The 56247-nt window shown below is 69.4% G+C and carries 52 protein-coding genes and 1 tRNA gene (1 of these 53 only partly in view); 18 read left to right on the top strand and 35 right to left on the bottom strand.

The annotated features are described in order from the left end of the window. The 3 genes in view from VGB75_01220 to moaC are tightly spaced (each overlapping or abutting the next) and all read right to left on the bottom strand, a layout consistent with a single transcriptional unit that may run on beyond the window. Positions 1-382: the 5' portion of a molybdenum cofactor biosynthesis protein MoaE gene (locus tag VGB75_01220; protein HEY0165637.1), read on the bottom strand. Its footprint begins 38 nt before the window's first position; only the first 382 of its 420 coding nucleotides appear in the window; it begins with the start codon at positions 380-382; its stop codon lies beyond the left edge, outside the window. After that, positions 379-879 carry a molybdenum cofactor synthesis domain-containing protein gene (locus VGB75_01215; protein HEY0165636.1) on the bottom strand — a complete coding sequence of 167 codons (501 nt, stop codon included), beginning with the start codon at positions 877-879 and terminating at the stop codon, positions 379-381. The genes VGB75_01220 and VGB75_01215 overlap by 4 nt, the downstream gene beginning before the upstream one ends. Continuing rightward, positions 876-1349 (bottom strand): cyclic pyranopterin monophosphate synthase MoaC, encoded by a 474-nt coding sequence (moaC, locus tag VGB75_01210; protein HEY0165635.1) that lies wholly within the window; start codon positions 1347-1349, stop codon positions 876-878. The genes VGB75_01215 and moaC overlap by 4 nt, the downstream gene beginning before the upstream one ends. Positions 1350-1582: 233 nt before the next feature. Between moaC and VGB75_01205 the strand changes: the two genes are divergently transcribed. Next, on the top strand, positions 1583-3064 hold the full coding sequence (locus VGB75_01205; protein HEY0165634.1) for an SDR family NAD(P)-dependent oxidoreductase: 1482 nt from the start codon (positions 1583-1585) through the stop codon (positions 3062-3064). 128 nt (positions 3065-3192) lie between these two features. Here VGB75_01205 and VGB75_01200 read toward each other — a convergent pair whose 3' ends face one another. After that, positions 3193-3768: a DUF1697 domain-containing protein gene (locus VGB75_01200; GenBank protein ID HEY0165633.1), complete on the bottom strand. Its 576-nt coding sequence runs from the start codon at positions 3766-3768 to the stop codon at positions 3193-3195. A gap of 106 nt (positions 3769-3874) precedes the next feature. Here VGB75_01200 and VGB75_01195 point away from each other — a divergent pair, with 106 nt between their 5' ends. From VGB75_01195 to VGB75_01180, 4 genes are all read left to right on the top strand, one after another. Further along, on the top strand, positions 3875-4708 hold the full coding sequence (locus tag VGB75_01195; protein ID HEY0165632.1) for an alpha/beta hydrolase: 834 nt from the start codon (positions 3875-3877) through the stop codon (positions 4706-4708). Positions 4709-4742: 34 nt separating this feature from the next. Beyond that, on the top strand, positions 4743-5468 hold the full coding sequence (locus VGB75_01190; GenBank protein HEY0165631.1) for a hypothetical protein: 726 nt from the start codon (positions 4743-4745) through the stop codon (positions 5466-5468). A 199-nt stretch (positions 5469-5667) separates the two neighbouring features. Beyond that, positions 5668-6540, top strand: a complete 873-nt coding sequence (locus tag VGB75_01185; GenBank protein HEY0165630.1) for a GDSL-type esterase/lipase family protein — start codon at positions 5668-5670, stop codon at positions 6538-6540. 134 nt (positions 6541-6674) lie between these two features. Further along, a tRNA-Arg gene (locus VGB75_01180) sits at positions 6675-6747 on the top strand. A gap of 489 nt (positions 6748-7236) precedes the next feature. Here VGB75_01180 and VGB75_01175 read toward each other — a convergent pair. From VGB75_01175 to VGB75_01125, 11 genes are read right to left on the bottom strand one after another with little or no spacing between them, the layout of a single operon-like run. Beyond that, positions 7237-8112 carry an LLM class flavin-dependent oxidoreductase gene (locus VGB75_01175; GenBank protein HEY0165629.1) on the bottom strand — a complete coding sequence of 292 codons (876 nt, stop codon included), beginning with the start codon at positions 8110-8112 and terminating at the stop codon, positions 7237-7239. Then, positions 8109-9443: an aminotransferase class V-fold PLP-dependent enzyme gene (locus VGB75_01170; GenBank protein HEY0165628.1), complete on the bottom strand. Its 1335-nt coding sequence runs from the start codon at positions 9441-9443 to the stop codon at positions 8109-8111. Before VGB75_01170 ends, VGB75_01175 begins: the two co-directional genes overlap by 4 nt. Continuing rightward, a complete protein-coding gene (locus tag VGB75_01165) occupies positions 9440-9622 on the bottom strand; it encodes an SDR family oxidoreductase (GenBank protein ID HEY0165627.1) in 183 nt (60 codons plus the stop codon). Before VGB75_01165 ends, VGB75_01170 begins: the two co-directional genes overlap by 4 nt. A 25-nt stretch (positions 9623-9647) precedes the next feature. Next, on the bottom strand, positions 9648-10511 hold the full coding sequence (locus tag VGB75_01160; protein ID HEY0165626.1) for a sulfurtransferase: 864 nt from the start codon (positions 10509-10511) through the stop codon (positions 9648-9650). After that, on the bottom strand, positions 10511-11701 hold the full coding sequence (locus VGB75_01155; protein ID HEY0165625.1) for an MFS transporter: 1191 nt from the start codon (positions 11699-11701) through the stop codon (positions 10511-10513). Before VGB75_01155 ends, VGB75_01160 begins: the two co-directional genes overlap by 1 nt. Positions 11702-11718: 17 nt before the next feature. After that, positions 11719-12234 (bottom strand): cupin domain-containing protein, encoded by a 516-nt coding sequence (locus tag VGB75_01150; protein ID HEY0165624.1) that lies wholly within the window; start codon positions 12232-12234, stop codon positions 11719-11721. Beyond that, positions 12231-13451 carry a styrene monooxygenase/indole monooxygenase family protein gene (locus VGB75_01145; GenBank protein ID HEY0165623.1) on the bottom strand — a complete coding sequence of 407 codons (1221 nt, stop codon included), beginning with the start codon at positions 13449-13451 and terminating at the stop codon, positions 12231-12233. The genes VGB75_01150 and VGB75_01145 overlap by 4 nt, the downstream gene beginning before the upstream one ends. After that, positions 13448-14539: an LLM class flavin-dependent oxidoreductase gene (locus tag VGB75_01140; protein ID HEY0165622.1), complete on the bottom strand. Its 1092-nt coding sequence runs from the start codon at positions 14537-14539 to the stop codon at positions 13448-13450. The genes VGB75_01145 and VGB75_01140 overlap by 4 nt, the downstream gene beginning before the upstream one ends. Before the next feature lie 38 nt (positions 14540-14577). After that, positions 14578-15813 (bottom strand): styrene monooxygenase/indole monooxygenase family protein, encoded by a 1236-nt coding sequence (locus tag VGB75_01135; protein HEY0165621.1) that lies wholly within the window; start codon positions 15811-15813, stop codon positions 14578-14580. After that, positions 15813-16616, bottom strand: a complete 804-nt coding sequence (locus tag VGB75_01130) for a TauD/TfdA family dioxygenase (protein ID HEY0165620.1) — start codon at positions 16614-16616, stop codon at positions 15813-15815. The genes VGB75_01135 and VGB75_01130 overlap by 1 nt, the downstream gene beginning before the upstream one ends. A gap of 15 nt (positions 16617-16631) precedes the next feature. Beyond that, entirely contained in the window at positions 16632-17585 is a 954-nt protein-coding gene (locus tag VGB75_01125) for an isocyanide synthase family protein (GenBank protein ID HEY0165619.1), read from the bottom strand. A gap of 211 nt (positions 17586-17796) precedes the next feature. Here VGB75_01125 and VGB75_01120 point away from each other — a divergent pair, with 211 nt between their 5' ends. After that, positions 17797-18705, top strand: coding sequence for a LysR family transcriptional regulator (locus VGB75_01120; protein HEY0165618.1), 909 nt, complete (start codon positions 17797-17799; stop codon positions 18703-18705). Between the two features lie 17 nt (positions 18706-18722). Then, positions 18723-19355 carry a DsbA family oxidoreductase gene (locus VGB75_01115; GenBank protein HEY0165617.1) on the top strand — a complete coding sequence of 211 codons (633 nt, stop codon included), beginning with the start codon at positions 18723-18725 and terminating at the stop codon, positions 19353-19355. Between the two features lie 32 nt (positions 19356-19387). On the opposite strand, the gene VGB75_01110 is transcribed toward VGB75_01115, so the two are convergent. From VGB75_01110 to VGB75_01070, 9 genes are all read right to left on the bottom strand, one after another. Beyond that, the gene (locus tag VGB75_01110; GenBank protein HEY0165616.1) at positions 19388-21043 is read right to left on the bottom strand and encodes an ABC transporter substrate-binding protein; all 1656 of its coding nucleotides are present in this window, start codon (positions 21041-21043) and stop codon (positions 19388-19390) included. Between the two features lie 49 nt (positions 21044-21092). Next, on the bottom strand, positions 21093-22079 hold the full coding sequence (locus VGB75_01105; protein ID HEY0165615.1) for an ABC transporter permease: 987 nt from the start codon (positions 22077-22079) through the stop codon (positions 21093-21095). Further along, complete coding sequence (locus VGB75_01100; protein ID HEY0165614.1) at positions 22076-23074, bottom strand: ABC transporter permease; 999 nt, start codon at positions 23072-23074, stop codon at positions 22076-22078. Before VGB75_01100 ends, VGB75_01105 begins: the two co-directional genes overlap by 4 nt. 293 nt (positions 23075-23367) lie before the next feature. Then, entirely contained in the window at positions 23368-25272 is a 1905-nt protein-coding gene (gene cysN, locus VGB75_01095) for a sulfate adenylyltransferase subunit CysN (protein ID HEY0165613.1), read from the bottom strand. Further along, complete coding sequence (gene cysD, locus VGB75_01090; protein ID HEY0165612.1) at positions 25272-26168, bottom strand: sulfate adenylyltransferase subunit CysD; 897 nt, start codon at positions 26166-26168, stop codon at positions 25272-25274. Before cysD ends, cysN begins: the two co-directional genes overlap by 1 nt. 260 nt (positions 26169-26428) lie before the next feature. Beyond that, positions 26429-28849 (bottom strand): hypothetical protein, encoded by a 2421-nt coding sequence (locus VGB75_01085; protein ID HEY0165611.1) that lies wholly within the window; start codon positions 28847-28849, stop codon positions 26429-26431. Between the two features lie 6 nt (positions 28850-28855). Continuing rightward, positions 28856-29458 (bottom strand): hypothetical protein, encoded by a 603-nt coding sequence (locus tag VGB75_01080; GenBank protein HEY0165610.1) that lies wholly within the window; start codon positions 29456-29458, stop codon positions 28856-28858. A 242-nt stretch (positions 29459-29700) separates the two neighbouring features. Next, complete coding sequence (locus VGB75_01075; protein ID HEY0165609.1) at positions 29701-31038, bottom strand: MFS transporter; 1338 nt, start codon at positions 31036-31038, stop codon at positions 29701-29703. A gap of 141 nt (positions 31039-31179) precedes the next feature. Further along, positions 31180-32304, bottom strand: coding sequence for a hypothetical protein (locus VGB75_01070; protein ID HEY0165608.1), 1125 nt, complete (start codon positions 32302-32304; stop codon positions 31180-31182). 197 nt (positions 32305-32501) lie between these two features. Here VGB75_01070 and VGB75_01065 point away from each other — a divergent pair, with 197 nt between their 5' ends. The 4 genes from VGB75_01065 to VGB75_01050 all read left to right on the top strand — a co-directional run bounded on the left by VGB75_01065 (position 32502) and on the right by VGB75_01050 (position 36327). Further along, positions 32502-33290 (top strand): GAF and ANTAR domain-containing protein, encoded by a 789-nt coding sequence (locus tag VGB75_01065; GenBank protein ID HEY0165607.1) that lies wholly within the window; start codon positions 32502-32504, stop codon positions 33288-33290. A gap of 67 nt (positions 33291-33357) precedes the next feature. Next, positions 33358-33546 carry a hypothetical protein gene (locus VGB75_01060; GenBank protein ID HEY0165606.1) on the top strand — a complete coding sequence of 63 codons (189 nt, stop codon included), beginning with the start codon at positions 33358-33360 and terminating at the stop codon, positions 33544-33546. A gap of 137 nt (positions 33547-33683) precedes the next feature. Continuing rightward, a complete protein-coding gene (locus VGB75_01055) occupies positions 33684-35417 on the top strand; it encodes a protein kinase (GenBank protein ID HEY0165605.1) in 1734 nt (577 codons plus the stop codon). Positions 35418-35541: 124 nt separating this feature from the next. Then, positions 35542-36327 carry an alpha/beta fold hydrolase gene (locus tag VGB75_01050; protein ID HEY0165604.1) on the top strand — a complete coding sequence of 262 codons (786 nt, stop codon included), beginning with the start codon at positions 35542-35544 and terminating at the stop codon, positions 36325-36327. On the opposite strand, the gene VGB75_01045 is transcribed toward VGB75_01050, so the two are convergent. The 5 genes from VGB75_01045 to yidD all read right to left on the bottom strand — a co-directional run bounded on the left by VGB75_01045 (position 36320) and on the right by yidD (position 39795). Further along, on the bottom strand, positions 36320-36820 hold the full coding sequence (locus tag VGB75_01045; GenBank protein ID HEY0165603.1) for a hemerythrin domain-containing protein: 501 nt from the start codon (positions 36818-36820) through the stop codon (positions 36320-36322). The two genes, VGB75_01050 and VGB75_01045, sit on opposite strands and share 8 nt — an antisense overlap. Positions 36821-36909: 89 nt before the next feature. Continuing rightward, positions 36910-37554: a DUF3618 domain-containing protein gene (locus VGB75_01040; protein ID HEY0165602.1), complete on the bottom strand. Its 645-nt coding sequence runs from the start codon at positions 37552-37554 to the stop codon at positions 36910-36912. Next, complete coding sequence (locus VGB75_01035) at positions 37551-37988, bottom strand: phage holin family protein (GenBank protein HEY0165601.1); 438 nt, start codon at positions 37986-37988, stop codon at positions 37551-37553. Before VGB75_01035 ends, VGB75_01040 begins: the two co-directional genes overlap by 4 nt. Then, entirely contained in the window at positions 37985-38836 is an 852-nt protein-coding gene (locus VGB75_01030) for a hypothetical protein (GenBank protein ID HEY0165600.1), read from the bottom strand. Before VGB75_01030 ends, VGB75_01035 begins: the two co-directional genes overlap by 4 nt. A 455-nt stretch (positions 38837-39291) precedes the next feature. Next, positions 39292-39795, bottom strand: a complete 504-nt coding sequence (yidD, locus tag VGB75_01025) for a membrane protein insertion efficiency factor YidD (protein ID HEY0165599.1) — start codon at positions 39793-39795, stop codon at positions 39292-39294. A gap of 223 nt (positions 39796-40018) precedes the next feature. Here yidD and VGB75_01020 point away from each other — a divergent pair, with 223 nt between their 5' ends. Continuing rightward, entirely contained in the window at positions 40019-40459 is a 441-nt protein-coding gene (locus VGB75_01020) for a DUF4383 domain-containing protein (GenBank protein HEY0165598.1), read from the top strand. Positions 40460-40534: 75 nt separating this feature from the next. Next, complete coding sequence (locus VGB75_01015) at positions 40535-42310, top strand: CocE/NonD family hydrolase (protein HEY0165597.1); 1776 nt, start codon at positions 40535-40537, stop codon at positions 42308-42310. A 56-nt stretch (positions 42311-42366) separates the two neighbouring features. On the opposite strand, the gene VGB75_01010 is transcribed toward VGB75_01015, so the two are convergent. Beyond that, complete coding sequence (locus VGB75_01010) at positions 42367-43863, bottom strand: NAD(P)/FAD-dependent oxidoreductase (protein HEY0165596.1); 1497 nt, start codon at positions 43861-43863, stop codon at positions 42367-42369. 188 nt (positions 43864-44051) lie between these two features. Between VGB75_01010 and VGB75_01005 the strand changes: the two genes are divergently transcribed. Further along, complete coding sequence (locus tag VGB75_01005) at positions 44052-46562, top strand: glycoside hydrolase family 3 C-terminal domain-containing protein (protein HEY0165595.1); 2511 nt, start codon at positions 44052-44054, stop codon at positions 46560-46562. Here the strand turns inward: VGB75_01005 and VGB75_01000 are convergent. After that, positions 46483-47043, bottom strand: a complete 561-nt coding sequence (locus VGB75_01000) for a GNAT family N-acetyltransferase (GenBank protein HEY0165594.1) — start codon at positions 47041-47043, stop codon at positions 46483-46485. The two genes, VGB75_01005 and VGB75_01000, sit on opposite strands and share 80 nt — an antisense overlap. Continuing rightward, positions 47040-49571, bottom strand: coding sequence for an EAL domain-containing protein (locus VGB75_00995; protein HEY0165593.1), 2532 nt, complete (start codon positions 49569-49571; stop codon positions 47040-47042). The genes VGB75_01000 and VGB75_00995 overlap by 4 nt, the downstream gene beginning before the upstream one ends. A gap of 376 nt (positions 49572-49947) precedes the next feature. Here VGB75_00995 and VGB75_00990 point away from each other — a divergent pair, with 376 nt between their 5' ends. From VGB75_00990 to VGB75_00980, 3 genes are read left to right on the top strand one after another with little or no spacing between them, the layout of a single operon-like run. After that, a complete protein-coding gene (locus tag VGB75_00990; protein ID HEY0165592.1) occupies positions 49948-50883 on the top strand; it encodes an iron-containing redox enzyme family protein in 936 nt (311 codons plus the stop codon). Beyond that, positions 50861-51529, top strand: coding sequence for a pyridoxamine 5'-phosphate oxidase family protein (locus VGB75_00985; protein HEY0165591.1), 669 nt, complete (start codon positions 50861-50863; stop codon positions 51527-51529). The genes VGB75_00990 and VGB75_00985 overlap by 23 nt, the downstream gene beginning before the upstream one ends. 2 nt (positions 51530-51531) lie before the next feature. Continuing rightward, positions 51532-52512, top strand: coding sequence for an EamA family transporter (locus VGB75_00980; GenBank protein ID HEY0165590.1), 981 nt, complete (start codon positions 51532-51534; stop codon positions 52510-52512). 38 nt (positions 52513-52550) lie between these two features. Here VGB75_00980 and VGB75_00975 read toward each other — a convergent pair whose 3' ends face one another. After that, positions 52551-53717 (bottom strand): dipeptidase, encoded by a 1167-nt coding sequence (locus VGB75_00975; protein ID HEY0165589.1) that lies wholly within the window; start codon positions 53715-53717, stop codon positions 52551-52553. A 75-nt stretch (positions 53718-53792) separates the two neighbouring features. Continuing rightward, positions 53793-54446 carry an MBL fold metallo-hydrolase gene (locus VGB75_00970; protein HEY0165588.1) on the bottom strand — a complete coding sequence of 218 codons (654 nt, stop codon included), beginning with the start codon at positions 54444-54446 and terminating at the stop codon, positions 53793-53795. Between the two features lie 65 nt (positions 54447-54511). On the opposite strand from VGB75_00970, the gene VGB75_00965 reads away from it, so the two are divergent. Continuing rightward, positions 54512-55864, top strand: a complete 1353-nt coding sequence (locus tag VGB75_00965; GenBank protein HEY0165587.1) for a deoxyribodipyrimidine photo-lyase — start codon at positions 54512-54514, stop codon at positions 55862-55864. Positions 55865-55899: 35 nt separating this feature from the next. Here VGB75_00965 and VGB75_00960 read toward each other — a convergent pair. Beyond that, positions 55900-56247, bottom strand: a 348-nt coding sequence (locus VGB75_00960) for a hypothetical protein (GenBank protein HEY0165586.1), incomplete at its 5' end; no start/stop codon positions are given.

The raw sequence follows: 56247 nt of genomic DNA, 5'->3' as shown, positions 1-56247 counted from the left end.
AGACCTGCCGCTTCCAGATCGGCAGCCGTGCCTTCACCTCGTCCACCAGCCGCTGGCAACTGGCAAAGGCCTCCCCGCGGTGCGCCGCGGTCACCGACGCGGCCAGCGCCACGTCCCCGATTTTCAGGATTCCGATCCGGTGGCTGACCGCCACCGCGAGCACCGCCGGGTCGGCGGCGATCTCTTCCGCGACCTGGCGCAGGACGCCCTCGGCGCTGGGATGGGAGGTGTACTCCAACTCCAGCACCGTCCGGCCGCCGTCGTGATCGCGAACGACCCCGCAGAAGCTCACATCGGCGCCAGCGGCGGCGTCCTGGGTCGCGGCCGAATGGGCAGCCACATCGAGCGGGGACTCGGTGATCTCGGCGATCCGGACCTTCATACCCCGCCTCCTGGACGGTGATCTCCCCCGGCCACCTGATCCAGCAGGTGACCCACCAGCGGCCGCAGCACCGCCAACCCGTCCCGGACCCCGCCGGGCGAGCCCGGCAGGGTCACCACCAACGCGTCGCCGATCAAGCCGGCCACCCCCCGTGAGAGCACCGAGGTCGGCACCTGGTCGACATTCGCCGACCGGATCCGCTCGGCGATCCCCGGAATGTCCCGCTCGATCATCGGGCTGACCGCCTCCGGCGTGACATCGGTCGGGCTCAGGCCGGTTCCGCCGGTGGTCAGCACCAGCCGGGCGCCGTCGGCCAGCACCTGCCGCAACGCCTTCTGGATCAACCCGATGTCATCGGGCACCACCAGTTTGGCCAGCACGTCATAGCCCCACTCCCGCAGCGTCTCGGCCAGCAGCCGGCCCGAGTCGTCCGGGCGCTCGCCCGCGGCCGACCGGTTCGAGCAGGTGATCACCGCGGCGCCGATCGAGGCGGTCATCGCGAGTCCCGGTCCCAGTCGCCGCGCCGGCCGCCGGCCTTGCGCTCCAGCCTGACGTCGGTCAGCACCGCCGCCCGGTCGACGGCTTTGACCATGTCGTACAAGGCCAAACCAGCCGTGACCACCGAGGTCAGCGCCTCCATCTCCACACCGGTCCGGTCAGCTGTGCGCACCGTGGCGGTGATCTGAACGCAGTCGACGCCGAGTTCGAGGTCCACCGTCACGCCGTGAATGGCCACCGGATGACACAGCGGGATCAGGTCCGGCGTGCGCTTGGCCGCGGCGATCCCGGCGATCCGGGCGACCGCCAACGCGTCGCCCTTGGGCAGGCCGTCGGCGCGGAGCAGACCGATCACCTCGGCCGTCGTCCTGAAGACACCGGAGGCGCTCGCCTCTCGCACGCTGACCTGCTTGGCCGAGACGTCCACCATCCGGGCGGCGCCGCTGGCATCCACATGGGTCAATTCCACGACCGCCAGCCTAGCCATGCGCGCCGGCGCCTGCGTCGCCAGCGACCGACCGCGCCCAAGCCGACGCCAGGAGCCATCCGCTGCCCACCCGCTGCCCACCCGCTGCCCACCCACCGCGTGGGACGGGCCGATCTCTTGCCACACCGCCACGGGGCGTCAGCCGCGAGGCTGGCCGTAAACTAGCCCGGGCCGGTTCGGCCCCCGGAGCCAAACAGAGGCGGAGCGGCACCCGAATGACGGCCATCGAGCACCCGCAGCGCGGCGGGACCGCGCCGGGTCAGCGCACGGGAATCGACCCGGACCGGCTGGCGGTCTGCCTGGCTGTGCTCGAGGAGTTGCACCAGGTGCCGCAGGATCACCCCGACCACGTCGCCGTCCGGCGGGCGACCGCGCAGATGTTCAAGTCGGTCAAGAAGCACCGCCGAGCCGAGAAGCGCGACGCCATCGCCACCGCCGACCGGGCGGTGATCGGCGCCACGGCCACTGGCTCGCCGAACCGGATCGACGACGAGACCCAGGGCATCGCGCTGGTGTCGGCCGTGGCAGGCGCCTCGGCCGGCACCCTGATCACGCCGCGGGCCTGTTACATCTGCAAGACCAAGTACCAGCAGGTCGACGCCTTCTACCACCAGCTGTGCCCGTCCTGCGCCGCCTTGAACCGGGCGCGGCGCGAGGCCCGGACCGACCTGTCCGGCCGGCGGGCGCTGCTCACCGGCGGCCGCGCCAAGATCGGCATGTACATCGCGCTGCGGCTGCTGCGCGACGGCGCGCACACCACCATCACCACCAGGTTCCCCAACGACGCGGTGCGCCGGTTCACCGCGATGGACGACAGCGCCGACTGGCTGCACCGGCTGCGCATCGTCGGCATCGACCTGCGCGACCCGGCCCAGGTGATCGCGCTGGCCGACTCGGTGATCGAGCAGGGCCCGCTGGACATCCTGATCAACAACGCCGCCCAGACCGTCCGGCGCTCCCCCGGCTCGTACGCCCCGCTGGCTGACGCCGAGTCAGCGCCGCTGCCCGACGGTCCGCTGCCGGAGCTGGTGAGCTTCGACCACACCAGCGACGCCCATCCGGCCGCGCTGGCCGGATCGCTGGCCCAGCACCCGGTGGCGCATCTGATCGGGGCCGAGTTGACGTCGCTGGCGCTGACCGCGGGTTCGGCCTCTGCCGACCGGATCGCCTCCCGCACCGCCATCGACGCCGGCGGCCTGGTGCCCGATCTGCACTCGGTGAACAGCTGGACCCAGCGGGTGCACGAGGTCGACCCGCTGGAGATGCTCGAGGTGCAGCTGTGCAACATGACCGCGCCGTTCCTGCTGGTCAGCAGGCTGCGCCCGGCGATGGCGGCGGCGCCCGCCCGGCGCAAGTACGTCGTCAACGTCTCGGCCATGGAGGGCCAGTTCGCCCGTGGCTACAAGGGCCCGGGCCACCCGCACACCAACATGGCCAAGGCCGCGTTGAACATGCTGACCCGGACGTCGGCCAAGGAGATGCTCAGCGACGGCATCCTGATGACCAGCGTCGACACCGGCTGGATCACCGACGAGCGGCCGCATCCGACCAAGATGCGGCTGGCCGACGAGGGCTTCCACGCGCCGCTGGACCTCGTCGACGGCGCCGCCCGGGTCTATGACCCGATCGTGCGGGGCGAGCTGGGCGAGGACATCTGCGGCGTCTTCCTCAAGGACTACGCCCCCGCCGCCTGGTGACGCGTCGAGCCTCAGCGCGACTGGTGAGGCGCGTCCGGCCTCAGCCCGACTGGTGAGATGGGTCGAGCCTCAGCCCCGACTGGTGAGACGCGTCCGGCCTCAACCCGAATGGTGAGACGGGTCGAGGCTCAGCCGGCAGCGGCTGCCAGCTCGCACAGCTTGGCCACCGACCTCCAGTTGCGGGTGGTGGCCGGGACGCCGAGCGCCTTGGCCACGAAGGCATTGCTCAGCTTGCTGCGCCCATAGCCGTCTGGCACGTTCACGAAGACCTCGCGGCCCACCAGCGCCAGCTCACCGGTCTCACCTGGCGGCGGGACGAGCTTGGCGACCCGGTCCGCGGGCGGCTTCTCGGCCAGAAAGGTGACCAGCAGCTTGGTCGGGTCGTCCTGGCGGTCTGTGAAGGGATTGGCCGACAGCACGGCGGCCAGCTCCGGACCGGTGCGCAGCAGGACGGTCACCTGCTTGCCCAGGTCCCGCTCGATCGCGGCCTGGAGATCGCTGATCAGCCGCCGCTCGTCCTGGGCCGGCGCTCCGAAGATCACATTGCCGCTCTGTATGTAGGTCCGCACCTGGGCGAACCCGAGGCCGGTGAAGACCTGGCGCAGCTCGGCCATCGGAAGGGTCGTGCTCGCGCCGAGGTTGACGCCGGCCAGCAGCGCCACATAGCTCGTCATCACAGCGTCCTCGTCTCCGTCGTCAACCATGCTCCCAGTCTGACCAACCCCGGCGACGATGACCTGGTTTCCCCACCCGCGCGTCGAGTACAACTGAATGAGCAGGTCACATGGACTCTTCGGGGGAGGAAGTCAGATGGCAACAGTCGAGGTAGCCACCGAGAACAGCGTGTCGGTGAAGCTGCACTACGAGGACTTCGGCAGCGGCAAGCCAGTGGTGTTGATCCACGGCTGGCCGCTGTCAGGGCGTTCCTGGGAGAACCAGGTCTTTCCGCTGGTGGCGGGCGGGCACCGGGTCATCACCTATGACCGGCGCGGGTTCGGCGCCTCGTCCCAGCCGTGGACCGGTTACGACTACGACACGTTCGCGGCCGATCTTGACGCGCTGCTGCGCCACCTCGACCTGCGCGAGGTCACCCTGGTCGGCTTCTCGATGGGCGGCGGCGAGGTCGCCCGCTACATCGCCACCTACGGAACGGACCGGATCGCCGGCGCGGTGTTCGCCTCCGCGGTGCCGCCCTACCTCTACAAGAGCGAGGACAACCCCGAGGGCGGCCTGGACGACGCCACCATCGCGCAGTTCGAGGGCGGGGTGATCTCGGACCGGATCGCGTTCCTGGACACCTTCACCACCACCTTCTTCAGCGCCGGGGACCACCTGCTGGTCAGCGAGCCGCAGCGGCTCTACAACCGCGACATCGCCGCGTTCGCCTCGCCCAAGGGCACCCTGGCCTGCATCACCGCCTGGGGCCGCACCGACTTCCGGGACGACCTGGCCAAGGTGAGCGTGCCGACGCTGGTGATCCACGGCGACTCTGACGCGATCGTGCCGTTCGAGGTCAGCGGCCGGCGCACCCACGAGACCGTCAAGGACAGCACCCTGGTGCTCATCGAGGGCGGCCCGCACGGCATCAACGTCACTCACGCCGAGCAGTTCAACACCGCGCTGCTGGACTTCCTGGCGCGCTGAGGGAAGATCGCTCATCGCTCGGTAGCCTCGAGCGATGAGCGACTTCGATCTCAACTTCTACTTCGACCCGGTCTGCCCGTTCGCCTGGATGACCAGCAAATGGGTGCGGATGGTGGCTGCCCAGCGCGAGTACAAGGTCGACTGGCGCTTCATCTCACTGCGGATGATCAACGCCGACGTCGACTACGACAGCCACTTCCCGCCGGGATACGAGTCCGGTCACCAGGCCGGCCTCAGGATGCTGCGGGTGGCCGCCCGGGCCCGCGCCGAGCACGGGCGCGAGTGCCTGGGCCCGCTGTACGCCGCCATGGGCGCCAAGGTCTTCGACTCCGCGCCCCGGATCTCAGACGACCGCACCGACTACACAGCCAGCCGGGCCTACGTCGAGCCGATCCTCGCCGAGGTGGGGCTTCCCCTTGAGCTCGCCGACGCCCTGGAAGACACCGCCTTCGACCCGGAGATCAGGGCCGAGACCGACGAGGCGCTGGCGCTGACCGGCAAGGACGTGGGCACCCCGATCCTGCACTTCCAGCCGCCGGAGGGCATCGCGTTCTTCGGGCCGGTGATCAGCCGGTTGCCCAGCGAGGAGCAGGCGGTGAGCCTGTGGGACAACGTGGTGGGCCTGGCGAGCTTCCCCGGCTTCGCCGAGCTCAAGCGGAGCCTGCGGGAGCTTCCGCAACTGCGAGCGCTCGGGGTCGAGCCCGACGAGGTCGGCGTCCAGGAGGACTGGCACGGGGGCAGTCGCCGCCAGAAGAAGTAGGGGCACCGAGGTCGGGGCACCGAGGTCGGGGCACCGAGATCGGGTCGCCGGGATCGGGTCGCCGGTCGCGGTCGAGTTGACGCCAGGTCGAGCGTCCCTCAGGATCGAAGTGATTTGGTTCTGTTGTCTGTTTCGCCGTTCCTGTTCTCGTCGGCGTTCTGCCGGTCCGTGTACTTCCCTGCCCTGGAGGCTTGCCCCGATGCGTCGCCTGCTGCTCGTGCCCTTGCTCGCCCTGGCCGCGGTCACCGCGACCGTGTTCGCGTCGCTGGCGCCGGCCGCGTCCGCCTCAGCCGCGCAGGCAGCCTCAGCCGCGCCGGCAGCGGTGACCGCCAGCGTGGCCTTGCCGAACTCGATGGCCTCCACAGGCGACTCGATCACCCGGTCGTTCAACGCCACCACCAGCGGATGCTTCCTGTCCGACTGCCCGCAGTACTCCTGGTCGACGGGCACCAGCACCGTGACCAGCCACTACCAGCGGATCCTCGCGGCCAACCCGCAGATCAGCGGCAACGTGTTCAACGACGCCAAGACCGGGGCCAAGATGGCCGCGCTGGACGCCCAGATGAAGACCGCGGCGAGCCAGGGCGCGCAATACGTGACGGTGATGATGGGCGCCAACGACGTCTGCACCTCGAGCCGGGCCACCATGACGCCGACCGCGACGCTGCAGAGCCAGTTCCAGACCGCGCTCGGCAACTTCTTCGCCGCCCGGCCGAACTCGCAGGTGTTCGTCAGCTCGATCCCGAACATCTACCAGCTGTGGGCGGTGCTGCACACCAACTCCTCAGCCCGCAACGCCTGGTCCTCGTTCGGGATCTGCCAGTCGATGCTGTCCAGCTCGAACACCGAGGCCGACCGGCAGGCCGTGCTGACCCAGGAGAAGAACGACAACGCCGCCCTGGCCAGCGTCTGCGCCCAGTACGTCAACTGCAAGTGGGACAACCTAGCCACCTTCAACTACCAGTTCACGGCCTCGGACGTGTCGAGGATCGACTACTTCCACCCGTCGGTGAGCGGTCAGAGCCGTCTGGCCGGGACCACCTGGAGCGCCGGTTTCTGGCCGGGTGTCTAGCCGCGGAATCGGGGCTGGCGAGGCCGCGTCCTCTCCCGCCCCCAGCGCCTCGCCGCCGAGCTGACAACAACGGTGCCCTAGACTTCGACCAGGCAAGACCGTTACTCCCGGCCGTCCGGGCAGCAGCGGACCCCGCCCTCGTAGCTCAGGGGATAGAGCGCCGGACTCCTAAGCCGGGCGTCGCAGGTTCGAATCCTGCCGGGGGCACATCGAAGTATGGAGACGGCGAACTCCGGTCGCAGGCTCGAATCCTGCCGGGGGCACATCGTGATGTTTTGGTACGTCGTCAGCAGCTGAACCCACGGATCCTAGTTTCAGTTGTGTCTTTGAACCTTGGTGTAGTTGCGGGTGGGGCCTGGGACAAGTTCGCCGCTGCTGGCAGCGTCGATGGCACGGACTTCACGCGGTCGTGGATGTCATGATTCTTGCTGCTGGGACAGGATCGGTTTGGGGCGAGTGGTAGAGGAGGTGGCCGGGATCGCGCGGTGAGGCAGGGACCGGGGCGGCCGGTGGTGGTGGCAGAGCTGGACGAAGGTGTCGAGCAGCGCCTGCGACTCGGCGAGGTGGCGGGCTGGTCGGGTGTGTGACCCGGTAATGAGTGAAGTCGGACTGCCAACCTCATTCGGCTGGGCCACCGCGAACCGCCGGTAGCGCGATCGTGCCCGCTTGACGGGCGCCTCTCCCCATTGGCGTGCACTACTCACGCAGTGGGGGAATCACCTCCGTCGCGACGCGCGCGAACTCCTCCAGGTGCGTGTCGCCCGGCCAGTCGAGGACGAAGTCCGACACCCCAATCTCCCCGAAGCGATAGAACACCTCCTCATAGGTGTGCTTCCCCATCTTTGGATCCCACGACCTGAAAATCGTGTACCCACGGCGGATCGCCGCTGGATCCCGTCCGGCCAACCGGGCAAGTTCGGTCAGCCGCCGGTTCTGCCGCGCGGTCGCGTCCAGCGTGTCCTCGGCGGATGCGCCGGGCGGTCCGTGAGTGTTCCAACCCTGTGCGAGCGCGGCGGCGGTGCGCAGCACGGTCGGCGACTGGCCGCCGAGGATGATTGGCGGGCGCGGCGACTGCACGCATCCCGGTGCGGTCGCGACCTCTTGCACCCACAACCGCGGCCCCGCGAAGCTGAACATTGGTTCGTCGGCGCGCAGCAGTCCGTCGGCGATAGCCACGTAGTCGGCGAATCGCTGCAGGCGTTCCTTCGGCTCCCACGGGTGTCCGCCCACGCTGTGGTGATCCCAGCTGAAAATCCCGGCGCCGATACCCAGATCCAGCCGTCCCGCCGACAGATGGTCGAGCGTCATCGCCTGTTGCGCGAGCTGGGCGGGCGGCCGCAGGATCTGGTTGGCCACCATCGTGCCGAGCCTTACCCGTGACGTGGCCACCGCGATGGCCGCCAGCACCAGCCAGCTGTCGTGCCAGGTGCCGCGGCGGTCCCTCAGATCACCGCTGTGGTCGGGCAGATAGACCTGGTCGAACCCCAGCTGCTCCAACCACAGCGCGCGCTCAACGAGCACCTCGACCGGCTGGTCCGGGTAGAGCATCACGCCGAACCGGCGAGCGGTCACAACTGCTCCAGGAACGCCGGAGCCGGGCGGGGATCGGGCACCGGGACCCAGGCACCGGCCCGTCGTTCATACGTCCACTGTGGACCTTCCCGCACCAGCGATTTCAGCCCGTCAACCAGCCTGTCGACGTGCGTGAAGGTCGTGCCGACGCCGACGCTCGCCCGCAGCGCGCGGTCGTGCTCGTCGAGGCCGGGGCCCGTGAGCAGCGAGTTCACCAGCTGGTGTGCGCAGAACGCGCCGTCGCGGATTCCGATGCCATGCTCGGCGGCCAGCGCCGTCGCGACCAGCTGCTGGTCGAGCCCGGCCACGGTGAAGGGCACCACTCCGGTCTTCGGGTGTTCCGGCTCCCACAGGCGGAGCTGCCGAACACCGGGAATCGCCGCGAGCCCGTCACGCAGCCGCTCGGCCACCGCGGTTTCATGGTCGATCAGCGCGTCCCAGCCCAGCTTGCCCAGCACCTCGCAGCCCTGCGCCATAGCGTGCGCGCCAACGACGTTCGGCGAGCCACCCTCGTGTCGATGCGGCAGGTCCGACCAGGTCACGCTCTCGCCTCCCGCGAGCTCGGTGACCAGTGCCGTCGCGCCACCGCCCGCGAGGTACGGCGCGGCGGTGTCTAGCCAGTCGGCCGAGCCGACCAAGGCGCCGGCGCCAAACGGCGCGTAGAGCTTGTGTCCCGACAACGCCACCCAGTCCACGGCCCACCCGTCCAGGTAGAGGGGCCGATGCGCGGCCAGCTGGGCCGCGTCGAGCACCGTGCGGGCACCAAAGAGCCGCGCGACCTCGGCAAGCTCGGCCACCGGCCACAGCTCACCGGTGACGTTCGAGGCCCCGGTCAGGACCACGAGTTTCGGCCCTTGGTGCGCGGCCGCAAGCGCACGGGCCAGCGCGCGCACGGCGTCTCCGGGGCTCGCCGGGACGCTGAGCCGGCACACCCGCGCACCACGCCACGGCAGCAACGCGGCGTGATGGTCGGTGGAGAACCGGAACACTGTGGTGCCCTCGGGCATCGCCCGGCCGAGCAGGTTGAGCGCGTCGGTCGTGTTTCGGGTGAACAGGACGGTGCTGTCCGGTCCGGCGCCGACGAACCTCCGCAGCACCCTCCGCGCCTGCTCGTAAACCCGCGTCGACACCTGAGACGCGTAGCCCGCGCCCCGGTGCACACTGCTATACCAGGGCAGGAACCGGTCCATCTCGTGCCGCACCTCAGCCAGCGCGGGCGTGCTCGCCGCGTAGTCGAGATTGGCGTACGGCACGGATTCCCCGGTCACCAAGGGAACTTCCAGGTCCCCGCCGACGATCGGTAGCAGGGTCGGCTCGGTGATGAGGGTCATTGCGCCGCCCATCCGCCGTCCATGGCCAGCACGGATCCGGTGAAGAACGCCGCGTCGTCACCTGCCAGGTAGGCCACCGCCGACGCCGCCTCGGTTACGGTCGCGATGCGCCCCAGCGGGTGCAGCGAGTTGAAGTACGTCGTCATCTCCTCGCTCGCCCCGACCGACGACCGGTACATCGTGCCACCTTGCCCTGCGGCCTTGTCACTTCGTCGCCTGGAAGGTGCGTTCCACCGGAACGCCGAGCAGCGATCCGTACTCGGCCCACGAACCGTCGTAGTTGCGGACCTCTGGCCAGCCCAGCAGCTCGCGCAGCACGAACCAGGTGTGCGCTGACCGCGCGCCGACCCAGCAGTAGGTGATCGAGCCGACATTCGAGTCCAGGTCGGCGAAGAGCTCGGCGAGTTCCCCCTCGGTCTTGAACGTGCCATCGTCGTTGACGACGGCCTCCCATGGCCGGTTCAGCGCTCCCGGCACGTGCCCGGATCGTTGCGCCACCTCGTGCGGGTTGTTGCCGGGCGCGAAGGCCTCCCCCGCGAAACCGGGCGCGAAGATCTGGCCGGAGTACTCCTCCGGCGCGCGGACGTCGAGGATGTTCTCGCTCCCGATCGCGGCGAGCACGTCGTCCCTCGTCGCCCGCACGGACAGCTCTAGCGCGGCCACCCGATAGCTGGTCGGCGGCCGCGACGGCACCTCCGTCGACAGTGAACGGTTGTCGAGCTCCCACCGCGTGCGGCCGCCGTCGAGCAGCCGCACCGACCGGTGCCCGTACAACGTGAAGTACCAGTACGCCAGCGCGGCGAGCAGGTTGTTGGTCGACGAGTACAGCACCACTGTGTCGTCCTGGCCGATGCCCTTCGCGGACAACAGGTCGCTGAAGCGATCCGGTCCGAGGACGCCGAGTCGCAGGTCGTCCTGGAACTCCTCCCACCCGATCCACAGCGCGCCGGGCGGGTGGCCCTTCACATACTCGGTGTCCTCGTTGCCGGTCTCGACCAACACCACGCCGGGTACGTTGAGGTGACGCTCGACCCAGTCACCATCCACCAGCGCGAGGTCTCGCTCCATCACGTTCCTCCCGAGTTCGATTGTGACATCGAGACCTCCTCGGCACTGCCGACGTCGACACGGTCCCGGTGCCAGGCGAAGAGACTGACCAAGATGCCCGCGACGGTCACGCCTGCGGCCACCAGGTAGACCGACTTCAGACCCGGCCCGTCAATCACCCGGCCGCCGAGCCAGCCGGCGAACGCCGCGGCCAGCTGGTAGGCCGACGCATTCACCGCAATGGCGAGCGTCGGCGCCCCGGAGGCGGTGCTCATCACGCGGGCCTGCATGCCGGGGATCACCGAGAAACCGAGCGCGCCGACCACGAACACCATCACGCCGGTGATGATCGCGCTGCCACTGGCGGCCCACATGCCCACCAACGCGACCGTGAGCAACGACAGCAGGGCGATCTGCGAAGGCATCAGGGCCCGGTCGGCAAGCCAGCCACCGGCGAAGTTGCCGACCGCAGCGCCGACGCCGTACACGAGCAGCATGCTTGCGACCGTGCCCGCCGCGAACCCGGTGACATCGGTGAGCAGCGGCGAGAAGTAGGTGAACACCATCAGCAGGCCGGCGTTCGCTACAGCGGTCACCAGGATCGCCAGCTGCACGTTGCGGTTGCGGAAGACCGTGAGCTCGGCGGTCGCCGAGCCGCCGGCATTCGCGACCGCGGGCACGAACTTCGCGGCGAGCACCAGGCCTAGCGCGCAGACGATCGCCACGGCCAGGAATGTCGCGCGCCAGCCGAACTGATGGCCGATGAAGGTGCCGAGCGGCGCGCCGAGCACCATCGCGAGGTTCATGCCGAACACCAGTTTCGACACCGTCGAGGCCTCTTTGCCCGCTGACGCCGTGGATACCGCGATGACGATCGCATTGGCGAAGAGCGTCGATGTGACCAGGGCGGTGATGATCCGCGCGGCGAACAGCAGTTCGTAGGTCGGCGCGTAGGCCGACGCGATGTTGCCGATGACCGTGATCACGAGCAGCACCAGGATCAGCGGCCTGCGCGGGTAGCGTGCGGTCAGCGCGGTCAGCGGCGGACCGCCGAAGATCATGCCGATCGCATAGGCGGTGACCAGAAGGCCAGCTTCGGGAATCGACACCGCCAGGTCACTCGCGACATCCGGCAGGATGCCGGCGATGACGAACTCGCCGGTCGTGATGCCGAATACGCAGACCATCAGGGAAATCAGGCTGAACGGCACTACCTTTTCTCCTCTTCTCACAGGGTCGGGGCCGGTCCGGCGAAGCCGTACCCGTAGGTTTCGCCGAGCTTGACGATGTGGTCGAGCCCGAACGGAAACTCCTCAGTGGGCAGGGTGAGCGCCTCGGCGTGCGGGATCTCCGCGTCGAGGAACAGGTCGAACTGTGGCCGCTCTCCCTCGCGTGGCGTCGAGTGGATGGTGAGGAACTTGATGTCGGAGGTGGCAACGAACCCGTGCGGGACGGTCCGGGGGATGATCATCGTGTCACCGGCCTCGGCGAGCTGCTCCCTGCCGTCGCAGACCAGCTTCAGTGCCCCCTCGATCACCAAGAAGACCTCGTCCTCGAAGTGGTGCACGTGCTGTGGGGTTGTGTAACCACGCAATCCGGTGTGCTGCACCACGGTGAAGGCGTCGCGCGTCATTTGGCCGGGTACGCGCACCTGCGCGAGCCCGCCCATCAGCCACACCGCGGTCTGCTCGCCCTCGGGGATGAACCGCCCCTTTTTGTCGAGGCTGATGTTGTTGTCGGTCATCGTGCTCCTTCGAGGAAGCCGGCAAGGAACGAGTCCACGCCTTCCGGGCTGGAAAGGATCTGCCACATGGTGGCCGGGTCGTTGAAGTTGCTCACGAACGCGTCGGCGACCCGCCGGTTCTGCGCGGCCTGCCCGAACAGGCCAGCCACGTGCGGTGGCGGCGGCGCGAGGAACGCGGTGCTCCACTCGACCACCGGCCGGGCGTCTTCCCACAGGCGCTCGGAAGTGGTGCGGCAGAACGACTCGTCGAACGGGCCGGTGGCGGCGGTGATCAGGTCGGCGAGTGTGAACGCCGTGCGGGACCCCAGGTTCGCGCCCTGTGCGGTGAGCGGGTCGTTGGTGATCCACGCGTCGCCGATGGCGAGGGCGCAGGTGCCGTCTGCCAGCTTGGCCCAGCCCTTGCGCACCACCGGTGTCACACCGCCCTGCAGCACCTCGTGCGGGCCGATGGCGGCAAACTCGGCCGTGTCGATTCGGCCGCGCAGCTCCGGTGTGAACCTCTCCACCATCGCAAGCACCTCGCGGTAGAACAAAGCCGGATCAGCGTCCGCGTCGAGCGTGCTCAGTGCTTCCAGCGGCCCGCCGGGCACCGCTTCGAAGGCCAGCACGTCCGCCCGGCCCGCCGGTGACAGGAACGGGATCCGCAGGATCTCCCCGACGCCAGGTATCAGCGCCAGGTCGAGTTGGTTCGGGCTGTTCTCACTGATGCCGTGGTACAGGCCGCTGGTCAGGATCCGTTGTGGACCGTCGTACGGCGAACGCCTCTGGTCGCGAGGGAATAGCTGCCGCATCGAGCGGTCGCCGTTGGCCACCACCACGAGTTCGTGCCTGCGCGCCACCTCTGCGATGTCCGGCGCACCGACGATCACTTCGCCGCCGCGCGCGGCGAAGACCTCGTACAGGTGGGGTAGGTAAATTCGGAAATCCACCACGCTAGACGGCGGGGTCAGGGTGGCCTCAAAGGCCAGCCGACCAACTGGCATGTGGACCTCGACCGACCAGCTTCGCACCTGGGCTGCCGCAGTGTCCCAGTCGAACACGCCCAGCGTCATCTCGCGTTCCTGGGTCGATCCGAACCGCGCGGGGAAATTCCGGGGAGCAGCCGACTTCAGCGCACCCACGTCTTGAGCCGAATACACGGTCACCGCGACGCCCAGCTGCTGCAGCCGCAACGCCAGCTGCAGGCCGGAGATACCGGCCCCGATGATGCCGATCACGCCGTCACCGCCGCGGTCGAATGCAGCTGCGCGCCGAGCCAGGCCACCGACTCGATCGTGTACTGCGCTGCATCGGGCGAGGCGAGCGCGGACATTGGGATCAGCATCGGGTGCCGCAGGCCAGCGTCGACAAGGTCACCGATCCGATTCAGCACCGTCTCCCGGCTGCCGACGATCGCTTGCGCCGCCACCACGTCCTCCGGGATGTCGGCCATTGCCCGGTCGAACTCTGCACGGGTGAGCTTGTGCGGCAGCAGTTCCTTCAGGCCCCGGTAGTCAGGGCCGAACGGATGCTCGCGCCCGTGTACCCGCCAGGCGTCCGCGGTCGCATGCAGCGCCATATAGCGGATCAGCTTGTTCTGCAACAGTTTCCGCGCCTCGGTGTCGGTGTCGGCCACGACGATCGGGACACCGCCCGCCGCGACGATGCCGTCCGGGTCACGCCCGGCCGTCTCCGCCGCAGTGCGCACGATGCCCAGCCGCCGCGCGTACTCGGTGGGCACTACCAGCTCCGACGGCACCCAACCGTCGGCGTAGCGGCCGGTGAGCCGCAGCATCCGCGAGCCGTTCGCGCCGACCCAGAGCTCGGGCGCGCGACCCTCGGGCGCGCGCAGGCCCATCAGTGCCTGATCCAGGGTGAAGTGGTGGCCCTGAAAGTCGTGCGGCCCGACGCCGTCGAAGAACATCCGCAGGATCTGCAATGCCTCTTCGGTCCGCTCGACCTGGCGCTCGTGCGGCAGCCCATAGGGCACCAGGTTCTCGAACGCGCCCGCGCCGATGCCCAGCACCGGCGCCCGTTCAGTGAGTTGAGCCAGCGTCAACGCCGTCTGCGCCAGCACCGCCGGGTGCCTACGGCCAGGGTCGGTGACGCCGACGACCAGCTGGACCGGGCCGGCGTGTGGGGCGAAGTTGCCCAGCACGGTGGCGAAGTCGAGGCACTGGTCAGGTTCCGGCATCGCCTGCGCGAGAGGGGTGAAGTCGGTGTCCCACACCTGTCGGGGGAAGACGTTGATCAGATGGTCGAACACCAGGAAGGCATCCAGCTTCTGATCGCGCGCGAAGTCCAGCAGGCCCCGCCCCGCCGCCACCGGCCCAACGGCGTCCCAGACCAGGCCGACCTTGACATTCATGACACGACCCCTGAGTCGGTGACCGCCGCGAGGAACCTTGTGCTGTCTTCCGGCGTACGGATGCTCTGCCACATTTCGGCCGGACGGTCGAGGTTCGCCACGAACGCGTCCGCGACCCGCTGATCCGCCGAAGCGGCGGAGAGCAGCTTCACCACGTGCGGCGGCGGCTCGCCGAGGAAAGTGTTCGTCCAGTCGACGACCGGCTGCGCGGCCTGCCACAGCGTGTCCGAGACCATCCGGCAGAAGGCCTCGTCGTAGGGGCCGCTGTGGGTGGACAGCAGGTGCGCGACCTCGAACGCCTGCTGCGAACCGAGGTTCGCCCCCTGTGCGGTCAGCGGGTCGTTCACGATCCACGCGTCCCCGATGGCCACCGCGAACCGTCCGTCGGCGACCTGCGCAACCCCGTGGCGCACGGTCGGCACCAGGGCGCCCTGCATGTGATCCCCTGGTCGGGCCAGACCGAACGCACGTTCGTCGATGCGCTCCCGCAACGACGGCGCGTGGTGAGTGATCAGGTCGAGCACCTTCTTGGCAAGCAAGTCGGGATCGCCGCGGTAGTCCCCCAGGGTGACTTCCTCGAACGGCCCGCCGGGGACGGCCTCGATCAGGATCGCGGTGAGCATTCCCCCGAATGAGTGGTACGAGGGCGCGTGCACCTCGCCCGCGCCGGGCACCATGTTCATGGTCATTCCGGCGGGCTCCGGTGGCCGCACGCCGGTGAAAAGCCCGCCCAGCAGCGACCTCGGCGCCGAGTCGTACGGCGACCGCGCCGGATCGCGGGGAAAGACCTCCGTCACGGCGCCGCGACCGGCCGCCACGACGAGCAGGTCGTGCCGCTGCGCCAGCTTGGCCAGTTCCCCGCGAGTCAGCGGCGCGTGCCGTGCCACCTTCCCGTCGCGTCGGTGGAGTTCCTCCAGCAACCCGCTCAGGTACATCCGGAAGTCGACCGAGCTCGCCGGGCTCGGCAGCTTTCCCCGGAACTCAAGGTCCGCGCCCTCCAGCCGCATGTGCATCCACGGGTTGTCGAACTGGCTGGACGCCCACTCCGTGACACCGAGCGCGACCTCCCTTTTTCGGGTCGAGTCGAACCGGGTCACGAAGTTCAGCGGCGGTCCCGTGCGGATGTCCTCAGGGTCCTGCGCGGTATAAAGCGTGACCTCCATCCCGAACTGCTGGAGGCGTAGAGCCAGGTGAAGGCCGGAAATCCCGGCTCCCACGATGCCGATGCCCATCAAATGACCTCGACCCGCTGCAGGTGTCGATTGGTCGGGCCGCTGAACGCGTTGCGACCGTGTATCAGCGAGAAGTTGTCCGCCAGCAGGAGGTCACCGCTACGCCACTCGTGGTGGTAGCAATATTCGCGGCGATGCACCAGGCTGGCAAGCTCGGCGAGAAACTTCTCCGGATCATCGACGCCGTCGACCTCGACCGACACGGGATTCTTGTATTTATTCGGATCGAGCGGCTCGGCGAACCGCAATACCGGCAGACCGGTCGCCGGGTGCTGGGAAACAAGCTTTTCGGTGACCCGACCGCCATAGTGGGCGAGCTTGTCGGTCGTATAAGTCATGCTGACCCGCGACCACCGCTCTCGCGTTTCCGGATCGGCATCCCGGTACACCGCCGTGGTATCGGAGAAGACGGTTTCACCGCCCGCAGCGGGGGTGGCATCGAGGCACTGGAAGAAGAACCAGCGTGGATTGTCCGCCACGAATGCTCCGTCCCAGTGGAACGGCACGTCGCCGCTTGCGAACAGGTAGTTCTTCGGGTTGTCTTCCACCACCAGGTCGACAACCTCGCCGGGCGGCCATTCGAGCACTTTGCCCCAGCGCCGAGACCAATCGGCGAACTCCTGCTTCGCCATCAGGTCGAATCCACGCAGCACGAGCACGCGGGATTCGACGGTCCACGCGGCAAGCGTCTCGACCGGGATATCTGCCACGTTGATGCCGCCGGGTGCCTCGACGATTCGCCCGAACGGGCGCAGCGGAGTGTGGACCAGAGTATTGAGCGAAGTTGACGATGGCGCTGTCATGACTTGACCACCCTTCTAGGAATCGATGCCAAGGTGGGGAGCGACGAAATGACTGGGCCTGCCGTACCGCCACACCACGGTGGCCTTGACTTTCTCGGCCTGCGACCGTTTGACCAGCGAGATCGTCGCCCCGTCGTCCAGAGCCACTCCGTGCCAAGGTGTCAACCAGCTGTCACCTGTTCGCATGAGTTGCAACCCGAATTTCTCGGAGTGTGGTGGCTGTGGGTGGATCGAGAGCCGCATGGCGTTTGGAAAACGTTCCGTGACGACCCGGCTCCAGGCATTGCTCCGCAGAATGGTGTTGTAAGCGCTCTCCTTTGACTCCTTCCGCAACCGGGCCTTCGACAGGGAGTCGCCCCGCATGCCGACCGCGTCCTCGAACATGAACCGGTGAATTCCGTTGAACAGCGACAGGGTGGCCGGGTTCGTGCGGACGCTCTCTTTGAGTTCGTCGAGCGTGCTGGAGTAATTGCGATCGAGCAGGTCACGCAGCATCGGATAGTTTAGGGCGCCAAAGGCGTCGTCGAGCCCGAACATCGCCAACGAGGTCCAGTCCGACTTCTCGATCATGTCCGTGAGACTTTCCCGGTAAGCGGTAATCGCCGCGTCGCTGACCCCGACGACATCGCCGAACACGTGGCCGTCAGAGCAGATCGTGATGCGGGCGCCCGGAGCGTAGAAGTGACTGATGTAGTCACACAACGACTGCAGGAAACCGAGTGCCATCTGTTCACCCAGGTCAGGCAGTGCACCCAGCACCTTAGTTTGGTTGGGTGATTTCGCGGGAAAAGCCGGGATGGCGAAGTGGATAGGTTCGCCTTTCCGGACGAATTCATCGATCTTTGTCCTGCGCGCTTCAAAGCACGCGATGCACGACCTGTCGTCATAATCGACGGAGTTGTCAAGTCGACGGTAACGGTAGAGAATTTCCAGGACTCTTTGAGATACCTCAATGACCGGATCCAACACCCCGGCTGTCGCACTACTCAAAATGAGCCCCCAAACAAGGTCCTTGAGTTACTTGTCAGCTTCGGCTATTAGGCGAACGCCTTACTCTCAACTATGCAGACCAAAGCATACGCCGAAATCGCGACAAGTCACTCGTATGGGGAGTAGAGATCAATCATAATTTAACGTACAGTGATAACGTGACAGTTATTGATCGACCAGAGCATGCATCGTGAAGAGCGGAGACGATCCCACCGGCCACCAGCTGCGGTTGCTGCTGGTGCTGGCAGAGGAGCTTCACTTCGGCCGTGCGGCGAACCGGCTCTATCTCACCCAGCCCGCACTGAGTCAGCAGATCAGATCGCTCGAACAACGCCTCGGCGTACAGCTGTTCACCCGTACCAGCAGGCAGGTCGAGCTCACCAAGCACGGCCAGGAACTGCTCCCTTATGTAAAAGATGCCGTGGACGCGGGTCACGCCCTGCGCCACGCTGCACACCGCGCGGCGGCGGGCAGCGGCAAGCTGCGCCTCGGCGTGTGCGAAAGCTTCGGCGCCCTGCCCGTGACCCGCAAGGTGATCGCTGCGGTCACCGCGCAGCACCCCGAGCTCGGCCCGGAGGTACACGTGGCCGACGACGTCGTCGAACAGTTCGCGATGCTATCCGAGGGCGAGATCGACGCCGCTTTTGTTCACCTGCCCGCCCCTGAAGGCATGCACGATCAGGTACTCACGACCGAACCGCGGCTGGCCTGCGTGGCCGTATCCGACCCGCTCGCCGCGCGTGACGTCGTGTCGTTGGCCGAGCTCAGCCATCACTTGATCGTCAGCCTCGTCTCGGAGGAGTTCCCCGTCCGCCGCGGCTTCTGGTCCGGCGACCCGTGGCCGGACGGGACCACCGTCCGCTATAGCGACCAGCAGGTGACGCGGTTCGAGACGCTGCTGTCGACGGTGTCGCTGGGAGGCGCGATCGCGTTCGTCCCGGCCTCGGCCGCAACCCTCTACCCCCGACCGGACGTGCGGTATCTGCCGGTGGAGGACCTCCAGGAGTGCGCGTACGGGGTGGTGTGGCACTCAGCCGACCACGACAAGCCCAAGATCCTCGCGCTCGCGGAGGTCTCGCGCCAGGTCCAGGACGTGTAAAGCGGGCCCCAACACCCATGGCCTGCTGCGGCACGGCAGTGCTTCCCCAAGAGCACCGACCTGGCACGCACAGCTACTTTCGCTGCAACAAGCAGGTGTGCGTCGGCCGGTACCACTCCTACCGGCTCCTACCTGCGCTGCCGCACGATGCTGCCTTCGAACTCAACGACCTCCTGGTGAAGGAACGCGGCGTTCCGCGCGCGCAAGCTGAGGCGATGAGCGCCCGGACCACCTCGCGGGCCGCGCGGGTCGGCCTGACGTACAACCTGGACAAGGTCATCGCCACGAACACCCGCACCGCGCACCGCCTGATTCACTTCGCCGGCAGCCAGGGCAAGCAACACGAGATGGTCGAACGCCTTTTCCGGGCCTACTTCACCGACGGCCTCCACGTCGGCAACCTCGATGTCCTGGCCGACCTGGCGGCCGAGATCGGACTCGAGCGTGACGGAGCCCGCGAGATTCTCGACTCCGACGCTTACGGCAACGACTTCGACAACGACATCGAGCTCGCTCGCCAGCTCGCCATCACCGGAGTCCCGTTCTTCGTCTTCGATGGCAAGTACGCCGTCTCCGGCGCCCAGCCGGTCGACACGTTCACACAGGCACTCAGCACCACGTGGCAGGAGCACCGGCACGCCCGCGCGTAGCGGACTTCGAACGCGGTCCGGACAGTCGGCGATCAGCCGGCCAGCCCGACCACCAGCATGTTGACGTAGGGCGGGTACGGCGGCGCGTAGAAGTTCGCCACGCCCGACCCGCGCAGGAACGCGTTGCGGGCGTACAGCAGCGGCACCACCGGCGCGTCGTCCATGATCGCCCGGTCGGCCTGGCCCCACAGCGCCTGGGCGGCGGCTTGGTCGGTCTCGGCGCTGGCCTGCGCGATCAGCTTGTCCACAGCGGGGTTGCTGTAGTGGCTGGCGTTGAAGTTGCCGTTGCCGATCTGGCTGGAGTCGAACAGCGGCGCGATGTTGCCGTTGGCACTCGGGTAATCCGGCAGCCAGCTGAGCAACGCCAGGTCGTAGTCGCCCTTGCTGGCGCCGGTGTCGGCATAGAAGGAGTCGCTGTCTTCGGGCTTGAGCCGGACGTTGATGCCGGCCGCGGTCAGCCCGGACTGCACCGCCTGCGCCTGAGCCAGGTGGATGCTGTCGTTGCGGGTCAGCAGGGTCAACGAGACGCCGCTGGCGTGGCCGGCCTGGCTCAGCAGCGCCTTGGCCTTGGCGATGTCACCGCTGGGGTCGGCCGGGTACTTGTCGTAGGACTGATAGCCGGGGATGCCAGGGGTGATCAGGGTGGTGGCCAGCTCGCCGCCGATCTTGGCGCCACCGGCGGCCACCTGGACCGCCTTCTTGTTCACCGCGTACTGCAGCGCCTGGCGCACCTGCAGGTTGTTCAGCGGCGGGCGGGTGACGTTGATCGCGAGGTAGCTGAGCGCGCCGCTGGGCGAGGTGGCCAGCCTCTGGGCCACGCTCGGATTGCCCAGCACCTTCGGTAACAACGCCGCCGGCACGTTCGCTGAGGAGATCGCGTTGCGGTCCTTGCCCTGGTCGGCGATCAGCCGTTGGTTGATCACCGTCGGCTCCAGGCCCATGGTGTAGACGATGGTGTCCGGCTGGGCGGTCCGGACCGGGTCGCTGCCGCGGTCCCAGTGCGGGTTGCGCTTGAGCACCAGCGTCGAGCCTTGCTTGAGCGAGGAGACCTGGTACGGGCCGCTGGCCATCGGGTTCTCACCGTAATGCTGGATGTCCTCGGCCTTCTTCGGCACCGGCGCGAACGCCGGCATGCTGGCGATCCACGGCCAGTCCCCGGAGGGCTTGTTGAGCTGGAAGACGATGGTGTGATCGTCGGGCGTCTGGATCGAGTCGAGCTGCTTGCCGTCGAATGGGCCTTGGTACTTCTCACCGCCCGCCAGCAACGTCTTGTGGTAGGCCAACCCACCGGACAGCTGGGCGGCGAAGGAGCGCTCCAGTCCGTACTTGACATCGGCGGCCAGGATCGGCGAGCCGTCGGCGTACTTCAGACCGGGCCTGAGGGTGTAGGTCCAGCGCTTGCCGCCATCGGAGACCTGGCCGGTGTCGGTGGCCAGGTCCGGCGCCACCGTGGGCGCCTCGGTGGCCGTTTCCTGCCAGGTGGTCAGGCTGCGCAGCACCAGATGGATGGTGCTGGTGGCCAGGTTCTGGCTCTTGGCAGGATCAAGGTTGATCGTCGAAGCCGAACTGAGCACATTCAGCTCGCCGCCGGCCTTGGCCTTGGTCTGAGCCGGCCCGGCGGATTTGTTGTTGGCATCGCAGCCGGACACGCTGATGGCGGCCAGCGCGACCACCAAGCCGACAAGCACCGTTCGTCGCATAATCGTCAGATCCCTTCGGTTGGTTCGGCCTCCAGCTTCAGCTGGTGACTCTCGGGTCGAGATAGCCGTAGAGCAGGTCGACGGCCAGGTTGGCCAGCACGATCAGCAGCCCGGCGAACACCGTGCAGCCGACCACCACCGGCAGGTCGGAGCTGGCCACCGCGTCGATCAGCAACGCCCCCAGGCCCTGCATGCCGAACACCTTCTCGGTGATCACCGCGCCGCCGAGCAGACCGCCCAGGTCCAGCGCGAACAGCGTCAGCACCGGGGTCAGCCCGGCCCGCAGCGCGTGGTGGACGAACACCCGCCGCCGGCTGAGGCCCTTGGCCCTGGCCATCGCGATGTAGTCCTCGCTGAGCACTTCCAGCAACTGGGTACGGGTCAGCCGGGCATAGATCGCGGCGAAGACGAAGGCCAGCGTGCACCACGGCAGGATCAGGTGAAACGCCCACTGCGCCGGGTCGTCGGTGAGCGCGACATAGCCGTTGACCGGCAGCACGTTGAACCGGAACCCGAAGACCAGGATGCCCACCAACCCGACCAGGAAGGTCGGCGCCGAGACCCCGCCCAGCGTGCCGACGGTCACCAGGCGGTCCAGCCAGCTGTCGCGATAGAGCGCGCTGACCAGGCCGGCCAGCACACCGGTCACCAGCCACAGCAGCGCGGCGCCCACCGCGATCGACAGCGTCACCGGAAACCGGTCTGCGATCAGCGCGGTGACTGGGCGGCCCTGCGGGAAGGAGTAGCCGAAGCAGGGCGCCGGGCAGTGCAGGCCGGCCGCCCCACTGCCGTAATCGCGGCCCAGCACGATCCCGCGCAGGTACTGCAGGTACTGCGCCGGCACCGAATGGTCGTAACCGAGCAGCGCGCGCACCTGGGCCAACTGGTCCGGGGTGCACGGCTTGCCGCAGGACAGCCTGGCCGGATCCGACGGCAGCAGGAAGAACACCAGGTAGGCGACGGCGGTCACCAGCAGCATCACCACCAGCACGCCACCGATCCGGCGCAGCAGGTACCGGGTCATCGGGCCCTGCCCCGCCGTCCGGTTCGGACCATCCGGTCGGTGCGCGGGTCCAGCGCGTCGCGCAGGCCGTCGCCGAGCAGGTTGAACCCCAGCACCGTGGCGAACAGCAGGCCGGCCGGGAACAGCAGGAACATCGGATCGCCCTGCACCCAGGCGACGGCGTCGCTGATCGAGCGGCCGAGGTCCGGGGCCGGTGGCGGGATGCCGACCCCGAGAAAGGACAACGCCGCTTCGGTGCCGACCGCGGCCGGCACCGAGAGGCTGGCGAACACGATCACGGTCGAGGCCAGGTTCGGCAGCACCTCCCGCATCAGGATCCACCGCCAGCCGGCGCCGAGCGAGCGGGCAGCCAACACGAACTCCCGGTTCATCAGCGCCAGCGTCTGAGCGCGCACCACCCGCGCGATCGCGGTCCAGCCGAAGGCCGCGATCACCGCCACCACCACCAGCACCCGGGGCAGCGAGTCCGGCACCAACGCGGTCAGCGCGATCATGAACACCAAGCCTGGAAAGGCGAACATCACGTCCATGAACCGGCTCAGCACCGAGTCGGTGATCCCGCCGGCATAGCCGGCCAGCAGGCCGACGAGCAGGCCGATCAGCACCGCCACAGCAGTGGCCGTGATGCCGACCAGCAGCGAAGTGCGCAACCCGTACAGCGCGATGGCGAACAGGTCGCGGCCGGTCAGCGGTTCCACTCCGAACCAGTGCGCCGCGCTGACCCCGCCGAACCGGCCGCGCGGGGCATTGCCGCGGGTGTCGTCGAGCAGGTCCAGATGGTAGGTGTAAGGGTCCTGCCCTTCGAGCCGCACCAGCAGCGGCGCGCAGAGGCCGGCCCCGATGAGCCCAAGCACCGCCAGCCCGCCGGCAAGGCCCCACCGCTGGGCGCGTAACCGGGCCCAGCCGCGTGACCACTGACCACCGGGCGCACCGACCGGCAGTGACGGGCTGTCCCGCTCGGCCTCGGCGGCGCTTGCCGCGCCCAGCTCGACCATGCGCACAGCCTTTCGCCGCCTCGATCGCGGCCGAGGCGGTCGTCAATCCGGGCCACGGACCCACTGATTTCAGTAGGCATTCCTGCCGGTGACCCCACGACGCGGCTCAGCACTTCAGAAGGTTAGTTTCGTAAGGTTAACGCCTTTCGTGCGCAATGTCTGTATATGGTAGATATCACCAGGATCGCTGAGGCTTGAGCGAGTCGGTTCATGGACCCGCTCCAGCGACTGCCCATCCACGGTCGAGGACAGCTCGCCGGCGCTGCCGCGCGCGCCGGAATGCGGCTGCTCGGCTAGCTCAGCACTCCCAGCCGGCGCAGACCGGCCACCACCTCATCGGCGGCCTCTTCGGGAGTGACACTGGTCGTGTCGATGCGCACCTCGGGTTGGATGGGCGCCTCGTAGGCGGAGTCGATCCCGGTGAAGTTCGGCAGCTCGCCCCGCCGGGCCTTGGCGTACAGGCCCTTGGGGTCGCGAGACTCGGCGACCTCGAGCGGGGTGTCGACGTGGACTTCGAGGAACTCGTTCTCCCCCACCAGCGCCCGGGCCTGGTCGCGGTCGCCGCGGTAGGGCGAAATCGCCGAGACCAGCACGATGAGGCCCGCGTCGGCCATCAGCGCGGCCACCTCGCCCATGCGCCGGATGTTCTCGACGCGGTCGGCCTCGGTGAAGCCGAGGTCGCGGTTGAGCCCGTGCCGGACGTTGTCGCCGTCGAGCAGGTAGGTGTGGCAGTGCAGGGCGTGCAGCTTGGCCTCGACCAGGTTGGCGATGGTGGACTTGCCGGCGCCGGACAGGCCGGTGAGCCAGACGACGGCCGGCTGATGGCCGGTCAGCCGGGCCCGGGCCTGCTTGTTCACCTCGACGTGCTGCCGGCGGATGTTGGCCGAGCGGCGCAGCTCCAGTCGGAGCATGCCCGCTCCGAGGGTGTCGTTGGTCAACCGGTCCATGATGAGGAAGCCGCCCATGTCACGGTTGTGCTCATAGGTGTCATAGACCAGCGGCCGATCGAGGCTGAGCGCGCAGACCGCGATGTCGTTCAGGCCGAGAGTGGTCGCGGCCATCCGGTCCAGGTTGTCGACGTTGATCCGGTACTTGGGCCGGCTGAACACCGCGCCCGCGGTCCGGGTGCCGAGCTTGACCAGGTAACGCCGGCCGGGCAGCATCGCCTGCTCCGACATCCAGACCACGTCCGCTTCGAACTGGTCGGCCACGCCGGCCGGTTCGCTGGCGGCAGAGAGCACGTCGCCCCGGCTGACGTCCACCTCCTCGGTCAGGGTCAGCGTGATCGACTGGCCGGTCACCGCCTCGGGCAGGTCGCCGTCGAAGGTGACGACGCGCTCGACGGTGGCGGGCGTGCCGGCCGGCTGCGCCATCACCGCGTCGCCCGGGCGGACCGAGCCGCGCACCACGCGTCCGGCGAAGCCGCGGAAGGTGTGGTCCGGGCGCGACACCATCTGCACCTGCAGCCGGAACGGCTCCGCCGCCGCGGTGGCGCTCCGGCGGGGCTGAACGGTGTTGAGGTGCTCCATCAGCGACGGCCCGGCGTGCCAGGGCATCGCGGGGCTGCGGGTGACCACGTTGTCGCCGCGGACCGCCGACATCGGGATGACGGTGATCTCACTCAGGCCGAGCTGCGCGGCGAACTGCCGGTACTCCTCCGCTATCTGCTCGGCGCGGGCCTGGTCGAAGTCCACCAGGTCCATCTTGTTGATGGCCAGCACGATGTCGGTGATGCCCAGCAGCGACACCAGGAAAGTGTGCCGGCGGGTCTGGGTCAGCACGCCGCGCTGGGCGTCGACCAGGATCACGGCGAGCTCGGCGGTGGAGGCGCCGGTGACCATGTTGCGGGTGTACTGCTCGTGGCCCGGGGTGTCGGCCACGATGAACTTGCGTAGCTCGGTGGCGAAGAACCGGTACGCGACGTCGATGGTGATGCCCTGCTCCCGCTCAGCGCTCAGCCCGTCCACCAGCAACGCCAGGTCCAGCTCGCCGCCCTGGGTGCCGAACCGCCGCGAGTCCGCCTCCAGCGCGCTGAGCTGGTCGTCGAAGATCATCTTCGACTCGTAGAGCAACCGGCCGATCAGGGTGCTCTTGCCGTCGTCGACGCTGCCACAGGTGATGAAGCGCAGCAGCGACTTGCGCTCGTGGGCGTCGAGGTAGCCCTCGATGTCGGCGATCGGCTCGGTCAGACCCGTCATCAGAAGTACCCGTCCTGCTTCTTGCGCTCCATGGAACCGGTCGAGTCGTGGTCGATCAGCCGGCCCTGCCGCTCCGAGGTGGTGGTCACCAGCATCTCGCCGATGATGTCGGCGATCGTGGTGGCCGTGCTCTCCACCGCCCCGGACAGCGGGTAACAGCCCAGGGTGCGGAAGCGGACCTGCCGCATGGTCGGCTTCTCGCCTTCGGCGAGGGGGAAGCGGTCGTCATCGACCATGATCAACATGCCGTCGCGCTCCACCACCGGCCGCGGCGCGGCCAGATAGAGCGGCACCACCTCGAGCTGCTCCTGTCTGATGTACTGCCAGACGTCCAGCTCGGTCCAGTTCGACAGCGGGAACACCCGCAGGTTCTCACCCAGCTTCGTGCGGCCGTTGTAGAGCTGCCACAACTCCGGACGCTGCAGCTTCGGATCCCACCGGTGCTCGGCCGTGCGGACGGAAAACACCCGCTCCTTCGCGCGGGACTTCTCCTCGTCCCGGCGCGCGCCGCCGAAAGCCAGGTCGACCCGGTGCTTGTCCAGCGCCTGCCGCAGTCCCTCGGTCTTCCAGATGTCGGTGTGCACCGCCGAGCCGTGCGTGAACGGGTTGATGCCCCGGGCCAGCGCGTCAGGGTTCTGGTGCACGATCAATTCCATCTTCGTCTCCGCCGCCACCCGGTCGCGGAAGGCGTACATCTCCCGGAACTTCCAGGTGGTGTCCACATGCATCAGCGGAAACGGCGGCGGAGCTGGAAAGAACGCCTTGCGGGCCAGGTGCAACATCACCGTGCTGTCCTTGCCGATCGAGTACAGCATCACCGGCCGCTCGCTCTCGGCGACCGCCTCTCGGATGATGTGGATGCTCTCGGCCTCCAGCAACTGCAGGTGGGTCAGCACAGCGCGCCCCGTCCGCACGCTTGAGCGACCGCACGTTCCAGAGGCGGATCGGTGCTGGTCATGTCGACTCCCCGCTCTAGCGATCGCTCCTGCCGGCGTCGGCCGTCGCTGACCCCGACCTTGCTCCAATATTAAGACAATTTGGTACTTAGCGGGTAAGCCGTGCGTTGACTTCCACCGTGCCCCTTCCGGGCGAGGCTTTCCGAGTCCATAGACGAAGTGTCTACAGCCGGCCACCGCGCTGCTTACAACGGTAGTCGTCAGGGAGTGGAGGTGGGTGTGCCCGCGGACTCGGTGGGGACGGCGGTGCTCGCCTCGGGCGGCGACACGGTCTCCGAGGCCGACTCTGACGCAGAGCCGGTCTGCGAGGCAGACTCTGACGCGGACTCCGACGCCCCGGGCGACCCGAGACCCGACCCGGAAGGGCTCATCGAGCTCTCGCCCGGAGCCGTGCTCGCGGGGAGGCTGCCGCTCGGCGGCGCCCCCGAACCGCTGACGCCGGGCGCGGACGGCGACCCGGAGCCGGGGCTGCTGCTGGAGACCGCCCCTGCCCCACCCGGGGCGTACTGGGTGATGACGTCGAGCAGCCGCTTCTGGTACCCGATCAGCCGGGCATGGATCTCGGCGAAGGACAGGCCTCGCAACTGCCCGGCGAACGCTTCGATCTCACGCCAGAGCGCCTGGACGTCGGCGATCTCAGCCGCGCTGGGGACAGCGGACACGCTCAGGACGAGTTGCACCGCCAGGGCCTGGGTCACACAGGACACGCACTGGTAGGTCACCGCGGCTGAGATGTTCTGCGGCACCACGACGTTGGCGTTTCCGAGGATCAACACCACCTGAAAGCTGATCGCGGTGGCCTTGCAGGCGTTGCAGCTGGCGAAGGCGTAGGCCTCGTTCTTGTTCAGGACCGTGTTCTGGTCGGCCCACACCAGGGCGAACGCGACGTCATAGACCACCGTGCCGTCGGAGGTGTTGACCGCCAGCGCCTGGTTGTCACCCGGTCCGGGCGCGGCCGGGCGGTTGAACGGAAAGACCCAGGTCGGCGCGAGCTTGCCGTCCGGGGTGTTCGAGCGTGGGACCAGCACCAGCGACAGGGCCGGCTTCTCGGCGCTGGGCAGCGGGCCGGCGTCAGCGGGCCAGAGCGTCACCGCCGAGTCCTGCCGGCCCTCTCGCAGGCCGGCTGACTCGGTGTGCGAGGCGGCCGGCACGATCTGGCCGATAGTGCCCCGCTCGTAGGACTGGATCGGGCGGTAGTTGCCCCGCGGCCACCAGACGAAGATCAGCGCCAGCAGCACCACCGCGGCCAGCAGCCCGGCCAGCGCCCGACGCCCGGGCTTGCCCGCGGTGGCCCGCCAGATCGCGCCGCTCAGTTGCCTGACCACCCGGACGAGCAGGTAGCCGATGCCCAGGATGGGCAGTCCCACGGCGACCACGGCCAGCAGCTTGACCAGCCCGCCCGCCAGGTCGAAGGCGCCGAAGCGCTCCAGCATGGCGCTGAACTGCCGCTGGAAGCTGACCGCCGCGGTGGCCAGGATGCGCGGCAGGCTGAGCACCGTGACCAGCGCGACGAGCAGGAGCAGCGGAACGACCAGCAGCACCCAGATCGTCACCACCGCCCTGGCCCAGGGCTTGAGGACCTTGGACTCCTCATCGCCCCAGTGGCTGGGCAGCAGGCCGAGCAACGTCGGCTTGATCCGATGGAACAGGTCGGGCACCCCGGTGATGTCGGCGAGCAGGTGGTAGCCGTCGAAGCGCACCAGCGGCGGCAGCTGCCGGACCATCTGCACCAGTTGGGCGCCGATCACCAGCAGCATCGCGTCCCAGCCGGTCAGGCTCCAGAGCCCGAACATCGCCACGGACAGCAGCGCGTTGAAGTACAGCCCACCGAGGTCGGTGCGGATCCGGCCGCCGCGTCCGAGCCGGTAGCTGTCGGTGACGTCGGTGTAGAACGCCGGCCAGACCAGGTACAGCCCGGCGCCCATCGCGCCCGGCGTGGCGCCGCCGTAGCGGGCGGCCGCGGCATGGCCGAACTCGTGAAAGCCGGCCGAGGCCACCGTGATCGCGAAGACGGTCAGCAGCAGGCCGGGCCTGTCGAAGGCCTGGTGGGCGGCCAGTGCCAGGCCCCGATCGAAGAGCAGCCACTTGCACACTCCGACGAAGGCCACCAGCACCGCCGTGACGACCAGCGGGTTGAACAGCCAGCCGAACGGGGCGGTGATCCGCCGGGTCACGGCCGGGTCGGAGACCACCCACCGAAACCGCAGGGCCAGCAGCGGATTGGACCTGCGCAGCTCCGGTTGCGAGCCGTCGGCCAGGCGCACCACGCCGAGCGGGCGCAGCTTGGACTCGACCAGCATCCGCGCGTCGGCCGCGGTGATCGACCGATCAGAGCCGGCGCTGACGTGCGCGGCGATCTCGTCGTAGCCGCGCTGGCCGTCGATGGCTTCCAGGGTCCGGTACAGCAGGCTCGTCAGCTGCAGCATCTGCCCGTCGGCCCGGCGTGCCAGCGAGGGCGGCTTGCGATAGCCCGAGCCCGGCGTCTGACCGATCAGCTGCAGGCCGGAGGCCTGGACCGGGACCTCGCTCGAGCCGTCCGGCGTGGCTGACCCGCCTTCGAGCGGCCGGCCGGCCGGCGCTTGCGGGCCCCCGCCGCCGGCAGCTCCACTGACGACGCTCACCCGGCGTTAGGACTGCTGGTCGATCGTGGAGTCTTGGGTCGCGTCGGCGGTCGCGTCACCGGTGATGTCCTGGTTGATCACGGCCGCCTGCTGCGAGACCGCCCCGGCGCTCGAGTCGATCGAGCCGATGTTGGCCGACACGGCGGCGTTGATGGGCGCCGCGGCGTTGGCGTTGGCCGCGATCGCGCCGTTGATCGGCGCGGCGATATCTAGGTCGCCGTTGAGGTCGACGTTGACGTTGAGCAGGTCGCCGTCCAGCGCATCCGACGGCGTGGGAACCGGCGCCGGGATCGCGGTGTCAGCAGGCTCGGCGCCCTGGTCGATGCCGCTGGTCTGGTCGGAGGTCGCCGCGGCGTCACCGGTGATGCCCTGTGAGATCTCTGCGCCCTGCAGCGCCTGGGCGCCGGCGGTGGAGCCCACCGACAGCACATTGGCGCCCACCGAGGCGTTGATCGGCGCGGCGATGTTGGCATTCGCCGCGACCGCGAGGTCGATCGGCGCCGCGACGTCCAGGGCCAGGTCGAGGTTGGCGTTGAGATCCAGCAGCGACATGACCTCCTTGTCAGGAAGCGCGGTGGCGCCTTCGGCAGCCAGTTCGTCTGCAGACATCGGGGTCAGCTCTGCCGCCATCATCAGCTCCTCTGCGCCTCTCGGCGCGCTCGACACGTGTGGCGCGGTCCGAAGACGCCCTGCGCGTTAGCCTTAGACCGCAACTCATATCAGATGGGTGGTTTTATCACCCACATCACGCAAGCTCAACGACGCGGACGCGCAAGTGTTACGCCGAGCACTCAGCCGAGGCCTTGAGGTAGGCGGCGGGCGCCGTCTGCGCGCGTGCCCATCGGCTCGCGTCAACCCGGCGGGCGTTCGGCGACCGAGAGGCCGCCCGGCGGCAGCTCGACCGGCGGCTGCGCGGTCGCCAGATCTTGCGACGCCGGCGGCGCGGTGGCCGACTCCGCCGCCGGTTCCTCGGCGGCGGGTGGCTTGGCTGTGCTGCGGACCCCGGCCAGGCCCAATGGCACCGCCAGCAGGCCACCCAGTCCCAGGACCAGCCAGACCCGGTGTCCGAGCTGGGTGAACAGCGCGCCGCCGATCATCGGCCCGAGCGCCGAGCCCAGCGCGAACATGAACTGGAAGCTGCCGATGTAACGGCCCCTCAGGTGCGCGGGGCCGGCCATCGCGGGGTAGGCGAACACCGACGGGGCGCCGGACACCTCGGCGGTGGTCCAGATCAGGGTGCCGATGATGATCACCGCCGGGCCCAGGGGCATCCCGTAGAAGCCGACGCCGATCGGGATCAGCAGGAAGGCCAGGCCGGTCGTGAGCTTCATCGGCCACTTCTGGGTGAGCTTGGTCAGCGGCAACTCGAAGGCGATCACCAGGCCGCCGTTCAGGGCGACCGCGAAGGTGTACCAGAAGATCGGGACGCCCTCGGCCTTGACGTCCAGCGGCAGCGTGGACAGGTACTGCATGTAGATGGCGGAGTTGATCAGCGCCGCGACCAGGAACAGCACGTAACGCCGGTCCCGCAGGACGTCGAGGTACCCGCCGGTCGGCTCGGCGTCGTCGGTCCCGCCAGCGCGGCTGGCCCGGCGCGGCAGGGTCGCCATCGCCAGGCCCGCGTAGACCAGCGCGACCAGCGCCTCGCCCCAGAACAGCAGGGTGAACCGCTGGTGGTCGAGGTTGTAGAGCGCGAACCCGAGCAACGGGGCGACGGTGGCGCCGACGTTCAGCCCGAACCGGTACATCGCGAAGATCATCACCTGCCGGCTCTCAGACGTCAGCTCCGAGAGCAGGGTCGCCGACGCCGGCCGGAAGATCTGGCTGACCAGGCCCACCAGCCCGACCGCGATCAGCAGCAACAGGTAGTCGTGCAGATAGAGCAGCGAGGCGATCAGCACCGCCGAGCTGGACATGCTGAGCACCGTGGCGTTGCGGGCGCCGAGCCGGTCGGCGAGCATCCCGCCGACCAGCACGCCGATCACGCCGCCGACGCCGTAGCTGCCCAGTCCCAGCGCGGCTTGGGAGGCCGAGTACCCCTCGGCGATCAGGTAGAGGACCAGGAAGATGTTGAGGAAGCCACCTACCCGGTTGACGAACACGCCGCCGATGATCGCCTTGACCGCGACCGGCGACTCGATGAAGGTGGCCCAGATTCCGGCGCTCTCCGACTGCGTCTCAGTCGCCATGTGCCACTCACTTCTCTTCCGATCCCGGCGTCCCAGTGTGCGGCTCGGGCGTTACAAAGCCAAAGCGTATTAAAGCCGATCGGCCGGCTTTGGCGCCCACGGCCCGAGGGCTGGGAGCGGCGGCAGGCCAGCTCCGGTGGGCTAGGTCCAGTAGAGGATGCGCGCCGCCGGCAGCCGGCGCGGCACTTCGGTGTCGAACCACTGGCGCATCTGGGTCATCAGCTCACGCGGGTAGACGTACTTGACGCCGCCGAACTTCGAGCGCTTCTCGCTGCGCTGGTCGGGGTCCATCTCCAGCCTGGTGCGCGGGTACCACTGCAGCAGGACGTCCCGGCTGGCAGGTGTGAAGCGGTGGGTGATGAGCTCGACCGTCAGGTCCAGGTCGGCGACGCCCTCGACAGCGGCCGCGGCGTCGTCCAGCAGCTCGCCATAGGCCTGCTGCCAACCGGGAACCGGCATGATCGGCGCGATGGTCAGGCCCACCCGGTAGCCGGCCTCAGCCATCGTGCGCAGCGCGGCCAGCCGCGCCGGCATCCGGGCGGTGCCGCCCTCGAACCTCGTCGCCACCTCCGCGGCGTTGACCGAGAACCGCGCTCGGGTGCGCCGGCCGTGCGGCAGCCCGGCCAGCGAGGCCACGTCGTCGAACTTGGTGGTGAAGCGCAACTGCACGCCGTCGCCGAACTCGCCCTGGCCCACCCTGCTGATCGCCGCGGCCAGCGAGCCGGTGACCTGCTCGATGCCCAACGGGTCGGTGTAGCAGGACAGCTCGAATGTGGTGCCCTCGTGGCCGCGTTCAACGGTGCCGCTGGTGACGTGCCCACGGCCGGCGTGGGTGCCGATGCCGGCCAGCACGTCGTCGAGATTGGCATAGACCCGGGTGATCGGAGGGCCGCCGAGCGAACCGGCCAGGTAGCAGTACTGGCAGTGCGCGGGGCAGCCTCGCGCCAGGTCGATCCGCCAGTCGGCGCTGGGCGGGATGGGCTGGGGCTTCAACGCGCTCGGCGGCGCCACCACCACCGCGAGGCTGGACTTGGCCAGCGCGTAGGTCTGGCGCTCGGACTCGCCGCGCAACCCGGTGAGCCGGTCGCCGGGGAGCAGCTGGATATCGGTCACGCCGGCGGCCTCGCAGCGGCGGATGATCTCGGCGGTGTGCTCCAGACCGGCCGCGGCGCGGGTGATCAGCACCCGCTTCGGTGTCCAGACGCGGCCTGGGGCAGTGCTGATCTGAAGGGTCTCTGACACGGTCTCTGACATGGTCTCTGACATCGATGACATAACACCGCGAGCAGCGTCAACGTTCCGCGCGGCGACGTCGAAAAGCCAGTGCCTGGCCTGCTGAGAAGTGCCCTCTGGATATGTCTGGCTTCAACCACCTTCACTTGTCGTACTCTCGCGCAGTGGGATGCCTCGACAGCCACTCAAGGCCGGCCCACCGGCAGGTGGTCTGACGAAGGAGCGCGACCATGACCAACGCCGACAGTGATCCGAGCCGCCGGGGTGAGCCCTCTGACCAGGACACCGGCGCCAGCGTCGGCCAGGACCGACTGGCCCAACAGCTGAGCGTTCTGGCGAAGTCGCTGGCGAAGCAGCCGGACCTGCAGTCGACCCTCGACGCGGTGGTGCGGGCGGCGGTGGACACCGTGCCCGGCGCGATGGAGGCGAGCATCTCCGAGATCCAGCGCCGCCGCGACGTCAAGACCCTGGCCGCCACCGGTGAGCTGGCCCGGGCCGTGGACCACGCCCAGTACGACTTTGCCGAAGGACCGTGCCTGGACTCGCTCTATGACCAGCACACGATCCGGCTGGCCGACATCCACGCCGAGCGGCGCTGGCCCCGGTTCGTGGCAAGGGCGCGCGAGCTGGGCGTCGGCAGCATGCTCGCGGTGCAGCTGTTCGTCGACGGCGAGGACCTGGGGGCGTTGAATCTGTTCAGCCGGCAGGTCGACTCCTTCAACGACGAGTCAGAGCATGTCGCGTTGCTGTTCGCCAGCCACGCCGCGGTCGCCATGTCAGGTGAACGCGTCCGCGGGCACCTGCAGGCGGCGGTGTCCACCCGCGAGGTGATCGGCCAGGCCCAGGGCATCCTGATGGAACGGTTCAAGGTCACCGGCGAGATGGCGTTCCACATGCTGATGCTGGCCAGCCAGGACAGCAACCGCAAGCTCCGCGACATCGCCGACGAGCTGGTGTCCACCGGTCGACTGCCTGGCCCTGAGGCTTCACCACGGCTCCGGCCCCGACCCGAGAGCTAGAATGGCCAGGCCGGCCCGCCTTTCGTCAGCAGCAGGGGACGAGCCGGCGCCCATTGCCGGAGTCGTCATGGCCGAGCTGCCACGTCCGCATCGCGAAGACGCCGCCGCGACCGCGCTGCGCGCCAGATCGATGCGCGAGGAGGCCCGGGGCGCTCGCGAGCGCAACCAACAGCTGCTCCGGGCGAACGAGGAGATGCGCGCCCGGCTACGCGCCCACCGGACCCCTGCGCCGCAGCCTGAAGCCGACGACGGCTGAGCGGCCTGCGTTCTGCCCGGCGCTTGCTGGCCAGGCCATGAGCGCACGCCGACTTCATGGGCGTTTGGCCCTGCAACCGGGGCTGTCGGTAGGGTCGGTCCTGACGTGAGCGGTGGCCGACGACGTGGGGGGTGCCAGTGAGCGGTCCTGACGTTCTCATCGCCGGGCGCTACCGGTTGGTCAACCGCATCGCCAGCGGCGGCATGGGGATCGTGTGGCAAGCCTGGGACGAGCTGCTGCAACGCCCGGTCGCGCTCAAGCAACTGCGGCCACAGCCTGGGCTCAGCGACGCCGAGGCCGAGCTGACCAGCCAGCGGGCGATGCGCGAGGCCCGGATCACCGCCCGGCTGCACCACCAGCACGCCGTGCCGGTGTACGACGTCGTCGAATACGACGGCCAGCCCTGCCTGATCATGCAGTACCTGCCCTCGACCAGCCTGCAGACCATCGTCAACGACCGGGGGCCGGTCCCCCCCACCGAAGCCGCCCGGATCGGCGCCGAGGTCGCCTCGGCCCTGGCCGCCGCGCACGCCGCCGGCATCGTGCACCGCGACGTCAAGCCGGGCAACGTCCTGATCGCCGAGGACGGCAGCGCCAAGATCACCGACTTCGGCATCTCCCACGCCCTCGGCGACACCACCCTGACCTCGACCGGCATGGTCACCGGCACACCCGCCTACCTGGCGCCCGAAGTCGCCCGCGGCGCCGATTCCGGCTTCGCCTCCGACGTCTTCTCCCTGGGCGCCACCCTGTACGCCGCCACCGAGGGCGCCCCGCCGTTCGGAACCGACCAGAACCCGATGGCCGTCCTGCACAAGGTCGCCTCCGGACAGGTGAACCCGCCGCGGCGCAGTGGGCCGTTGACCCCCTTGCTGCTGCGGATGCTGGCCGCGGACCCGGCAGGCCGGCCGCCGATGGTCGACGTCGCGCACACCCTGAAGGCACTGCACAGCGACAGCACCGCGCCCACCGCGGTCGCCACCCTGCCACTGAGCTCACCGCCGCCGATCACGCCGCCGCCGCTGAAGCCGCAGGACCGCGCAGCCGTCAAACCGGGCCCGGACGCGCCGGCCGCGGTGGCTCCCATCGCCGCCGGGATGGCCGGCGCCGGCGTGGCGGCCAGCGCCGGCCCGACCCAGCGGATCGATCCGGGGCCGCTCGGTCCGCGAGCGGGCGAGACGACGGCGCTGCCGGCCGGCGGCGGCTCCATCGGCCGAGGGCCGGTCCTTCCCCCTGCTGGTGATGATGACTCCGATCCCGAGCGGCGTAGTTCCACCGGCCTGCTGATCGTGTTCGCCGTGGCGGCACTGCTGATCGGCGCCATCATCGCCGGGCTGGTGCTGCTCAACGACGGCGACGGCGACAACACCGCCGCGCCGAGCAGCAGCCAGCGTCCGACCAGCCAGCCGAGTTCCACCCGCGTCTCCAGCACGCCGCCGCCGACCAGCGCCCCGGCCACGTCGTCCCCGCCGGCCAGCACCGCGGCCAGCACGACGGCCAGCACGGTGACCACCCCGTCCTCGACGCCATCGCCGTCGAGCACCCCCTCGCAGGTCGCCGGAACGCCGACCTCGTCCGAGCTTGCCGCGGCTATCCGGGACTACTACAGGCTGCTTCCCGACAACACCGACGGCGCCTGGACGCGCCTGACCCAGCAGTTCCAGAACACCCGGGCCGGCGGCCGTGACTCTTACGAGCGCTACTGGAACGACGTGCGACGCGTATCGGTGAGCAACGTCGCGGGAACTCCGCCGGGCACTGTCCAGGCGACGGTCAATTATGTGTACGAGAACGGCCGCCAGGTTTCCGAGCGCACCACGTTCGGCCTGGTGTCCGAAGGGGGCATCCTCAAGATCAACAGTCAAAGCTGAGCGGGTAGCTCGGCTCAGACCGCTTCGGGCTGATGCCGCTTCACGCAGCGGGCTCTGGCTGAACGAGACGCCCGGTGGCCTCTGTACGAGACGCCCGGTGGAGTCGCTGCCTGAGGAGGGGCGAATGCGCGCATTGCCAACCGAGGTCAGCAGCCTCAACGGCCGTCCGGTGCGGGTGCTGGTCGCCGGGACCGTGACGGACCTGCCTGAAGTGGTGCTGGTGCCCGGGCTGGGCGCGCCGGGCTACCTGACGCCCTGGGTCCGCCAGATCGCCACCTGGACTCGCGCCACCGTGCTCGACCTGCCCGGCTGGCGCTGGGGACGCGCCAGGGCCTGCCCCGCGACGGTGGCCGGCATCGGCGCGGCCACGGCCAGGTGGCTGATCGAGCACGACCGGCGCGACGTCGTGCTGCTGGGCCATTCCACCGGCGCTCAGGCCGTGGTGCGCACGGCGTCACTGGTGGGCGACCGGCTGGCCGGGGTGGTGCTGGCCGGGCCGACATTCGATCCGGCGGCCCGCACCGTCGCCGGGCTGCTTCGCCGGGCGGCGCCCACCCTGGCTTCGGAACGGCTGGCCGAGGTACCGGCCGTGCTGCCGTCCTACCTGCACAGCGGCGGGGTCAACCTGCTCAGGTTCTTGCTGGACGCGCTGCGCGACCGTCCTGAGGACCGGGTCGCGCAGCTGGGGGCGCCGGTGCTGGTCGTGACCGGCGAACGGGACGGCTTCGCGCCGCCGGCATGGGCGCACCACCTGGCCGCCTTGACGGCCGGGCGGTGCGCCATCCTGCCCGGTGCGCACAACGCCTGCTTTCCTTACCCCGTCCAGGCCGACGCCGCATTGCGCGAAGCCGTACTGGCCTGGACGGGCCCAGCCGCCGACGAGGGCGGCTGGGCGAGCACTGCTACTTGACGATCGCGTCCAGGCTCTTCTTCATCGCCTTCGGCTGAGCGGGGCTGCGCGGAGCGGTTTTGCGCATCTCCAGCATCCGCTCGCCGAGTTCGGACAGCTGCTTGCGAGTCATCCCCTGCCGCACCTCAGGGAACCATTCCTGCTCTTCTTCTTCGATGTGGTGCAGCACATTCTCGATCAGCACCGTCGTCTTGGCCTCGAAACGCTCGTGGTCAGCGTTCATCGTGCTCAGTTCCATGCACAGCACATCGGCGACGTGATGCTCCTCGTAGGACTCCAGGACGTCGTCCTCGAGGTCGGGCAGCGCCCGGCGCACTTCTGGGTAGATCAGCTCGTTCTCCAGATAGGTGTGCACGGTCAGCAGCTCGATCATCTTCTTGACGAGGTCGCCCTTTTTCTGGGTGGCGTCCTCCCCTGCCTGCTGGAACTGCTTGAAGACACCCTTGAGTTCTTTGTGGTCAGCCTTCAACAACACGATTGCATCGCTGGACATAGAGCTTCTCTCTTGTCAGGTCGCGGCGCGACGGGGGGTTTTCAACGGGCGCCGTTGTGTATCACACCGGCGCCCGTCGACAGGGTTGGTCAGCTACGGCTTTCCTGAATGGTGTCCTTGGCGTCGGCGGCCTGGCCCTGCACATCCTGAGCCGAGGACTTGCCCTCTTCCTTGACCGTCATGGCGGCGTCGGCGGCGGTCTCCTTGACCGACTCGACTGCCTCCTGGGCGGGCTGCTTGAGGTTGTCGGCAACCTCCTTGACCGCGTCGGTCACCACCGGTGCGGCGGTCTCCTTCACGGTGTCCTTGACCTGGGTCGCAGCCTGCTTCTCGCGCTCGCTGACCGGCATCAGCGAGCCGACCAGCCAGCCGACGCCGACGGCGATCAGGCCTGCCGCCAACGGGTTTCCGGCTGCCCGGCTCTTCACGGTGGAGGGAGCGCCGGTCACGGCCCCGCCCATGTCAGATGCCTTGCCAGCCACGGCGTCACCCATGTCGGATGCCTTGCCGGCCACGCTGGAAGCCTTGTCCGAGGCGCTGGACCCCAGGTCCGCCGCTGAGCCCATGACCCTCTCCTTAACGCCGACGACGGCGCCACGAGCCTTGTCGACCTGCCGCTTTGCCACGTGGCTGGGGGTGACCGTGTCGGTCAAGGTGTTGACATCGTTGGACAAGTTCGCGCGGGTCTGCTCGATCTCGGCGCGGATCTGATCTGGGTCGTTGCTCATCGTCATCGGGTCTCCTCGTTTCCTGCGACAGCGCTGGGAATCTTCTTGACGGTGTCCGTGGTACGCGGGACACCGGGGACTTTCTTCATCTCTTTGCGGCCCGACGAGTAGAGGACCGCGCCGATGATCGCCCAGATGACGGCCACGATCAGCGCAGACCAGCCGTGGCCGGTCTCGTTGCCGATGCCCCACCACAGGGCGATGGAGATGAACAGCAGGACCATGTGACCCGCCACGCCGGCGCCGGCCAGCATGCCGGCGCCCTTGCTGGCCTGCTTGGCCGACTGGGTGAGCTCGGCCTTGGCCAGTGCGACCTCTTGCCGCATGAGGGTGCTCAGGTCAGCGCTGATGTCAGCCAGCAGCTCACCGACAGAGGGCCGCTCGCCGGCCGGCTGACCGCCTGCCTGGTAGGAGGTGCTGCCTTCGTAGGAGGTGCTCACCGAACGCCGCCGGTTGTCCCACCGGTGGTCGGGAAGCCGGTCGGGCCGTCCTCGCTGGAGGCGTAGGGCCGGACCACCTCGATCTCCTCAACCGTGCCGAGCACCACCGGGCCGCCGGCCTCGGCGCCGTACTGCGCGCCGACGCCCTGCTGGATGCCCGTGCCGTACTGCACCCCGGTGCCGTACTGGGTGGGGGCTCCGTACTCGCTGTAGCTGCCCGACTGCTGGGCCTGGGCCTCGTCGGCGGCCACGGCCTTCAGGCCGCGGGTCATCCGCCCGGCCAGCAGGCCCGCGCCGGCCGCCAGCATCAGGAACATGCCCGGACGCCGCCGAGCGAAGGTCTTGACCTCGTCGAGCAGCTCGTCAGGCTCGCGCTGCTCGAGCCAGGACGCGAAGTCGCGGCTGCGCTGGATGCCCTGCTTTGCCAGGTCGGTGACCGGTCCGGAGGACTGCACACCGGGCTGGGTCATCGTGTGCAGCTCGTCAGCGAGGGAGCGAAGGCCCTGGGCCAGCCGCTGCTGCTGAGTAGAGGCCTGCTGACGCGCCTCGGAGCCTGCCTGGGCAAGGAGGTCCTTGGCCTGGCGACCGGCTTCGGCGCCCACGTTGGCGGCCTGCTCCTTCGCCACGCCGGCCACGTGCTGACCGGCTTCCTTCGCGCCCTGGGCCACCTCGGCGGCCTGGCCCTTGGCCAGGTCGGCGGTTCCGCCCTCGGAACCGGACTCGCTGGCGCCGCCCGTCGGAGGCGTCGAGTAACCGATCACCGGCGGGGTGGCGCCGGCGACGGGGACCACGTCACCTTCGGTGGCAAGCGGTGTGGAGGTGTAAGGCGGGGTGTATCCCTCGGTCATGATGAAACTCCTGGAGTTCGACAGAGCGAGCGCTGTGGTCTCAGCGCGACGTGCGACGGAGATGACTCCGCCAGAGATGTGGCTACTGATATCAAACAGCGGGCGCCGCTTCGCGCTGGAGGTGGCCGTCTGCGGGGTGACTCACAATGAGCGATCAGCACAGGCTGGAATCTCGCCCCACTCGGGAGAGGGCTCTGACGCCTAGGTTCGCTCATCATCGTGATAGCCCGCAGTTGTGCCAGCTACAAAGGGCGGAATCGCAGTAGACGCCCAGCTGAGCATCGAAGGGCTCTTGATTGAGCCGCGCGCAGGCCAAAGGCACTCCACTGCCCATGATTGTAGGGTGCGCCCGGTTACCGGCGCAATTCGCGGAGATCAACTCGGCGGTGCGAGCCGGGCCGCCGTCGGCTCAGCCGCTCAACCCACGCGCCGGTGCGAGCCGGGCCGCCGTCGGCTCAGCCGCTCAGCCCACGCGCCGGTGGCACCGGGTCGCTGCCGCCCGCCGTTCCGGGCCGGCAGCGCACCAGCCGGCGCGCCGTCAACCACAGCCCGCGGCGCAATCCGTGCGACTGCAGGGCTTGGGCGGCGTAGTGCGAGCAGGTCGGGCTGAAGCGGCAGCACGGGCCGCGCCGCGGGCTGATCTCCTGCTGGTACAACCTGATCGTCGCCAGCGCGAAGGCGAGCAGCCAGTCCGACCGGCTCGTGATCGAGCCGTCGGCGCGGAGCTGCCGGGCGGCCCGGCGCGCCATCGACGGGCCCACCAGCGTCAGCTGCGGTCCGCAGCCCAGCGACTCAGCCAGGCAACAGCCGGTCTGCAACAGGCAGATGTCGCGCATGCACGAGTTGCCGCCGCCATAGCCGCGCCGGTAACCGGGTCCGTAGCCGCGCGGCGGCCCGAACCTGCCGTAAGGCGGGTAACCGCGCCGACCCGATCGCCAACCTCCTATGAAGACCATCATCTGAACGTAGCTGTAGCCACGGCCAGAGCAGCAGGCAGACCAGGACCGCAGCCCATCGCCCGGGCGGCTGATTGCAATCCCTCAACTGCAGGAATAGGGTCAGATATCGGCTCGGCAAGTAGCCGGCGGACGAAGTCCACCGAGAATGCTGCCGCCCGGACTTCGCCGCCACCAGTGCCTCAACCTCCTGGAGGCTGAAGTGACCAGCTCTCGCGGTACCGCAGTGGACCGTACTGACATTCAGAAGGCCGCCCTCGCCGTCGGCGCCGTTTTTCTCCTGGTGGGCCTGCTGGGGTTCATCCCCGGCATCACCACCGACTACGACGAGATGAAGTTCGCCAGCCACGACTCGTTGGCCAAGTTGCTCGGCATCTTCCAGGTGTCGGTGTTGCACAACATCGTCCACCTGTTGTTCGGGGTCGCCGGCATCGCGATGGCTCGCCAGGCCCGCACCGCCTACCTGTTCCTGGTCGGCGGCGGCGTGATCTACCTGGTGCTGTGGCTGTACGGCCTTGTCATCGACAAGGAGTCCGACGCCAACTTCGTGCCGGTGAACAACGCCGACAACTGGCTGCACCTGCTGCTCGGCCTGGGCATGATCGCCCTCGGCGTGCTGCTCAGCCGGCGTGCCGCCGACACCACCGGGGCCCGCGGCACCCGCTGAGCCGGGTCCACCCGCGTCACCCCGAGGCCGTCTGCTCGTTACCTCCAGCAGGTCACCCACCTGCTGGAGGTACACGTGCGTCGCCTCACGTTCTCCGCTGCCACCGCCGCCGCGGTCCTGGCAGTCAGCTCGACCATCGCGCTCGGCCCGTCCACGGCCGCCGCGGCCGAGACCGATTACCGAACCCAGTCGCTGCACTTCGCGGTGACGGTCGGACCGGCCGGCAGCCAGCAGCGATGCGACATCGTCGGTGACCTCTACACCCCGGCCGGCGTCTCGGCGCAGCAGCCGGCGCCGGCCATCCTCACCACCAACGGATTCGGGGGCTCGGCCGCCGACCAGACTCCCTTCGCGCAGCTGTACGCGAGCAAGGGCTACGTGGTGCTGTCCTACTCGGGCCTGGGTTTCGGCGGCTCCGGTTGCAAGATCACCCTCGATGACCCGGACTACGACGGCCTCGCCGCCAGCCAGCTGGTGAGCTTTCTCGGCGGCGCGCCGGGAATCGCCTTCACCGACGCCGAGCACACCGATCCACTGCCGGCATTGGATTACGTGCTGCACGACGCTGTCGATCACCGCGGCCTCGCCCAGCGACACGACCCCCGGGTGGGCATGTGGGGCGGTTCCTACGGCGGTCAGATCCAGTTCGCCGTCGCCTCGATCGACGCCCGGGTCGACGCGCTCAACCCGCAGATCACCTGGAACGACCTGTCCTACTCCCTCGGGCCCAACAACGCCGCGTCCACCAGCGCAGACCCCGCCGGCACGCCCGGCGCCACCAAGCTGACCTGGGCCGGCGCCTTCTCAGCACTCGGCGTCTTCAACGGCGTGCAGTACGCCCAGCAGGACCCGCAGCGCCTGATCGGCTGCCCCAACTTCGCCGACTTCGTCTGCCCGGCGCTGGTCGCCGGCGGCACGACCGGCTACCTGCGGACCGAGGACGTCGCCAAGCTGCGGCATGCCTCGGTGGCCAGCTACCTGCCCAGGATCACCATTCCGGTGCTGCTGGTCCAGGGCGAGGTGGACACCCTGTTCAACCTCAACGAGTCGATCGCCACCTACCAGGCGCTGCGCCGCCAGCACACCCCGGTGGCGTTGCTGTGGCGCTACAACGGCCATTCCGGCGGCGTCCCGTCCGCGGCCGGCGCCGCGTACGAGGCCAGCCGCGTCCAGGCCTGGTTCGACCACTACCTCAAGGGCGCCGACGTCAGCACCGGCCCCGGGTTCGCCTACTACCAGGACTGGTCGGGCGCCACTGCGACCGCGCCGAGCTATCCGGTCGGCAAGCCGCACCGGCTCTACCTCTCCGGCGACGAGCTGGTCAGCAGCGGGGTGCGCCCGGGCTCGCAGTCCTTCACCACCCCGCCGGCCGGAGTCCCCAGCACGCTGGGCGGCCTCGACGTCGTCGGCTCCCAGGTGGACGTGCCGCAGGACTTGCCGGATGTGAACCTGCCCGGGACCTTCGCGTCCTGGACCGGCGCGCCGCTCACCGCGCCGCTCACCGTGGTCGGCACGCCCACCCTGGATGTCCAGGTGTCGGCGCCGACCGCCGCGCTGACCCAGGCCGGTGGCCCCGGCGGCCAGCTGGTGCTGTTCGCCAAGCTCTACGACGTCGGCACCGACGGCGTCGCCCAGCTGATCAACGGGCTGGTGGCCCCGATCCGGATCTCGGACGTGACCAGGAGCACCCACATCACGCTGCCGGGCATCGCGCACCGGTTCGCCGCCGGGCACCGGATCGCGCTGTACCTGGCCGGCGGTGACGCCAACCACCGGGGTGGCCAGCTGGCGGCCCCGGTCACCGTCAGCACCGGCTCCAGCGGCCAGGTGCTGACGTTGCCGGTGCGCTGACCCGACGCTCAGCCCTGGCGGCGCTCAGCCTTGGCGGCGCCCGGCCCTGGCGGCGCTCAGCCTTGGCGGCGCTTGCCCAGCTCCTCGATCAACCTGAGCCAGACCTCGCTGACCGTGGGGTAGGACGGCACCACGTGCCGCAGCACCGGCACCGGGATCCGGGCCACCACGGCCATGGTCGCCGAATGGGTCAGCTCGGCGACACCGGCGCCGACGAAGGTCGCGCCCACCACGACGTCGCGCTGCCGGTCCAGGACCAGCTTGGCCCGTCCGAGGTAGTTCTGGCGCAGCAGGTAGCTGCCGGCCACCGCCGCCAGGTCGTACTCGACTGCCTCGACGTCCAGGCCCTGGTCGCGGGCCTGCTGCTCGGTCAGGCCCACCGAGCCGATCTCGGGATCGGTGAAGGTCACCTGCGGCGCCTGGTCGTGATCGGCCACATCGGTGTGCCTGCCGAACGGGTCGGGGTCCAGCGGCCGGCCGGCGGCCCGGGCGGCGATCACCTCACCGGCGATCCGGGCCTGGTACTTGCCCATATGGGTCAGCAGCGCCCGGCCGCACAGGTCGCCGATGGCGTACAGCCAGTCGCCGTCCACGCCCTCGACGGTGAGGTGGTCATCGACCGGCAGGTGTCCCCCGGCCTTCAGGCCCACCGTCTCCAGCCCGATGTCCTCGCTGTTGGGGCGGCGGCCGGCGGCCACCAGGACCTCGTCAGCGGTGATCTGCTCGCCGTTGTCCAGGGTGAGAGTCACCTCGCCGCCGTGCCGGCGCCCCACCGGGGCGTCGTTGACCTCGGCGCGCCGCGCCGAGGTGACCTTGGTCTGCGTCCGGACCGTGATGCCCGCTGCCCGGAACCCGCTCTCGATGATGTCGCCGGCGAACGGCTCGTTCTTGGCCAGCAGCCGGGGCCCGCCCTCGACCACGGTGATCTCCTCGACGCCCAGCGCGTGCAGCCAGGTCACCGACTCGCAGGCCACCACCCCACCGCCCACCACGACCATCCGGCGAGGTGTCTCGTGCAGGCCGGTCACGTCGCGCGAGGTCCACGGCCGGGCTTGGGCCAATCCCGGCGCCGGCGGGATCGCCGGGTCGCTGCCGGTGCTCAGCACCACCGCGTGCCGGGCGGTCAGAACCCGCTCGGCGCCGTCGGGGGTCCGCACGGTCACCTCGCGAACCCCGGACAGCCGGCCGCGGCCACGCACCACGTCGATGCCGGCGCCGAGCGCCCAGTCGACCTGGGAGCTGTCATCGAGGTGGTTGACCACCTCGTCCCGGCGGGCCAGCACCGCCTGCACGTCGAGCGGCCGGTTACCGACCAGGCTCCTGACACCGGGCAGGTCGCGCCCGGTCGCGAGCACCTCCACCGGTCGCAGCAGCGCCTTGCTCGGCATGCACGCCCAGTAGGAGCACTCACCGCCGAGCAGGCCGGCTTCGACGATCACCGCCCGCAAGCCGGAGAACTGCGTCGCGTACTGCGCGGCGTTCTCACCGGCGGCGCCGCCGCCCACCACGATGACGTCCCACTCCCTCCGATCCGGATCCACTGCCGCAGTCATCGCCGACCTGCCTCTCTGGCGTAGCCGCCCCCACCTCTGCCCATCGCCTCTGGGCCGGCTGCCCGCGAGTTCCCGTCCTCGTCGTGCAGGCCTGTCTCGAGGGTATGGGGCCGAGCGCCCCAGCGGCACGGAGCCGAGCTCGGGCTGCCGAACTAGCATCGAAAGACCACCGGGAAGGCGGCGCAGCTGTGACCACAGGCCAGGCATCGAGCGGGGCGCAGAGCCCGAGCAGCACCACCCAGACCGATCCGGCGGCGCTGCGCGAGCAGCTGACGGCGATCGCGCGCAGCCTGACGCTGGAGCAGCAGGTACGGCTGCTGACCGGCGCGGACATGTGGAGCACCCACGCCGAACCGGCCGTCGGGTTGCGGTCGATGGTGCTCTCCGACGGCCCGTCCGGCGTGCGCGGTCAGATCTGGGACGAGCGGGACCCCTCGCTCAACCTGCCCTCGGCGACCGCCCTCAGCGCGTCCTGGGATCCGGAGTTGGCCTACCGGTACGGCGCCGCCGCCGCTGCCGAGGCGGTCCGCAAGGGCGTCGACGTCGTGCTCGGCCCCACCATCAACCTGCACCGCAGCCCGCTGGGCGGCCGGCACTTCGAGGCGTACTCCGAGGATCCGCTGCTCACCGGCGAGATCGGCGCCGCCTTCGTCCGGGGCGTGCAGTCGGCCGGCGTGGCCGCCTGCCCCAAGCATTACATCGCCAACGACTTCGAGACCGAGCGGTTCACCGCGTCGGTGGAGGTCAGCGACCAGGCGCTGCGCGAGGTGTACCTGGCGCCCTTCGAGCGAACGGTCCACGACGGCGGCGCCTGGACGGTGATGTCGTCCTACAACGCCGTCCGCGGGGTCACCATGTCGGAGAACGACCTGCTGCGCAGCCCGTTGTGCCAGGAGTGGGGTTTTGACGGGGTGGTCGTCTCGGACTGGACCGCCGTCCGGTCGATCGCCGCCGCCAGGGCCCGGCAGGACCTGGCGATGCCGGGCCCGGACGGGCCCTGGGGCCAGGCGCTGGTGGCCGCCGTCCGCGCCGGTGAGGTGCCGGCCGCCGAGATCGAGGAGAAGGTGCGCCGGCTGCTGCTGCTGGCCGTCCGGGTCGGCGCGCTGGGCGCTGAGCCCCCGCCGCCGCCCCGGCCGGTCATCGACGCCGGCTTCGCCCGTGAGGTCGAGGCCCGGGGCATCGTGCTGGTGCGCAACACCGACGGCCTGCTGCCGTTGCGGGCGCCGGCCAGCATCGCGGTCAGCGGCCAGAGCGCCGGGCTGCCCCGCACCCAGGGCGGTGGCAGCGCGACGGTGCTGCCGAGTGAGACCATCTCGCCGCTGACCGGGCTGCGCCAGGCGCTGCCGGCCACGACCGTCAGCCACTGCCTGGGCGCGATCGTCGAAGAGGGCATCGCCGAGCTGCCGTTGAACTGCCTGACCGACCCCGAGACCGGCTCGGCGGGGCTGCGGGTGCGCATCCGCGACTCAGCCGGTGACCTCGTGCTCGACGAGCTCAGGTTCTCCAGCGCGCTGGTCTGGTTGGGCAACGCGCCGGTCGGGGACCTGGCCACCCTGGAGCTCGTCACCGACTACCGGCCTGCCGTGACCGGGCCGGTCGAGCTGGGCTTCGCGGTGATCGGCCCGACCGTGCTGTCGATCGACGGCGTCGACGTGCTGCAAGCCGACAACGACGTCACTGGCCAGGACCCGGCCAGCGCGGTGCTCTCGCCGCCGGCCAGCACCGCCGAGGTCGACCTGCAGGCCGGCCGCGGCTACCGGCTCAGGGTGCTGCACTCGCTGGCCGGCACCCCGCGGCAGCCCGGCGCCCTGGGCATCACGCTCGGGTCCCGGCCGGCGACCGGCTCCGCCGACGCGCTGATCGCCGAAGCCGCCGAGGCGGCCCGCGAGGCCGAGGTCGCGGTGGTGGTGGTGGGCACCAACTCCCAGGTGGAGTCCGAGGGCTTCGACCGCGGCTCGCTGGCGCTGCCCGGCCGGCAGGACGACCTGGTGCGGGCGGTGGCGGCGGCCAATCCGCAGACCGTGGTCGTGGTCAACTCCGGCTCGCCGGTCACCATGCCGTGGCGCTCGCAGGTGCGGGCGGTGTTGCTGACCTGGTTCGGCGGCCAGGAGTACGGCCGGGCGCTGGCCGACGTGCTGACCGGCGCGGTGGAGCCGGGCGGCCGGCTGCCGACCAGCTGGCCGGCCGAGGAGGCCGACGTGCCGGTGATCGACGTGCGGCCGGTCGACGGGGTGCTGCGTTATGACGAGGGAATCCACATCGGCTACCGGGCCTGGCTGCGCGCCGGCGTCGAGCCCGCCTACCCGTTCGGGTTCGGCCTGGGCTACACCAGCTTCGACTACGAGTCGTTGACGGTGGCGGTCCCGGCCGCCGCCGGCGGAGACGGCGGGGCCGAGGTGAGCATCCGGTTGAGCAACACCGGCCCGCGCGAGGGCCGCGAGGTGGCACAGGTGTACCTGTCCCGGCCGGAGTCCGCTCATGAGCGCCCAGTGCGCTGGCTGGCCGGCTTCGCCGGCGTCACGGTGCCCGCCGGCCAGAGCGCCACGGTCACGATCGCGCTGCCGCGGCGTGCCTTCGAGCACTGGCAGGCCGACGGCTGGGCGCTGGAGCCCGGCGGCTTCACCGTCCAGGCTGGCCCGAACGTGGCAGACCTGCCGCTGCGGGCTGAGTTCTCGCCGCAGGCTCGCCTGCCGCTGTGAGGTCCTTGCCCAGGTGGATGGACAGCTCGGTGTCGGCGTAGTGGCCGAAGGCCGGCACGGGCTGGTAACCGCAGGACAGGTAGAGCTGGACCGCCTCGGGTTGGCGCTGGCCGGTCTCCAGCAGCAGCCAGCGTGCGCCGGCCTGGCGAGCGGTGTCCTCCAGGTGGGCCAGCATCGTCCGGGCATAGCCGCGACCGCGCACCGAGGCCGCCACGTACATGCGCTTGACCTCGGCCATCGGCGCCGCCCAGGACGTCTGCGGATGCTCGTCGTCGTGCCTGCGCCAGCCACCCATCGCGACCGGTTCGCCGCCGAGGTAACCGACCGCGAACAGGCCCCGCGGGGGCCTGAATTCCAGCGGGTCCACGGGTGAGGCGTCCGGGCCGCCGTAGCGCTGGACGTACTCGGCCTGCACCTCGGCGATCAACTGCCTGGCGTCGGGGTGGTCGTAACCGACCTCGCGGATGGAGAGGGAGCTCATCCCTGCATTATCGAATGCCGCCCGGTGACGGCGCGGGCCGGTGAGGTCCGCCCCGCCAGCAGGTCTGAGGCGGCGTCGACGTCCAGCGGCCGGGACAGCAGGAATCCCTGCCCCCGCCCGCAGCCCAGCGCCCGGACCTGCTGCAGCTGGTGCTCGTCCTCGATGCCCTCGATGGTGGTCTCCAGTGACAGCGCCTCGGCGACCTGGAGCACCGCGCGCAGCAGCGCGGCCCCGCTGTGCTCGCCGTTGAGCCGGTCCACGAAGGACTTGTCGACCTTGACGATGTCCAGCGGAAAGTTGACCAGCTGCCCGAGCGAGGAGTAACCCACCCCGAAGTCGTCCAGGGCCAGCGCGACGCCGAGGTCCTTGAGCTGGGTCAGCACCGTCACCACGTCCACCGTGGGGGTCGCCAGGCTGCTCTCGGTGATCTCCAGCACCAGGGCCGAAGCGGGCAGTCCGGCCACCCACAGCGCCCGCTCGATCTCCTCGATCAGGCCCGGGTCCGACAGCTGCCGGGGCGAGACGTTGACGCTGACGGTCAGCTCGCACTGGGCCGGGATGCTGCGCCGCCACTGGGCCAGCTGGTTGCAGGCCTGCCGCAGCACCACGGAGCCGAGCCGGTCGATCAGCCGGGACTCCTCGGCCAGCGCGACGAACTCCTCGGGCGAGATCACGCCGCGCTCGGGGTGCTGCCAGCGAACCAGCGCCTCCATCGACACGATCTGGAAGCTGCGCAGGTCCAGCACCGGCTGGTAGTGCACGATCAGCTCGTCGGCCTCGATGGCGTGCTCGAGGTCGGCCTTGAGGGCCAGCCGGGCCATCGCCTCGACGTGCATCTCCGGGGCGTAGCAGTGGCAGCGCCCGCCGCCGTCGCGTTTGGCCATGTACATCGCCAGGTCGGCGTTGCGCAGCAGGTCGCCGGCGTCCTCTGTCCCCAGGGGCAGCGCGATGCCGATACTGGCCCGGATGGTCAGCGTCTGGCCCTCGACCACCAGGGGCGTCGACAGCGCCGCCAGCACTCGCTCGGCCGCGTAGACAGCGTCCTCGGCGCCGCTGAGCTGGCGCAGCAGCACCACGAACTCGTCACCGCCCAGGCGCGCGGCGACGTCACCGCCGTCCACACAGGTCTGCAGCCGCTCGGCGACCGCGATCAGCAAAGCGTCGCCGGCGACGTGGCCGAGGCTGTCGTTGACCGTCTTGAAGTCGTCGAGGTCCAGCAGCAGGACGGCCATGCTGTCCTCCCGGCGCCGGCTGGAGCCCAGCGCCGCCGTGACCTGCTGGATGAAATAGGTCCGGTTGGCCAGCGGCGTCAGCGGGTCGGTGAACGCCTGGGCTCGCAGCTCCTGCTCCAACTGGCGGTGCAGGGTCATGTCGCGAAAGCTCCAGACCCGTCCCACGGTCATCCCGTCGACCCGCTGCGGTTGGGAGTAACGCTCGAAGAACCGGCCGTCCAGAAACTCCACCTCGTCGTGGCTGCACTCGGCCGGGGTCGCCGCCAGCCGGTCGGCCTGCCTGGTGAAGGCCTCGGGGTCGACCAGCTGGTCCAGCACCGAGGCGCGCAGCTGCTCGTCGTGCCCGGCGGCCAGCACGGCCGGCTCGATCCGCCACATGTCGAGGAACTTCTGGTTGTGGCCCAGGATCCGGCCGTCAGCGTCGATCACCAGGATCCCGTCGGCGGTGGCGTCCAGCGTCGCCTCCAGCAGCGACATGGACAGCGTCACCCGGGCATGCTCGGCAGCGCGCAGCACCGCGACCGAGGCCAGGCTGGCAGCCCAGCCGGCCAGGTCCACGTCCTGGTCCTGGGCCACCGCGAGGTCGGGGTAGTGCAGGCTCACCCGTCCCAGCGGGTCGCCGTTGGGCGCGGCGAAGTCCGCCTGGTGGCTGGCTGGTCCAAACCGTTCGAGGTCGGTCGAGTCGAGAATCCCCCTGGAGCAGCTGAGGATCGCGTATCCCAGGCCTGCTCCGGCCTCGACCTTGATGACGCAGCGCGCGGTGCCGCTGACTGCCTCGGTCGCGGCGGCCAGCTCGATCAGGGTCGCCTCCAGCTCGTCGCCGCGGGCTACCCGCTCGACGATGTCGGCGTGCTCGGCCAGCAGCAACTCGGTGCGCTTGCGGGCCGTGATGTCATAGAGCATTCCGTGCTGGAGCGCGCGCTCGCCGACCTCCTCCAGCAACGCGTCGTCGAGCACCCAGATCACCTGGCCGTCGCGGCGGATCATCCGGTACTCCGCCTGGCAACGACAGTTCCCGACCCGCATCACCTCTGAGCCCAGCACCCGGTCACGGTCCTCGGGATGCAGTTGCCGGGCCCACAGACTGGGGTCGGCGATCAGTTCCTCAGCGCTGAATCCGAGGATCTCCTGAATTTGCGGGCTGGCATACAGCCATCGCCCCTCCACGCCTGACTCGGCGGCGTAGATCGCGGCCGGCAGCCGATCGACCAACCCAGCCAGCAGCAGCTCGCGCAGTTGCGCGCCGCCAGTCCTGGGGCCCGTGGCCTCCGGACCGGACGTCTGCATCGCATACATCGCGGTACCGCCATCTTGTCGTGGGGGTCCCCGGGCCCCGGTGGTCGACACAGCAAATTCACAATCCCATGCAAAGTGCGCGTCCGCACCACGGATAGTCCCGGCCGGACGGCTGACTCGCCGCCTCGACGCGCCGGAACGCCTCGCGCTATTTGATCACCGTTCGCCCTCGACGGCGACCCTGGAATCCCTCCCCGCCGCTGCCCACGTAGGAGTCCGGGTGCGTCAGGCGCAGAAGCGGCTCAGCCGCCGACACTCGTCAACACTGCTAAACGCCCTTAAACTAAAGCGAAATCGACATTGTTGACTGCGTCACAGGCCCGATTGTACGATCCGCGAAGGCTCGGCGTGCTGCCAAGTCTGAAAGGAGCGCGCAGTGACCGCTTTGCTCAGCAGCGATGTAGCCCGGGCCTTTCCGACAGATCTGACAGCCGTCCCCGACCGCGAGGCCAAGCTGGCCTGCCTGCGCGAATTGCACCGGCACTACATGGATTTCTTCGTTCCGCCCGAGCGCAGCGCCGAACTCGGCGAGTGGACCACGCCGGAGCGGGTGGCCGAGATCGAGGGGGCCTGGAACGCCTACGAAGAGGCCCGGGTGCTGGCCGGTCCCGCTCTGCCGACCGCCGCGGCGGACTTCCGGGACTGGTACTTCGACTTCGCCGCCCAGCACGAGTACCACGACCTCTGCGCCTACCTGCGCGACCAGGCGAGCCTGCTCGACGTCGGCATGTTCATGCTGGCGGAGGAGAAGGTCGACGGCCGCTTCGACGACATCATCGCGCTGTCCCAGGTCGGCACCACGGGCGTCACCAAGATGACCATCGCGGAGAACTTCTGGGACGAGATGGGCAACGGCGACCCGGCCGGCGTGCACACCGTCATGTTCGACCATTCCACCAGCTGGTTCCGCCGCGAAGTGGTGGAGCCGCGCGGGGTGGACCTCGGTCTGCTCGAGCAGCCGGAGGTCTACAACAACGCGGTCAACCTGCTGATGTACGGCCTGCGCCGGCGGTACGCGCTTCGCAGCCTGGCCGGCATCGGCCTGCTGGAGCAGACCGCGCCGGCGCGGTTCGGCGCCAACGTCGCCGCCTGCCGACGGCTGGGAGTGCCCCAGGACGTGGTCCGCTACCAGGAAGTGCACGTGCACGTCGATGAGGACCACGGGCGTGAGTGGTTCGACCACGTGTTCATGTCGCTGCTGGAGCGCGCCCCGGAGACCGTGCACGAGCTCGCCCTCGGCGTCGCCATCCGCGGCGCGGTGGCCAGCGAGTTCTACCGCAGGGTTCAAGATGTCCTCTTCGGTCTCGGCTGAGGGGGCCTCGGCAGCTGACGCGCCGCTGCGAGGAGAGGACCTCTTCAGTCCCGAGTCACGCCAGTTGCAGGACCAGTTCGACACCCGGCGCCTGGCCGACCGGCTGGCGCAGCACTTCATCCGGCCAGGGCTCTCGCCGGAGCAGGCGGAGTTCATCGCCGGCTGCCGGATGCTCTTCATCGCCACGGTGGACGCGGCCGGCCAGCCGGAGTGCACGTACAAGGGCGGTCGCCCCGGCTTCGTCCGGGTGCTCGACGACCGAACGCTGGTGCTGCCGTTCTACGACGGCAACGGGCTGTTCTCGACTCTGGGCAACATCCGGGCGACTGGGCGGGTGGGGCTGTTCTTCATCGACTTCGAGGACCAGTACCGGCTGCGGGTCAACGGCAGGGCCCAGGTCGCCGAGCCTGACCCCGACGCCGACCCCGGCGCGCTGGTGCTGGTCACGGTGACCAGCGAGGTGGTCTATGACCTGTGCGAGCGGTACGTGCACAAGATGCGCTTCGTGCAGGAGTCCGAGTATTGTCCGGCTCCCGGGTACCAGCCACCGCCGGCGCCCTATCTGGCCAAATCGCTGTACGACGGGGTACGGCCCGGTCAACCGCCGAGCGACCAGGTCGGTGACAGCGCCGAGAGGAGCACGTGAACATGCCAGGGGTGACCGGAAGCGCCAGTGACCAGTCCGCGCCACCGGCGCATCCGCCTACTGAGGGCTCGACCCGCTCGGCCACCAAATCGATGCCCTTGATGACCATCGGGGCGGTCACGTTCACCCTGCTGTGCTGGGCGTCGGCGTTCGTCGGCATCCGCGACGCGGTCCGGTACTTCTCGCCCGGCTCGCTCGCCCTGTTCCGCTACGCGATCGCCTCGGTGGTGCTGGCCGGAATGCTGGCGGCAACCCGGTCGCCGCTGCCGCGCCTGCGGGACTGGCCCCGATTGGCGCTGGTCGGCTTGCTCGGCATCACGGTCTACAACCTCGCGCTGAACTTCGGCTCCCAGTCCATCCAGGCCGGGTCGGCCGCCTTCCTGATCCAGACCGCGCCGCTGTTCACCGCCATCTTCGCGGTGCTGCTGTTGAACGAGCGGGTCACCCCGATCGCCTTCATCGGCATGGGGATCGGCTTCGCCGGCGCGTTGATGATCTTCTTCGGGGAGGGCAAGGAGGTGGCGCTGGAGCCAGGGGCGCTGCTCATCCTGCTCGCCGCGGTGGTGTTCAGCCTCTTCTTCATCACCCAGAAGCCGCTGCTGGCCAGGTACAGCGCGATCCAGGTGATCACGGTCGCCGTCTGGATCGGCACGGTGCTGATGGTGCCGTTCGCCCTCGACGTCGGGTCCGAGGTCGCCGACGCGCCCGCCTCCGGAATCTGGGTGGTCATCTTCCTCGCCGTCTTTCCCGGCGCGCTGGCTTACGCCTCGTGGTCCTACGTCCTGTCCCGGATCCCGGCGTCGAAGGCTGGCAGCCTGCTCTACTTCGCCGGGCCCGTCACCGTGCTGATCTCCTGGCTGTGGCTGGGCGAGGTGCCGACCTTGCTGTCGCTGCTAGGCGGCCTGCTGGCGATCAGCGGCGCGGTGATCGTCAACACCTGGGGCCGGACCACGGCGAAGCGAAACGCGGCCAAGCAGCCCTGACCCTGCCACGCGCTGGCTGGACCGGCGCGCTGCCGGCGCTAGCGGTCGGCGTCGGCCAGCACCCGCAGCAGGTTCTCACCGGTCAGCGCCGCCAATTCGGCCTCGGACCAGCGACGTTCCTGCAGCTCGGCGATCAGCGCCGGGTAGCCGCTGACGTCCTCCAGCCCGACCGGCATCTGGTCGCAGCCGTCGTAGTCCCCGCCCAGGCCGACATGGGCCACCCCCGCGACCTCGCGCACGTGCTCGACGTGGTCGGCGACCTGGGCGACGGTGGCGACGGGCCGGGCCTTGCCGCCCGCGACATAGCGGGCGGTGGCCGCCATCCGCGCCTTCCAGTCCCGCACGTTCTCACCCCGCTCGGCCATCTGCGCGCTCACCTCGGCCGCGAAGTCGCGGCAGTCGTCGTTGGTGAAGTAGGGCACGAAGGTCACCATGCAGACGCCGCCGTTGCCGGCCAGCGTGACCAGCACGTCATCGGGGACGTTGCGCACGTGATCGCAGACCGCCCGGGCGGAGGAGTGGCTGAAGATCACCGGCGAGCTGGTCACCGCCAGCGCGTCGCGCATCGTGTCGGGCGAGACGTGCGACAGGTCCACCAGCATGCCCAGCCGGTTCATCTCGGCGACGACCTCGCGGCCGAAGTCGCTCAGGCCGCCCAGCACCGGCTCGTCGGTGGCCGAGTCGGCCCACGGCACGTTGTCGTTGTGGGTCAGCGTCAGGTACTTCACGCCCAGGCTGCACATCGCCCGCAGCACCGCCAGCGAGCAGTCGATCGAGTGCCCGCCCTCGGCCCCCATCAGGCTGGCCAGCTTGCCCTGGCTCCAGGCCTGCCGGACGTCGGCCTCGGTGTTGGCCAGGACCATCCGGTCGGGGTAGCGGGCCGCCATCTGGCGCACCACGTCGATCTGCTCGAAGGTGGCGGTGACCGCTCGCTCGCCGGACCAGGCGGCCGGCACGAACACCGACCAGAACTGCGCGCCGACGCCGCCCTCGGCCAGCCGGACCAGGTCGGTGTGAGTGCGGCTCTGCCGCTGGCCGATGTCATAGGCGCCCAGGTCGTAATTGACCAGTTCCCGCAGCTCGAAGGGCAGGTCGTTGTGCCCGTCGATGATCGGATGGTCGGCCAGCAACGCCCGGGCAGCGGCCAGCGCGCTCACAGGGTCAGTACTTGCGCTGGCTCCTTGCTCGCTCACCGGGCTAGTCATTCGGCTGCGCTCCTTTGCTCGCCCACAGGGTCAGTTCTTGCGCTGCTTGCTCGCTCTGCTCGCTCAGACGCCCGCTCACAGGCGCACGCTCTCGCCAGCGTCGAGGTGGGAGAAGCGGGTCACCCCGTACAGCTGACCGACCCGGCTGAGCTGGCTCTCATAGAGCGTCAGCCCGGAGCTGTTGAGCAGCCCGTCATGGATCTGAAAGGCCCTCGGGGCGCGCGCCGAGATCGTGAAGTCCACCGCCTCGCCCACCTTCGACCACGGCGCGTTGATCGGCACCAGCAGCGCCTCGACCCCGGCGTTGGGCACCACGTAGGAGTCGCCGGGGTGATAGACCGCGTCACCCACCAGATAGCCAACGTTGGAGATCACCGGGATCGAGGAGTGGATCAACGCGTGCTGGCCGCCGAAGGTGCGCACCTGCAGGCCACCGGCCACGAAGGACTGCCCCGGCCCGACGGCGGTGACGCGCTCGCTCAGCGCCTGGTCACCGGCCAGCTGGTCGGCCACCGACTGCGGCGCCCAGACCTTCAGCGCCGGGTTCTGGGTGGCCGCCGCCGCCAGCTTGTCGACGTCGATGTGGTCTACGTGCTCGTGGGTGATCAGCACGGCCTCGACGTCGGTGAGCGCCTCGGCGACCTCGCTGAAGGCGCCCGGATCGATGACCAACCGCCGGTCGCCGTCGGTGATCCGAACGCAGGCGTGGCCGAATTTCGTCAGCTCCATGGGAGGTACTTCACCACATCACGGCTGGAAACACATCCCGGCTGAAATCGCATACCGTCGAATTCATGCCTGCTGTGATGTGGTTCCGACGCGATCTGCGACTCCTGGACAACCCGGCGCTGGTGGCGGCGACCGAGGCTGGCGGGGGTTCGGTGCTGGGCGTGTTCGTGCTGGACCCGGCCCTGCTCGCCCCGTCCGGCGCCGCCCGACTGGCTGTCCTGTACCGGACGCTGCGGGCGTTGGACTCCCAGCTCGGCGGCCGCCTCATGGTCCGCCAGGGCAAGCCGGCGACCGTGCTCGGCGAGCTGTGCCGCGAAGTGGCGGCCGACTCGGTGCACTGCGCCGCCGACTTCGGGCCGTACGGGGCGGCGCGCGACGAGGCGGTGGCGCAGGCGCTGCCGGCGCCGCTGGTGCGGACCGGCTCGGCCTACGCGGTGCCGCCCGGCCAGATCGTCAACGCATCGGGGGCGAACTTTCAGGTGTACTCGGCCTTCTACCGCGCCTGGCTCGCGCGCGGCTGGCCCGAACCGGCGCCACCCGCCGGAACCAGCTGGCTGCCGGTCGAGGACCTACGCCGCGATGACATCCCCGCCGATCCGCCGCTGCGGCCGCAGCTGCGGTTGCCCGAGGTCGGCGAGGCGGCGGCCGCCCAGGCGTGGCGCGCCTTTCGCGACGGCCAGCTGGAGCGGTACCGCGAGGACCGCAACCGGCCCGACCGATCCGGCACGTCGCGGATGTCGGTGCACCTCAAATGGGGCGCCACGCACCCCCGGACGCTGCTGGCCGATCTGAGCCAGCGCCACGAGGTGTACCGCAAGGAGCTGGCCTGGCGGGAGTTCTACGCCGACGTGCTGCACCACCGGCCGGACTCGGCGCGCAGGCACTACCGCACCGAGCTCGAAGGCATGCCGCACCCCACCGGCGAGCTGGCCCGGCAGCGGCTGGACGCCTGGTCCGCGGGCCGGACCGGTTATCCGATAGTCGACGCCGGCATGCGCCAACTGCTGGCCGAGGGCTGGATGCACAACCGGGTTCGGATGATCGTGGCCTCGTTCCTGGTCAAGGACCTGCACCTGGAGTGGCAGGCCGGGGCCAGGCACTTCATGGCGCACCTGGTGGACGCCGACCTGGCCAGCAACGTCCACGGCTGGCAGTGGGTGGCCGGCACCGGAACCGACCCAGCGCCGTTCTTCCGGATCTTCAATCCCAGCCTGCAGGGGCAGAAGTTCGATCCGGACGGCGACTACGTCCGCCGCTACGTGCCGGAACTGGCCGGGCTGCCGGCCGGCCTCATCCACGAGCCATGGCGCAGCCCGGACGGCCTGCCGCCGGGCTACCCGCAGCGGATCGTCGACCATTCAGCCGAACGCGCCGTCGCGCTGGCCGATTACGAGTCGGTCCGCGCGGCGCGCCCCTGAGTCGCGCCCTGACTCCCGCGCTCCTGACTCGCCGCCTAGCTCAGGGTGAGTGAGGTGTCATCGATGACGAAGGAGGTCTTCAGCGTGGAGCCCTCGACGCCGGAGAAGCTGACCGTGATGGTCTGGCCCGCCAGCGAGGAGACGTTGAAGGAGCGCAGCAAGTATCCGGTGTTCTTGTTGAGGTTGGAGTACGTGGCCAGGGTGGTGGCGCCTGCCTTGACGGTGAGCTTGTCATAGGCAGTGGTGGTGGTGGTCTCGGCGGTGTCGATGTGCAGGTAGAACGACAGGGTCGCCGAGCAGCCGGCCGGGATGGTCACCGACTGGGACACGGTGTCGGTGTGGGTGGCGCCGTAGCCGTTCATCCACGCCTTCCACGACCCGGT

This window comes from Jatrophihabitans sp., assembly GCA_036399055.1.
Classification (GTDB): Bacteria; Actinomycetota; Actinomycetes; order Mycobacteriales; family Jatrophihabitantaceae; genus Jatrophihabitans_A.
The sequence above is the reverse complement of the archived record's forward strand: the minus strand, read 5'-3'. Positions and strand labels throughout refer to the sequence as shown.

What these genes read in the sequence shown, in the direction of transcription:
- VGB75_01060 (HEY0165606.1), top strand. Translation starts at nt 33,358, where the DNA reads ATGGCCGAGCTGCCACGTCCGCATCGCGAAGACGCCGCCGCGACCGCG.
- VGB75_01130 (HEY0165620.1), bottom strand. Translation starts at nt 16,616, where the DNA reads ATGACAGCGCCATCGTCAACTTCGCTCAATACTCTGGTCCACACTCCG.
- VGB75_01135 (HEY0165621.1), bottom strand. Translation starts at nt 15,813, where the DNA reads ATGGGCATCGGCATCGTGGGAGCCGGGATTTCCGGCCTTCACCTGGCT.
- VGB75_01195 (HEY0165632.1), top strand. Translation starts at nt 3,875, where the DNA reads ATGGCAACAGTCGAGGTAGCCACCGAGAACAGCGTGTCGGTGAAGCTG.
- VGB75_01075 (HEY0165609.1), bottom strand. Translation starts at nt 31,038, where the DNA reads ATGGCGACTGAGACGCAGTCGGAGAGCGCCGGAATCTGGGCCACCTTC.
- VGB75_01050 (HEY0165604.1), top strand. Translation starts at nt 35,542, where the DNA reads ATGCGCGCATTGCCAACCGAGGTCAGCAGCCTCAACGGCCGTCCGGTG.
- VGB75_01115 (HEY0165617.1), top strand. Translation starts at nt 18,723, where the DNA reads ATGGCCTGCTGCGGCACGGCAGTGCTTCCCCAAGAGCACCGACCTGGC.
- VGB75_01080 (HEY0165610.1), bottom strand. Translation starts at nt 29,458, where the DNA reads ATGTCTGCAGACGAACTGGCTGCCGAAGGCGCCACCGCGCTTCCTGAC.
- VGB75_01000 (HEY0165594.1), bottom strand. Translation starts at nt 47,043, where the DNA reads ATGAGCTCCCTCTCCATCCGCGAGGTCGGTTACGACCACCCCGACGCC.
- VGB75_01215 (HEY0165636.1), bottom strand. Translation starts at nt 879, where the DNA reads ATGACCGCCTCGATCGGCGCCGCGGTGATCACCTGCTCGAACCGGTCG.
- VGB75_00980 (HEY0165590.1), top strand. Translation starts at nt 51,532, where the DNA reads ATGCCAGGGGTGACCGGAAGCGCCAGTGACCAGTCCGCGCCACCGGCG.
- VGB75_00970 (HEY0165588.1), bottom strand. Translation starts at nt 54,446, where the DNA reads ATGGAGCTGACGAAATTCGGCCACGCCTGCGTTCGGATCACCGACGGC.
- VGB75_01205 (HEY0165634.1), top strand. Translation starts at nt 1,583, where the DNA reads ATGACGGCCATCGAGCACCCGCAGCGCGGCGGGACCGCGCCGGGTCAG.
- VGB75_01165 (HEY0165627.1), bottom strand. Translation starts at nt 9,622, where the DNA reads ATGTACCGGTCGTCGGTCGGGGCGAGCGAGGAGATGACGACGTACTTC.
- VGB75_01070 (HEY0165608.1), bottom strand. Translation starts at nt 32,304, where the DNA reads ATGTCAGAGACCATGTCAGAGACCGTGTCAGAGACCCTTCAGATCAGC.
- VGB75_01200 (HEY0165633.1), bottom strand. Translation starts at nt 3,768, where the DNA reads ATGGTTGACGACGGAGACGAGGACGCTGTGATGACGAGCTATGTGGCG.
- VGB75_01170 (HEY0165628.1), bottom strand. Translation starts at nt 9,443, where the DNA reads ATGACCCTCATCACCGAGCCGACCCTGCTACCGATCGTCGGCGGGGAC.
- cysN (HEY0165613.1), bottom strand. Translation starts at nt 25,272, where the DNA reads ATGACGGGTCTGACCGAGCCGATCGCCGACATCGAGGGCTACCTCGAC.
- VGB75_01160 (HEY0165626.1), bottom strand. Translation starts at nt 10,511, where the DNA reads ATGGAGCGAGACCTCGCGCTGGTGGATGGTGACTGGGTCGAGCGTCAC.
- VGB75_00995 (HEY0165593.1), bottom strand. Translation starts at nt 49,571, where the DNA reads ATGTATGCGATGCAGACGTCCGGTCCGGAGGCCACGGGCCCCAGGACT.
- VGB75_01190 (HEY0165631.1), top strand. Translation starts at nt 4,743, where the DNA reads ATGAGCGACTTCGATCTCAACTTCTACTTCGACCCGGTCTGCCCGTTC.
- VGB75_00985 (HEY0165591.1), top strand. Translation starts at nt 50,861, where the DNA reads ATGTCCTCTTCGGTCTCGGCTGAGGGGGCCTCGGCAGCTGACGCGCCG.
- VGB75_01185 (HEY0165630.1), top strand. Translation starts at nt 5,668, where the DNA reads ATGCGTCGCCTGCTGCTCGTGCCCTTGCTCGCCCTGGCCGCGGTCACC.
- VGB75_01030 (HEY0165600.1), bottom strand. Translation starts at nt 38,836, where the DNA reads ATGACCGAGGGATACACCCCGCCTTACACCTCCACACCGCTTGCCACC.
- VGB75_00965 (HEY0165587.1), top strand. Translation starts at nt 54,512, where the DNA reads ATGCCTGCTGTGATGTGGTTCCGACGCGATCTGCGACTCCTGGACAAC.
- VGB75_01045 (HEY0165603.1), bottom strand. Translation starts at nt 36,820, where the DNA reads ATGTCCAGCGATGCAATCGTGTTGTTGAAGGCTGACCACAAAGAACTC.
- VGB75_01065 (HEY0165607.1), top strand. Translation starts at nt 32,502, where the DNA reads ATGACCAACGCCGACAGTGATCCGAGCCGCCGGGGTGAGCCCTCTGAC.
- VGB75_01100 (HEY0165614.1), bottom strand. Translation starts at nt 23,074, where the DNA reads ATGGTCGAGCTGGGCGCGGCAAGCGCCGCCGAGGCCGAGCGGGACAGC.
- VGB75_01105 (HEY0165615.1), bottom strand. Translation starts at nt 22,079, where the DNA reads ATGACCCGGTACCTGCTGCGCCGGATCGGTGGCGTGCTGGTGGTGATG.
- VGB75_01010 (HEY0165596.1), bottom strand. Translation starts at nt 43,863, where the DNA reads ATGACTGCGGCAGTGGATCCGGATCGGAGGGAGTGGGACGTCATCGTG.
- VGB75_01150 (HEY0165624.1), bottom strand. Translation starts at nt 12,234, where the DNA reads ATGACCGACAACAACATCAGCCTCGACAAAAAGGGGCGGTTCATCCCC.
- yidD (HEY0165599.1), bottom strand. Translation starts at nt 39,795, where the DNA reads ATGATGGTCTTCATAGGAGGTTGGCGATCGGGTCGGCGCGGTTACCCG.
- VGB75_01040 (HEY0165602.1), bottom strand. Translation starts at nt 37,554, where the DNA reads ATGACGATGAGCAACGACCCAGATCAGATCCGCGCCGAGATCGAGCAG.
- VGB75_00975 (HEY0165589.1), bottom strand. Translation starts at nt 53,717, where the DNA reads ATGACTAGCCCGGTGAGCGAGCAAGGAGCCAGCGCAAGTACTGACCCT.